47 protein-coding genes and 2 tRNA genes (1 of these 49 running past the window's edge) are annotated in these 57671 nt (G+C 65.8%); 39 read left to right on the plus strand and 10 right to left on the minus strand.

Going from position 1 to position 57671, the window contains the following annotated elements; genetic code table 11:
- The 3 genes from CEK68_RS09185 to CEK68_RS09195 all read right to left on the minus strand — a co-directional run.
- On the minus strand, positions 1-1012 hold a 1012-nt coding region (locus CEK68_RS09185; RefSeq protein WP_152239206.1), incomplete at its 3' end, for a DUF2272 domain-containing protein.
- A 296-nt stretch (positions 1013-1308) separates the two neighbouring features.
- Positions 1309-2187 (minus strand): carboxylating nicotinate-nucleotide diphosphorylase, encoded by an 879-nt coding sequence (gene nadC, locus CEK68_RS09190; protein WP_152239207.1) that lies wholly within the window; start codon positions 2185-2187, stop codon positions 1309-1311.
- Positions 2184-2453 (minus strand): Trm112 family protein, encoded by a 270-nt coding sequence (locus CEK68_RS09195; RefSeq protein ID WP_010342118.1) that lies wholly within the window; start codon positions 2451-2453, stop codon positions 2184-2186. Before CEK68_RS09195 ends, nadC begins: the two co-directional genes overlap by 4 nt.
- 58 nt (positions 2454-2511) lie before the next feature.
- Between CEK68_RS09195 and purE the strand changes: the two genes are divergently transcribed.
- Together purE and CEK68_RS09205 are read left to right on the plus strand one after the other, a co-directional pair.
- Positions 2512-3015: a 5-(carboxyamino)imidazole ribonucleotide mutase gene (purE, locus tag CEK68_RS09200; RefSeq protein ID WP_017909417.1), complete on the plus strand. Its 504-nt coding sequence runs from the start codon at positions 2512-2514 to the stop codon at positions 3013-3015.
- Positions 3012-4160 (plus strand): 5-(carboxyamino)imidazole ribonucleotide synthase, encoded by a 1149-nt coding sequence (locus CEK68_RS09205; protein ID WP_152239208.1) that lies wholly within the window; start codon positions 3012-3014, stop codon positions 4158-4160. Before purE ends, CEK68_RS09205 begins: the two co-directional genes overlap by 4 nt.
- Positions 4161-4235: 75 nt before the next feature.
- Here CEK68_RS09205 and CEK68_RS09210 read toward each other — a convergent pair whose 3' ends face one another.
- Positions 4236-4814 (minus strand): Fe-Mn family superoxide dismutase, encoded by a 579-nt coding sequence (locus tag CEK68_RS09210; RefSeq protein ID WP_148829294.1) that lies wholly within the window; start codon positions 4812-4814, stop codon positions 4236-4238.
- Between the two features lie 125 nt (positions 4815-4939).
- On the opposite strand from CEK68_RS09210, the gene grxD reads away from it, so the two are divergent.
- The 5 genes from grxD (at position 4940) to ppnN (ending at position 11781) form a co-directional block, all read left to right on the plus strand.
- Positions 4940-5260, plus strand: coding sequence for a Grx4 family monothiol glutaredoxin (grxD, locus tag CEK68_RS09215; RefSeq protein ID WP_010342114.1), 321 nt, complete (start codon positions 4940-4942; stop codon positions 5258-5260).
- Positions 5257-5997, plus strand: a complete 741-nt coding sequence (locus CEK68_RS09220) for an SDR family NAD(P)-dependent oxidoreductase (protein WP_152235957.1) — start codon at positions 5257-5259, stop codon at positions 5995-5997. Before grxD ends, CEK68_RS09220 begins: the two co-directional genes overlap by 4 nt.
- Complete coding sequence (locus CEK68_RS09225; RefSeq protein ID WP_017907241.1) at positions 5994-6593, plus strand: MarC family protein; 600 nt, start codon at positions 5994-5996, stop codon at positions 6591-6593. Before CEK68_RS09220 ends, CEK68_RS09225 begins: the two co-directional genes overlap by 4 nt.
- A 405-nt stretch (positions 6594-6998) precedes the next feature.
- Entirely contained in the window at positions 6999-10286 is a 3288-nt protein-coding gene (locus CEK68_RS09230) for a TonB-dependent receptor (protein WP_017911247.1), read from the plus strand.
- A 106-nt stretch (positions 10287-10392) separates the two neighbouring features.
- A complete protein-coding gene (ppnN, locus tag CEK68_RS09235; RefSeq protein ID WP_152182731.1) occupies positions 10393-11781 on the plus strand; it encodes a nucleotide 5'-monophosphate nucleosidase PpnN in 1389 nt (462 codons plus the stop codon).
- Here the strand turns inward: ppnN and CEK68_RS09240 are convergent.
- On the minus strand, positions 11774-12880 hold the full coding sequence (locus CEK68_RS09240; protein WP_193314145.1) for a histidine kinase: 1107 nt from the start codon (positions 12878-12880) through the stop codon (positions 11774-11776). The two genes, ppnN and CEK68_RS09240, sit on opposite strands and share 8 nt — an antisense overlap.
- A gap of 1 nt (position 12881) precedes the next feature.
- Between CEK68_RS09240 and CEK68_RS09245 the strand changes: the two genes are divergently transcribed.
- The 7 genes from CEK68_RS09245 (at position 12882) to CEK68_RS09275 (ending at position 19832) form a co-directional block, all read left to right on the plus strand.
- Positions 12882-13514, plus strand: a complete 633-nt coding sequence (locus tag CEK68_RS09245; protein ID WP_152182733.1) for a GspH/FimT family pseudopilin — start codon at positions 12882-12884, stop codon at positions 13512-13514.
- 11 nt (positions 13515-13525) lie between these two features.
- The gene (gene pilV / locus CEK68_RS09250; protein WP_320745552.1) at positions 13526-14020 is read left to right on the plus strand and encodes a type IV pilus modification protein PilV; all 495 of its coding nucleotides are present in this window, start codon (positions 13526-13528) and stop codon (positions 14018-14020) included.
- Positions 14017-14973 (plus strand): PilW family protein, encoded by a 957-nt coding sequence (locus tag CEK68_RS09255; protein ID WP_152239210.1) that lies wholly within the window; start codon positions 14017-14019, stop codon positions 14971-14973. Before pilV ends, CEK68_RS09255 begins: the two co-directional genes overlap by 4 nt.
- Positions 14970-15530, plus strand: a complete 561-nt coding sequence (locus tag CEK68_RS09260; protein WP_152182735.1) for a PilX N-terminal domain-containing pilus assembly protein — start codon at positions 14970-14972, stop codon at positions 15528-15530. Before CEK68_RS09255 ends, CEK68_RS09260 begins: the two co-directional genes overlap by 4 nt.
- Positions 15527-19204, plus strand: a complete 3678-nt coding sequence (locus tag CEK68_RS09265; protein WP_226977823.1) for a PilC/PilY family type IV pilus protein — start codon at positions 15527-15529, stop codon at positions 19202-19204. The genes CEK68_RS09260 and CEK68_RS09265 overlap by 4 nt, the downstream gene beginning before the upstream one ends.
- Positions 19197-19646 (plus strand): type IV pilin protein, encoded by a 450-nt coding sequence (locus CEK68_RS09270; protein WP_304951737.1) that lies wholly within the window; start codon positions 19197-19199, stop codon positions 19644-19646. Before CEK68_RS09265 ends, CEK68_RS09270 begins: the two co-directional genes overlap by 8 nt.
- 109 nt (positions 19647-19755) lie before the next feature.
- Positions 19756-19832, plus strand: a tRNA-Asn gene (locus tag CEK68_RS09275).
- Positions 19833-19876: 44 nt separating this feature from the next.
- Here CEK68_RS09275 and CEK68_RS09280 read toward each other — a convergent pair.
- Positions 19877-20413, minus strand: coding sequence for a Tfp pilus assembly protein FimT/FimU (locus CEK68_RS09280; protein ID WP_152239211.1), 537 nt, complete (start codon positions 20411-20413; stop codon positions 19877-19879).
- Positions 20414-20560: 147 nt separating this feature from the next.
- Between CEK68_RS09280 and uvrB the strand changes: the two genes are divergently transcribed.
- The 4 genes from uvrB (at position 20561) to CEK68_RS09300 (ending at position 25102) form a co-directional block, all read left to right on the plus strand.
- Positions 20561-22591 (plus strand): excinuclease ABC subunit UvrB, encoded by a 2031-nt coding sequence (uvrB, locus tag CEK68_RS09285; protein WP_152239212.1) that lies wholly within the window; start codon positions 20561-20563, stop codon positions 22589-22591.
- Positions 22592-22689: 98 nt separating this feature from the next.
- Positions 22690-22764, plus strand: a tRNA-Val gene (locus CEK68_RS09290).
- Between the two features lie 152 nt (positions 22765-22916).
- Positions 22917-23174 carry a hypothetical protein gene (locus tag CEK68_RS09295; protein ID WP_017907229.1) on the plus strand — a complete coding sequence of 86 codons (258 nt, stop codon included), beginning with the start codon at positions 22917-22919 and terminating at the stop codon, positions 23172-23174.
- Positions 23175-23428: 254 nt separating this feature from the next.
- Positions 23429-25102 carry a type IV secretory system conjugative DNA transfer family protein gene (locus CEK68_RS09300; protein ID WP_150409464.1) on the plus strand — a complete coding sequence of 558 codons (1674 nt, stop codon included), beginning with the start codon at positions 23429-23431 and terminating at the stop codon, positions 25100-25102.
- A gap of 185 nt (positions 25103-25287) precedes the next feature.
- Here CEK68_RS09300 and CEK68_RS20970 read toward each other — a convergent pair whose 3' ends face one another.
- Positions 25288-25425, minus strand: a complete 138-nt coding sequence (locus tag CEK68_RS20970; RefSeq protein ID WP_157835126.1) for a hypothetical protein — start codon at positions 25423-25425, stop codon at positions 25288-25290.
- Positions 25426-25502: 77 nt separating this feature from the next.
- Here CEK68_RS20970 and CEK68_RS09305 point away from each other — a divergent pair, with 77 nt between their 5' ends.
- From CEK68_RS09305 to CEK68_RS09350, 10 genes are all read left to right on the plus strand, one after another.
- The gene (locus CEK68_RS09305) at positions 25503-25925 is read left to right on the plus strand and encodes a hypothetical protein (protein ID WP_017916128.1); all 423 of its coding nucleotides are present in this window, start codon (positions 25503-25505) and stop codon (positions 25923-25925) included.
- A 61-nt stretch (positions 25926-25986) separates the two neighbouring features.
- Positions 25987-26997: a type IV secretion system protein gene (locus CEK68_RS09310; protein WP_017916127.1), complete on the plus strand. Its 1011-nt coding sequence runs from the start codon at positions 25987-25989 to the stop codon at positions 26995-26997.
- Complete coding sequence (locus CEK68_RS09315; protein WP_043084564.1) at positions 26994-27755, plus strand: TrbG/VirB9 family P-type conjugative transfer protein; 762 nt, start codon at positions 26994-26996, stop codon at positions 27753-27755. The genes CEK68_RS09310 and CEK68_RS09315 overlap by 4 nt, the downstream gene beginning before the upstream one ends.
- Positions 27752-28930 carry a TrbI/VirB10 family protein gene (locus CEK68_RS09320; RefSeq protein WP_017916125.1) on the plus strand — a complete coding sequence of 393 codons (1179 nt, stop codon included), beginning with the start codon at positions 27752-27754 and terminating at the stop codon, positions 28928-28930. Before CEK68_RS09315 ends, CEK68_RS09320 begins: the two co-directional genes overlap by 4 nt.
- Positions 28931-28949: 19 nt before the next feature.
- Complete coding sequence (gene virB11, locus CEK68_RS09325) at positions 28950-29993, plus strand: P-type DNA transfer ATPase VirB11 (RefSeq protein WP_152181942.1); 1044 nt, start codon at positions 28950-28952, stop codon at positions 29991-29993.
- Positions 29994-30139: 146 nt separating this feature from the next.
- The gene (locus CEK68_RS09330; RefSeq protein WP_193314146.1) at positions 30140-31012 is read left to right on the plus strand and encodes a lytic transglycosylase domain-containing protein; all 873 of its coding nucleotides are present in this window, start codon (positions 30140-30142) and stop codon (positions 31010-31012) included.
- Positions 31013-31081: 69 nt separating this feature from the next.
- On the plus strand, positions 31082-31486 hold the full coding sequence (locus CEK68_RS09335) for a TrbC/VirB2 family protein (protein WP_193314147.1): 405 nt from the start codon (positions 31082-31084) through the stop codon (positions 31484-31486).
- On the plus strand, positions 31479-31790 hold the full coding sequence (locus CEK68_RS09340) for a VirB3 family type IV secretion system protein (RefSeq protein WP_081613540.1): 312 nt from the start codon (positions 31479-31481) through the stop codon (positions 31788-31790). Before CEK68_RS09335 ends, CEK68_RS09340 begins: the two co-directional genes overlap by 8 nt.
- A gap of 169 nt (positions 31791-31959) precedes the next feature.
- The gene (locus CEK68_RS09345) at positions 31960-34431 is read left to right on the plus strand and encodes a VirB4 family type IV secretion/conjugal transfer ATPase (protein WP_152181941.1); all 2472 of its coding nucleotides are present in this window, start codon (positions 31960-31962) and stop codon (positions 34429-34431) included.
- Between the two features lie 398 nt (positions 34432-34829).
- On the plus strand, positions 34830-36440 hold the full coding sequence (locus CEK68_RS09350; RefSeq protein WP_152239213.1) for an alpha-amylase family glycosyl hydrolase: 1611 nt from the start codon (positions 34830-34832) through the stop codon (positions 36438-36440).
- Between the two features lie 994 nt (positions 36441-37434).
- Here CEK68_RS09350 and CEK68_RS09355 read toward each other — a convergent pair.
- The gene (locus CEK68_RS09355; protein WP_193314148.1) at positions 37435-40197 is read right to left on the minus strand and encodes a TonB-dependent receptor; all 2763 of its coding nucleotides are present in this window, start codon (positions 40195-40197) and stop codon (positions 37435-37437) included.
- Between the two features lie 485 nt (positions 40198-40682).
- Complete coding sequence (locus tag CEK68_RS09360; protein WP_152239214.1) at positions 40683-42776, minus strand: glycoside hydrolase family 97 protein; 2094 nt, start codon at positions 42774-42776, stop codon at positions 40683-40685.
- Positions 42777-43026: 250 nt separating this feature from the next.
- Here CEK68_RS09360 and CEK68_RS09365 point away from each other — a divergent pair, with 250 nt between their 5' ends.
- From CEK68_RS09365 to CEK68_RS09375, 3 genes are read left to right on the plus strand one after another with little or no spacing between them, the layout of a single operon-like run.
- Entirely contained in the window at positions 43027-45219 is a 2193-nt protein-coding gene (locus CEK68_RS09365) for a Six-hairpin glycosidase-like protein (protein WP_226977825.1), read from the plus strand.
- Positions 45216-46700, plus strand: a complete 1485-nt coding sequence (locus tag CEK68_RS09370; RefSeq protein WP_152239215.1) for an MFS transporter — start codon at positions 45216-45218, stop codon at positions 46698-46700. The genes CEK68_RS09365 and CEK68_RS09370 overlap by 4 nt, the downstream gene beginning before the upstream one ends.
- A gap of 8 nt (positions 46701-46708) precedes the next feature.
- Complete coding sequence (locus CEK68_RS09375; RefSeq protein WP_193314150.1) at positions 46709-48382, plus strand: alpha-amylase family glycosyl hydrolase; 1674 nt, start codon at positions 46709-46711, stop codon at positions 48380-48382.
- A gap of 132 nt (positions 48383-48514) precedes the next feature.
- Here CEK68_RS09375 and CEK68_RS09380 read toward each other — a convergent pair whose 3' ends face one another.
- On the minus strand, positions 48515-49585 hold the full coding sequence (locus CEK68_RS09380; RefSeq protein ID WP_152239217.1) for a LacI family DNA-binding transcriptional regulator: 1071 nt from the start codon (positions 49583-49585) through the stop codon (positions 48515-48517).
- Positions 49586-49911: 326 nt separating this feature from the next.
- On the opposite strand from CEK68_RS09380, the gene thrS reads away from it, so the two are divergent.
- The 8 genes from thrS to CEK68_RS09420 form a co-directional block, all read left to right on the plus strand.
- Positions 49912-51816 (plus strand): threonine--tRNA ligase, encoded by a 1905-nt coding sequence (thrS, locus tag CEK68_RS09385; protein ID WP_152239218.1) that lies wholly within the window; start codon positions 49912-49914, stop codon positions 51814-51816.
- Between the two features lie 63 nt (positions 51817-51879).
- The gene (gene infC, locus CEK68_RS09390; protein ID WP_304412340.1) at positions 51880-52404 is read left to right on the plus strand and encodes a translation initiation factor IF-3; all 525 of its coding nucleotides are present in this window, start codon (positions 51880-51882) and stop codon (positions 52402-52404) included.
- A 380-nt stretch (positions 52405-52784) separates the two neighbouring features.
- Positions 52785-52982, plus strand: a complete 198-nt coding sequence (gene rpmI, locus CEK68_RS09395) for a 50S ribosomal protein L35 (protein WP_010342861.1) — start codon at positions 52785-52787, stop codon at positions 52980-52982.
- A gap of 10 nt (positions 52983-52992) precedes the next feature.
- Positions 52993-53352, plus strand: coding sequence for a 50S ribosomal protein L20 (gene rplT, locus CEK68_RS09400; protein WP_010342859.1), 360 nt, complete (start codon positions 52993-52995; stop codon positions 53350-53352).
- Positions 53353-53557: 205 nt separating this feature from the next.
- A complete protein-coding gene (gene pheS, locus CEK68_RS09405; RefSeq protein ID WP_010342858.1) occupies positions 53558-54553 on the plus strand; it encodes a phenylalanine--tRNA ligase subunit alpha in 996 nt (331 codons plus the stop codon).
- A 131-nt stretch (positions 54554-54684) separates the two neighbouring features.
- Positions 54685-57063: a phenylalanine--tRNA ligase subunit beta gene (pheT, locus tag CEK68_RS09410; RefSeq protein ID WP_152239219.1), complete on the plus strand. Its 2379-nt coding sequence runs from the start codon at positions 54685-54687 to the stop codon at positions 57061-57063.
- A gap of 23 nt (positions 57064-57086) precedes the next feature.
- Entirely contained in the window at positions 57087-57386 is a 300-nt protein-coding gene (locus CEK68_RS09415; protein ID WP_003466661.1) for an integration host factor subunit alpha, read from the plus strand.
- Positions 57367-57671, plus strand: the 5' portion of a protein-coding gene (locus CEK68_RS09420) for a MerR family transcriptional regulator (RefSeq protein WP_009597860.1). It continues 52 nt past the right edge of the window; only the first 305 of its 357 coding nucleotides appear in the window; it begins with the start codon at positions 57367-57369; its stop codon lies beyond the right edge, outside the window. Before CEK68_RS09415 ends, CEK68_RS09420 begins: the two co-directional genes overlap by 20 nt.

The following is a 57671-nucleotide window of genomic DNA, read 5'->3' on the forward strand; positions in this document are numbered from 1 at the left end:
GCGGTGCCGGCGGGGCGGCGGGCGTGCCGGGGACCGCACTGGCCGCGGGCGCGACGGGCGTCGTCATCGGCGCGGCGGCGGGATCGATCGGGGCGGGCGACAGCAGCACCTGCGCCTGCGGTTGCAGCTTCAGCAGGGCGGACCAGTCCTGGCGATTGAAGTCGCACAGTTCCTCGTGGCCGGGCGTGCATTCGAGCGCGGCGCCTTCGTCGTTCTGGTCCTGCGCCAGCGGCGCATCCAGTTGCAGGCGCCCGCTGCGGTCCAGCTTGAGCTTGCGCATGGTCACCGCGTTGAACACGTTGCCGCCGATCAGGTACAGGGTCTGGTCGCCGCCGACATTGGCCGCGACCACGATGTCGCAATGCGATTCCCACGGCAGCGGGCGGCCGCGCGCCAGCGCCTCGCGCAGGCCGGCGGTGCCGACCGGCTGCCGGCGTCCGCGCAGGAAGCACAGCAGATCGCCGGGGGCAGGCTTTTCCTGCTGCGGGTCGGCAAAGCGATAGGGCAGGCCGTCGGCGCCGGCCTGGTAGGCGGCGCGGATGTAGTCGATATGCCGGATCGAGGTGTGGAAGCCGGCCACGCCGGCGCGCACCATCACGTACGACACGAAGGCTGCCGACCACGGGTTGTCGACGATGAAGGCGCGGCAGTCGTTCTCGCGGTAGCGCGACCCGTCCAGCTGCTGGCAACTCTCGGCACCGTCGAAGCGGCCCATTGCGCCCAGCGTGCCGCTGTCGCGCCAGTAGGTGGCTACGCGCTGCCAGGCTTCGATGCCGTCGTCGGCAAGGTCGGCGCGCTCGGCCTCGGTGACGCGCAGGCCAGCCAGGCGGCCGTCGCGATCGATGAACGGGCGCCACCACAGCCGGTGCTCGTTGCAGGCGGTGCGCACGATCGCCACCGCCGCCGGGGTCAGGCCGAAGCGCGGCGGCAGATCGCAGACTTCCGCGGCCGCGGCGCGGCCGGCGGGAAACAGGGCGGCGACACACAGCAGCGCGAACCAGGGGCGGAACATCGGCGAACTCGGTGGGGACGGGGAAGCGCGCAGCGTCGCAGAGCGGCGTCGGCGAGGCCGTGAAGTGTAGGGCGTGCGGCGCGATCCGGGCAGATCGCCCCGTGCTGGCTGGCGCGTTTGCCGGCGGATCAGGCACTTCGCGATTTGCCCTTGGGGTGGTGGGACTCACCCAGCGGGGTGGAAACGATCAACGTCGCGACTGGGCCATGCGTGCGGACATGCACGCATGGGATGTATCCGCATTCGCCGCGGGTGTGGAAAGGGCGCGCGGTCGCCTCGTCGCGCGATCTGGCCGCCTACTGCGGCGGCGTTCCGAGTTTCAGCGACAGATCCACGGCCTGCACATGCTTGGTGAGTGCGCCGATGGAGATGCAGTCGACGCCGTCCTGCGCGATCGCGCGCACCGCCTCCAGGTCGACGCCGCCGGAGACTTCCAGCGGAATCGCGCGATTGAACGGTGCGGCCGCGGCGATCGCCACCGCGTCGCGGCGCTGTTCCGCAGTGAAGTCGTCGATCAGGATGCGATCGCAGCCGGCTTCCAGCGCTTCGCGCAGTTGCTCCAGAGTTTCCACCTCGACCACCAGCGGCAGCACCGGCCATTGCGCGCGCGCGGCGGCCACCGCCGCAGGCAGCGAACCGGCGGCGTGGATGTGGTTCTCCTTGAGCATCACCGTGTCGTACAGGCCGATGCGGTGGTTGCTGCCGCCGCCGCAGCGCACCGCGTACTTCTGCGCCAGGCGCAGGCCGGGCAGGGTCTTGCGCGTGTCCAGGATGCGCGCGCCGGTGCCGGCGACCGCGGCCACGTAGGCGGCGGTGGCGGTGGCGGTGGCCGACAGGGTCTGCAGGAAGTTCAGCGAGGCGCGCTCGGCGCTGACCAGGGCGCGACTGCGCCCGTGCAGCAACGCCAGCACCGTGCCGGCGGCCACGCGCTGGCCTTCGCTCACATGCCAGTCGATGCGGACCTGCGGATCCAGCGCCTGGTGGCAGGCGTCGAACCAGGGGCGGCCGGCGATCACCGCGTCTTGCTTGCACAGCAGGTAGGCGCTGTCGGCGCGGTCGGGCAGCAGCGCGGCGGTGACGTCGCCGCTGCCGAGATCCTCGGCCAGCGCACGCGCGACATCGGCGGCGATCAGCTCCGCGGCGGGCGCCTGCGGCGGCGCCATGTCGCGGCTCATTTGGCCGGGAAATCGGCGAGCTGGGCGGTGCCGATGGCCTCTTCGGCCAGCAGCACCGGAATGCCGTCGTCGACGCGGAACACCTGCTTGCGGTCGCGGGTGATCAGGGCTTCGCGCAGCGGTTGCGCCTGCGCACTGCCGTCGGCGCGCTGCACGCCGCCGGCGGCGATGGCGCGGTTCAGCGCCTCCAGGCCGCGCGCCTCCAGCAGCGCCAGCGGTTGGCGGGTGTCGGGCGAGCACAGCAGGTCGAGCAGTTTGCGGTCCATCCGGTCTTCGTCTTGCGTGGAAGACGGCTAGAATACGTCTTTAAGGCAGGGGACGGCCATGACCTCCAAGCAAACCGCGCCGCTCGTCGGCATCGTGATGGGTTCCCGCTCCGACTGGGAGACCATGCAGCATGCGGCGCAGAAACTCGATGCGCTGGGTGTGCCCTATGAAGTGAAGGTGGTGTCGGCGCACCGCACGCCGGATGTGTTGTTCTCCTATGCCGAGCAGGCGGCTGGGCGCGGCCTGCGCGCGATCGTGGCCGGCGCCGGCGGCGCCGCGCACCTGCCGGGCATGCTCGCGGCCAAGACCGCGGTTCCGGTGCTGGGCGTGCCGGTGCAGTCCAAGGCGCTCAACGGCATGGACTCGCTGCTGTCGATCGTGCAGATGCCGGCGGGCATCCCGGTGGCCACCTTCGCGATCGGCAATGCCGGCGCGGCCAACGCCGCGCTGTTTGCCGCGGCGATGCTGGCCCACGACCACGCTGAGATCGGTGCCGCGCTGGGCGAGTTCCGTCAGCGCCAGACCGACGACGTGATGGCCAAGGACGATCCGCGCCAATGACCACCGTCGGCATTCTGGGGGCGGGGCAGCTGGCACGGATGATGGCGGTGGCCGGCGTGCCGCTGGGCCTGCGCTTCGCGCTGCTGGATCCGGCAGCCGATGCCTGCGCCGGACAGGTCGCGCCGCTGCGGGTCGGCGACTATGCCGACCGAGCCGCGCTGGCCGCGTTCGCGGACGCGGTCGACGTGGCGACCTTCGATTTCGAGAACGTGCCCGCGGATAGCGCCGCCGCCCTGGCCGGGCAGGTGCCGGTGTTCCCGAGCCCGGATGCGCTGGCCGTGGCGCAGGATCGCCTGGCCGAGAAGACCTTGTTCCGCGAGCTCGGCATCCCGGTGCCGGCGTTCGCCGCGATCAACACCCGCGCCGATCTGGACGCGGCGCTGGCGCAGGTCGGCACGCCGTGCATCCTCAAGACCCGCCGGCTCGGCTACGACGGCAAGGGCCAGTTCCGCATCGCCTCCGCCGCCGACGCCGATGCGGCCTGGGCGGCGCTGGGCGCGCAGGCGGCCAGCGTCGGCCTGATCGCCGAGGCGTTCGTGCCGTTCCAGCGCGAGGTCAGCGTGGTGGCGGTGCGCGGCCGCGACGGCGAGTTCCGCACCTGGCCGCTGACCGAGAACTGGCATGTGCACGGCGTGCTGTCGGCCAGCCTGGCGCCGGCGCAGGCCGATGCCACGCTGGAGCAGGCGGCGGTGGCGCATGCGCGTGCCCTGGCCGAACGCCTGCAGTACGTCGGTGTGTTCGCGCTGGAACTGTTCTGCCGCGACGGCGAATTGCTGGCCAACGAGATGGCCCCGCGCGTGCACAACTCCGGCCACTGGACCATCGAAGGCGCGGAGACCTCGCAGTTCGAGAACCACCTGCGCGCGGTGCTGGGGCTGCCGCTGGGCTCCACGCGCATGCGTGGCCATGCCTGCATGCTCAACTGGATCGGCGCGATGCCCGACGCCGCACCGGTCCTGGCGCAGCCCGGCGGGCATTGGCACGACTATGGCAAGCAGCCGCGCGAAGGCCGCAAGGTCGGCCACGCCACCCTGCGCGAGGACACGCCGGAGGCGCTGGCGCTGGCCCTGCAGACCGTGGGCGCGCAACTGCAGCGCGAGGCCCAGGTCGCCCCGGTGATCGCCGCCCTGCGCGGCGAGCGCTGAGTCTGCAGCACGCGGCCCAGGCGACGCCTGGGCCAGGCAACTGCGAATCCCAAATCCCGAATCTCCAATCCCGGCTCAACGCAGATTGGACGCTGCGAACTCCCAATTGACCAGTTTCCAGAACGCCTGCAGATAGCGCGCGCGGTCGCCGGGATGGTCGATGTAGTAAGCGTGTTCCCAGACGTCGCAGCCGAGCAACGGCGTGTCGTCGCCGGTCAGCGGGGTGCCGGCGTTGGCGGTGCTGACCACGGCCAGGTTGCCGTCGGGACGCTGCACCAGCCACACCCAGCCCGAACCGAACAGCGCCAGGGCCATGCGCTCGAACTCGGCCTTGAACCGCGCCACGTCGCCGAAACTCCTGGTCAGGCGCTCGCCGAGCGCGCCGCCCGGTTCGCCGCCGCCGCGCGGGCGCAGGCCGCGCCAGTAGAACTCGTGATTCCAGACCTCGGCCGCTTCCTGGAACAGCCGGCCCTGCGCGCGCCGCAGCAGGTCCGGCAGCGCCAGCTCGGCCAGGTCGCTGCCGACGAGCCGCGCATTGAGCCGTTCCACCAACGCGCGCTGGTGCTGGCCGTGGTGCTGTTCCACCGCGGCGGCGGACAGGTGCGGGGCCAGCGCCGCGGCGGCGTAGGGCAGGGGAGCGAGTTCGATGGGCATGGATCCTCTGGCGGTTTCGGGCGCGCGTCGCGGTACTGCCGCGCGCAGGGCTTACACTATGCGGCTACGCGAGAGTCTAGCCGACCGCCAAGGTCGTTCTTTCGCCCCAGCAGGAGAGAACCCGCATGCAGGTGATGGAGCGCATCCAGGCCGACGTCGAACGCCATCCCATCGTGTTGTTCATGAAGGGCACGCCGCAGTACCCGATGTGCGGCTTTTCCAGCCGCGCGTTGCAGGCGTTGCTGGCCGCCGGCGCCGACCGCCTGCACACCGTCAACGTGCTCGACGAGCCGGAGATCCGTGCCAATCTGCCGCGCTACTCGAACTGGCCGACGTTCCCGCAGCTGTTCATCCATGGCGAGCTGATCGGTGGCTGCGACATCACCATGGAGCTGTTCGAGTCCGGCGAGTTGCAGCGCATCGTGACCGAGGCCTACCAGTCGTGAGTGCGCCTGCGTCGCCGCAGGCCGGCGCGCTGGCGCAGCGGGTGGTCCTGGTCAGCGGCGCCGCCGGCGGGCTCGGCAGCGCTGCGGCGCTGGCCTGCGCCCAGGCGGGGGCCACCGTGGTCCTGCTCGGGCACAAGCCGGCACGCTTGAACCGCGTCTACGACGCGATCGCCGCGGTCGGCGCCGCGCCGCTGCTGTACCCGCTGGACCTGCTCGGCGCCACTCCGCCGGACTACGCGACCCTGGCCGAGCGCCTGCAGGGCGAGCTCGGCCGCCTGGACGGGCTGCTGCACTGCGCCGCCGACTTCTCCGGGCTGACCCCGTTCGAGCATGCCGATCCGGCCCAGTTCGCGCGCGCGATCCACGTCAACCTGACCGCCGCGGCCTGGCTGACCCAGGCCTGCCTGCCGTTGCTGCGACAGGCCGAGGATGCCGCGATCGTGTTCGCGGTGGACGATCCGGCGCGGGTCGGCCAGGCCTACTGGGGCGGCTACGGCGCGGCCCAGCACGGCCGCCGCGGCCTGCTGGCGAGCCTGCACGGCGAGCTGGCCGCCTCGCGCGTGCGCGTGTCCGGCCTGCAGCCGGGGCCGATGCGCACCGCCTTGCGCGCCCGCGCCTACACCCATCAAGAAGACCGCGACGCGGTCGATCCGGCGCGCTACGCCGACGCCTGCGTCGACCTGCTGTCGCCCGCTGGCGCCACGCACCGCGGCGCAATCTGGAATCCCCTGGCATGACCATCCTGTCGGCAGCGCTGCTGCTGTTCCTGATCCTCGACCCGCTGGGCAACATCCCGGTGTTCCTCAGCGTGCTCAAGCCGCTGCCGGCGCGGCGCCAGCGCGTCGTGCTGGCGCGCGAACTGCTGATCGCGCTGGGCGTGCTGATGGGCTTCCTGTGGGGCGGCAAGTACGCCCTGGAAGTGATGCACCTGCGCCAGGAGTCGGTGGCGATCGCCGGTGGCATCGTGCTGTTCCTGATCGGCATCCGCATGATCTTCCCGCGCCCGGAAGGGCTGATGGGCGAAATTCCCGATGGCGAGCCGTTCATCGTGCCGCTGGCCATCCCGCTGGTCGCCGGCCCCTCCGGCATGGCCGCGGTGATGCTGATGGGCAGCAACGAGCCGACCCGGCTGGGCGAGTGGAGCCTGGCGCTGATCCTGGCCTGGCTGGCGACCTCGGCCCTGCTGTTCTCCGGCACGCTGCTGTACAAGCTGCTCGGCATGCGCGTGCTGACCGCGGTCGAGCGGCTGATGGGCATGCTGCTGGTGGCGATCTCGGTGCAGATGTTCCTGGACGGGCTCAGCGCCTATCTGAAGCTGCCGGTCGCCGGCTGAGGTTGCATCGCGGCCGAGTCGGGGGCGCCGTGGGGACGGCGCTGGCCCCGGGCGGGCCTCGCTTCGAGCACGCCAGGCTGCTTGCTGCGGCCCCTTCAGGCGGCACGGGGAGGGGTGACGTGGCCGGCGGCGGTCCCGTACGGCCTTCCGTGCCTGTCCCGGCGTTGTCGCCGAAGCCCGCCAGGACTGGGATCGACGTCTTCTGATGTCCGCTTGTGCCGCGCTGTCACGGTTTGGCAACAAATTGGCCCTATGGTGTTAAACTCATGTTAACCCTTGCGGGGAATCGGCAAGGGTGACCAGCCCCCTCATTCCGCGGCCGTGCGTCCGTATCCCGCACGGCCTGCCATGCGCATTTCGTCAAACTCCATCGAGGCTATTGCAATGATTCAACCCCGTCTGCGGATGTCCAAGCTCACTCTGGGCCTCGTTGCGGCGCTGGCCGCGGCGCCGGCGTTCGCCCAGAGCACCTCCGCCGGTGTCGGCGGCCTGGTCACCCACAATGGCCAGCCTGTCGCGGGCGCCGAAGTGACCATTACCCATGTCGAATCGGGCACGGTTAGTCGCGCCACCACCGATGCGAGCGGCCGCTATAACGCACGCGGCCTGCGTGTCGGCGGTCCGTACAACGTCACCATCACCAAGCCGGGCGAGGGCACCCAGACCCAGGAAGGTATCTATCTGGGCCTGGACCAGGTCGCCAGCGTCGACGCGCAGCTGACCGGCGACGTCGCCACCCTGGAGTCGATGCAGGTCACCGCCACTCGCGGCGCCGAGGCATTCACCCCCGATAACAAGGGCGTGGCGACCAACCTGTCGCGCGGCGATCTTGATCGTACGCCGATGCCGGATCGCTCGATCCAGAACGTGGTGCGTTCCGATCCCCGCGTCGTGGTCACCGACCGCGACCGCGGCGCGTTCTCGGCGATGGGCCAGAACAACCGCTACAACAGCATCACCGTCGACACAATCAGCGCCGGCGACCCGTTTGGTCTGAACGACAACGGCCTGCCGACCAAGGGTACGCCGATCTCGCAGGACGCGATCGAGAGCTACAACATCTCCACTGCCAACTTCGACGTCGCCACGCGCCGCGGCGTGGGCGCCTGGGTCAATGCCGTCACCAAGAGCGGCACCAACGATTTCCACGGCTCGGCCTACTACGTCTACCAGAACGCCAACGACATGATCGGCAAGGGTAAGACCGACGCCAAGTGGACCGGCTATTCAAAGGACACCACCAAGGGCGCGACCCTGGGCGGGCCAATCCTCAAGGACAAGCTGTTCTTCTTCGCCTCCTACGAGGAGAGCGAGAAGGCCAGCCCGGGCGCGATCTGGGGTGCCTCCGATTCCAGCGCCACCAACAAGGTCAATGGCCTGACCACCGCGCAGTTGCAGCAGATCACCACGACCGCGCAAAACCTCGGCCTCAACCCGGGCGGCGACGGTTCGGCCAGCACCGACATCGAGAGCAAGCGCTACTTGGCCAAGCTCGACTGGAACATCAGCGACTACCACCGCGCCAGCCTGCGTTTTAGCCGCACCGAGGAGGATGAGCCGATCATCACCGCCAGCAGCGCTACCCAGCTGAAGTTGTCCAGCAACTGGTACGTGCTGAACAAGGTCAACACCAGCTACGCACTGAGCTTCTACGACGACTGGAGCGAGAAGTTCTCGACCGAAGCATCGGTGGGCTACAGCAAGTTCACCCAGGACCGCGTGCCGCTGATCGGCGGCTACCAGCCCGAGATCACTGTGCGCACCAGCGGCGCCGATACCGGCACCAGCGTGCTGCTCGGCACCGACTATTCCAGCCAGGCCAACGTGCTCAGCGTCAAGAGCTGGAACGCGTACTTCGCCGGTAGCTGGTTCCTCGGCGACCACGTGGTCAAGGCCGGCGTGGACTATCAGCAGGACGAGGTCTACAACCTGTTCCTGCAGCGCTACAACGGCACCTACGAATTCAACTCGATCAACGACTTCGCCAGCGGCACCTATCGCCGCTATCGCCTGTCGCAGCCGGCCGCTGGCTACTCGCTGGATAACGTCGCTGCCATCTTCAAGATGAAGCAGTACGGCCTGTTCCTGCAGGACACCTGGCAGGCGACGGATCGTCTGTCGATCCAGTACGGCCTGCGCTACGACATGCCGAAGGTCGATCCGCTGCCGACCTACAACCCGTGTTTCGCCGCGGACCCGGGCGTCACCGGCAACTTCGGCGCGTGCGGCCTGCGCGCGACGCCGGCCAACCCCAACGCGGCGGTGGGCGGTTTCGGTTTCGCCAACACTGGTACCATCGACGGCAATAACGTCCTGCAGCCGCGTTTCTCGTTCAACTACGACCTGGGCACCGAGCGTCCGACCCAGCTGCGTGGTGGCGCGGGCCTGTTCATTTCCAACACCCCGGCGGTGTGGGTGGCCAACCCGTACTCCAACAACGGTGTGGCGGTTACCACGTACGACGTCAACCGGCGCAAAACGGCGACCGATCCGGCGTTCAGCGCCGATCCGCTGGGCCAAAATGTCCCGGGCGGCACGGTGACCCCGCCGGGCCTGGGCAACTCCAGCATGACCGTCAACGTGGTCGACCCTAACTTCAAGTTGCCTGCGGTCTACAAGTACACCTTGGGCCTGGATCACCAGCTGCCGTGGCAGGACCTGGTGTTCACCGCCGAGTACCAGCACTTGGATGTGGACAAGGGCATCCTGTACCAGGATCTGAACATGGGTAAGCCGACCGGCACGCTGCCGGACGGCCGTTACACATATGCGCGCTTCCCGAACCAGGCGCCGGGTAGCAGCAATACCGCAAACTGGAACAAGAATGCTTCGTTCAGCAACGTTATCCTGCTGACCAACACGGACAAGGGTAAGTCGGACAACTTCACCGTGTCGCTGAAGAAGCCCTTCAACGGCACCTGGAGCGCGATGCTGGCCTACACCTACAGCCGCGCCACTGAAGTGAACCCGGGTACCTCCAGTGTCGCCTACAGCAGCTACCAGAACCGTGCCTGGTACAACCCGTCGGACGACGCCGAAGGCATTTCCAACTACTCCATCCCCAACCGCATCATCGCGCAGCTGAGCTGGGAGCATAAGTTCTTCGGCGACTATGCGACCCGCGTGTCGGCGTTCTACGACGGTCACAGCGGCGCGCCGTACAGCTGGGTGTTCGGCAACGACGCGCAGGGCCTGGGCATCTCCGGGCGTTCGCTGGCCTATGTTCCGTCCGGTCCGAACGATGTGGTCTGGGCCAACGCGACCTCGCAGCAGCTGTCCTCCTCGTTCTGGGACTACGTCGGCAAGCATCCGGAGCTGGCGCGCTACAAGGGCCAGGTCGCCGAGCGCAATTCCTCGCGCGCGCCGTGGGTCAACCAGCTGGACATGTCCTTCAGCCAGGAGATCCCTGGCTTCGCCAAGGGCCACAAGGGCGAGATCCGTCTCGATATGTTCAATGTGCTGAACATGATCGATAAGGACTGGGGCGTGGAGCGTCGCGCCGACTTCCCGCTGGTGCGCAACCTGGCCAACGTGGCCGGCGTGACTGCGGACGGCAAGTACATCTATGACATCTCCAGTACCAGCCTTTACAACCGCAACGGCACCTATGCGCCGACCGATTTGGCCATCAACGAAACGCAGAACCCGTCGCAGCGCTGGTCGCTGCTGCTGACCCTGCGCTACACGTTCTAAGCCGGCGTGCAGCGCGACAGGAAACGGCCGGGGCGACCCGGCCGTTTTCTTTTTGTGGGGGCTGACGTTAAAGTCGCCGGCTGACGACACCGACAAGACATTCGATATGACGACCAGCAATACGGCGGCGCGCGCGCTGCCGGTAGTGGATGCGCGGATCTACCCGCGCGGCGGCCTGGACATCCTCTCGCGCGTGGAAGTGGCGCGCCTGCGCGATGCCTCCAGCGGCGGCCTGCACGAACTGCTGCGGCGCTGCGCGCTGGCGGTGCTGACCAGCGGCAGCGCCTCGGACGATCCGCGCGCGGCGCGCGATCTGTATCCCGACTTCGACATCCAGGTGGTGCAGCGCGACCGTGGCGTGCGCATCGACCTGCTCAACGCGCCGGCGATGGCCTTCGTCGACGGCGAGATCATCAATGGCGTGGCCGAGCTGCTGTTCGCCGTGGTCCGCGACCTGGCCTACATGGCCATCGAGCTGGGCCCCGAATCCAGCACCGACCTGCAGTCCAGCGAAGGCATCACCAATGCGGTGTTCGGCCAGTTGCGCAATGCGCGCATCCTGCAGCCGACCGATCCCAAGCTGGTGGTGTGCTGGGGCGGCCATTCGATCTCGCGCGACGAGTACCTGTACACCAAGCAGGTCGGGTACGAGTTGGGCCTGCGCGGGCTGGACATCTGCACCGGTTGCGGCCCGGGCGCGATGAAGGGGCCGATGAAGGGCGCCACCATCGCCCATGCCAAGCAGCGCAAGCACGACAACCGCTACATCGGCGTGACCGAGCCGGGCATCATCGCCGCCGAGTCGCCGAACCCGATCGTCAACCACCTGGTGATCATGCCGGACATCGAGAAGCGCCTGGAGGCCTTCGTCCGCATCGGCCACGGCATCATCGTGTTCCCCGGCGGTGTCGGCACCGCCGAGGAGATCCTGTATCTGCTCGGCATCCTGCTGCGCGAGGAGAACCGCGACCTGCCGTTCCCGCTGATCCTCACCGGCCCGACCATCGCCGCGCCGTATTTCGAGCAGATCGACCGCTTCCTGCGCCTGACCCTGGGCGAAGTGGCCACCTCGCGCTACGAGATCGTGGTCGGCGATCCGGTGGCGGTGGCGCGCAAGATGGCTGCCGGCATCCAGCACGTGCGCACGCACCGCAAGGAGCAGAAGGACGCGTTCTACTTCAACTGGTCGGTCGACATCCCGCTGGAGTATCAGCGTCCGTTCGAGCCGACCCACGAGGCGATGGCCGCGCTGGATCTGCACCATGGCCGTCCGCCGCATGCGCTGGCCGCGGACCTGCGCCGCGCCTTCTCCGGCATCGTCGCCGGAAACGTCAAGGAAGACGGCATGCGCCGCATCGAGCAGCATGGCCCGTTCGAGATCCACGGCGATGCGGACATGATGCAGGCCCTGGACGAACTGCTCCGCGCCTTCGTCGAACAGCGCCGCATGAAGATCTCCGGCGAGTATCGGCCTTGCTACCGGGTCGTCACTTGATGCGAAGCGGGCGCCAACGGCGTGTGCTCGGAGCGACTTTGGCCTGGAGCGGGATGTCGATGGTCACCGTATAGCGTTCGTCGCAATCATCGATGTGCAGGTGCGAGCAGGGGTGCACGTCCGAGATCCTCCTGCGGATCGAGGACTGCCCGATGCCATGACCGCGGCTGTCCGGCCGTACTTGGCGCGGCAGCGTATCGTTGCTGACCGCGATCCGCACTCCGTCGGCGTACCGGGCGATCTCAATGACCACCTTGCTGGCTGCGGTGCGTGGTTCCACACCATGCCGGATAGCGTTCTCCACCAACGCTTGCAGGCAGAGCGTCGGCAGGCGCAGCGATGGCAGCGCAGGCTCGATGCGCCACTCCATGTCGAGCCTTGGGCCCAGCCGCAACTGCTCGATCGCCAAGTAGCGGCGTGCGAGCTCGATTTCTTCCTCAAGTGGCATTTCGTGTTGGCCCTGGAGGCTCGCTCGGAACAGATCGGCCAGGTCGAGCAGCAGTCGCTCAGTTGCATCGGGCTGCCTGTGCACGAGCGCCGCGCCCACGTTGAGGGTGTTGAACAGGAAATGCGGGTGCGTACGCGCCTGTAGTGCCTCCAGCTCGGCGCGCAGGGCGCGCACCGACAGCGCCTGGACACGCAGATGGTTGCGGATTGCCACCAGGCCTAGCAGCCCGGCGATGAAGGCGATGCCCATCGTATTCAGGATCCCTGGCAAGGCGCCGGCCAGGGAGGGGTAGGGGGCCACGCTGCCGAACAGCAGCATGAAGCAGATCTGCGCCAGCCCTGTCGAGGCGACCATCGTCAGCAGCGCGACGCCGAGCTGCACGCCGACGGGCCATCTTTGCAGCCATCGCCGCCCCAGATGCATGGCAAGCAGTGTGAATAGCGCGACCCATTGGATCAGTAGCGAGGCGATGCCGAATACAATCAGCCGCTCGCCCGCGTTTCCAGGTGCCAGCGCAAGGATGCACGCGAGGGCCTCGCCGGTGATCCATATTCCGATGATCACGGCCGGCTGTTGCAGTCCCTCCAATAAGGACGGCGCATAGGGTTCTGACTGTGGCATCGTGTGATAGAAGCAGGTCGAGTCCTTCATCATGCCACTCGTGCGGCGCATCATGCCGCTTGTCGCCAAGTGTTTGCCGGCCTTCGGTCGCACGATCTACGGTGGCGAGGGTAATGGAGGGGAAGGGGTAATGGGCGAGGCAGGCTTGCTTCCGGACGGTTGCGCACACCGTCGCGGGGGATTCACCTTGGTGGAGCTGATGGTCACGCTGGCGGTGCTGGCGGTGCTGTCTGCGATCGCCATCCCTTCGTTCACCTCCCTGATCAACAGCAACCGGCTGTCGGCGGCTTCTGACGACATCCTTTATGCGCTGCAGTTCGCCCGCAGCGAGGCGATCAAGCGCAACGCGCCGGTGAGCGTCTGCGGCAGCAGCGATGGCGCTACCTGCGGCAGCGCGTCCACCTGGCAAGGCTGGCTGGTCGTGACCGGCAGCGCCGATAGCGTATTGCAGTCCTACAAGGCGCGCTCGCCGCTGGGTGTCACCGGGCCAGTCACGCGCATCACCTATGGCGCCAACGGGACCCTGAAGACCAGCAGCGCCGTGTCGGTCATCGCTTGCATCGCGACAAACCGCCCTGCGGAGAATCAGCGTGCGGTAGCGCCGACCTCCGCCACCCGGGTCGCGGTGAGCAGTGTCAATGGTAGCGGAGCATGCCCGTCATGACTGTTCGCGCGATGGCAAACCGCCGGCGGCAGGCAGGCGTGAGCCTGCTCGAGGTGCTGATCTCCGTCCTGATCCTGGGAGTGACCCTGCTCGGTATAGCCGCGATGCAGGCACGCGCGTTGAACAACGGCCAGAGTTCGTTCGAGAACAGCCAGATGGTCATCCATACCTACTCGATCCTTGAGGCCATGCGTGCCAACCGCAGCGCGGCCACGAGCGGCGCCTACAACCTGGCGATGACCTGTAGCCTGCCCGCGGTCGGTGGCACGCTGGCGTCCGCGGACATACGCGCGTGGCTCGAAAGCATGAAGACCGGGCTCAGCGGCGCCGCCAACGTGTCCACCGATACCACGACATGCGGTTCGATCGCCTGTAACAGCTCGACCTGCACGGTAACCGTGCAGTGGGACGATAGCCGGGGGCGCGCGGTGAATACGTCCACTGCCGGGTCGGCCACAGGCACCGGCAGCAGCACCCGCCAGCTGGTGACGGTGGCCCGGCTATGACTAGTGCCGTCCCGCGCCGCCCTGCTGCCATGCACGGCCTGTCGCTGATCGAGTTGATGATTGCGATGGTGCTGGGCCTGATGCTGGTGGGAGCAGCGATCAGCATCTTCCTGTCCAACCAGCGGGTGTTCCGTACGGTCGAGGGCATGGGCTGGGCCCAGGATGGCATGCAGACCACTTTCGAACTGATGGCACGCGATCTGCGCGAAGCCGGCGGCAACCCGTGCGACGGAACCCTGCCAGTGGCCAATGTCATCAACAACGCCAGCAGCAATTGGTGGACGAATTGGAACTTTCCCGTCGTCGGCTACGAAAACGGCGCATTGAGCGGAAGCGCGAGCGGGACCGACGCCATCCAGGTGCTCACGCTCGATCCCCATCTTGCCAACGTCACCACTGCACAGAGCTCGACCAACATCACCGTGGACGATGCGAGTGGCCTGAGCGCTGGCAACACGGTCATGATCTGCGACAACACCCAGCTGGCGTTGTTCGTGGCTGGCAGCGTGACCGGCAACGTGATAAGCCATGCCAGCAGCGCGAACTGCAGCAACAACAGTCTGAGCGTGCTGCCGGCGGTCTGTTCCAACAGTGCGGTGGCTTACTCCTATGGCGTCAATTCGGTGGTGAGTCGGCTGCGCGGCATCCGCTGGTACGTGGCGAGCAACGCCGCCGGTGGGCGCTCGCTGTATCGCAAGATCGACAATGGTGCGGCTGAGGAGATGGTCGAGGGGGTACAGGACATGCAGATCACCTACCTGACCGCGGGGAGCACTGCCTACCAGACCGCATCCTTGATCGGCGCCGCCTCTCCCCCAGACGCCGCGTGGGGCAACGTCATTGCCGCGAAGCTGGTGCTGACCGTGCGTGGCGGCAACAAGACCGGTTTCGGTGGTCAGCAACTCGACCGCACCGTCCAGTATGTGGTCAACCTGAGGAATCGCACGCTATGAGGGCGATCGCGCGATCGCACGCCATCGGCCGCCGCCCGCGCGGTATCTCGCTGATCGTGGTGCTGATCCTGATGTTGGTGATGATCGTGGTGGGTCTGGCGGTGATTCGTGGTGTCACGCTGCGCGAGAAAATGAGCTCGAACATGCTCGACCGCAGCCTGGCATTCCAGTCCGCGGAAGCGGCGCTACGGGCGGGCGAGGAAGCGATCAAGACAGCGGTGGCCTCCGGCGGAAGCATCGGGGTCGATTGCAGCGGCGGCGCGTCCTGTCCAATCCCTCCGGCGGGCACCTACACCGACACGGGAACCGGCTGGGTCAATGCAAGTCCTATCCAGTCGATCGGTGCGACGACGCCGCAATACTACGTACAGTACCTGGGCCAACGCACGAGTCGTCAGCAGTTGTCGCTGGGCTACAGCGCCAACTCCAACCAATACGGATCCGGCAGCAGCGCCGTGCTGCAGTCGGTGTATCGGGTGATCGCGCGTAGCCAGGATCCCACGCTGGCCGATGGCCGGTCGGTGGTGGTGCTGCAGTCGAACGTGACTGTCCAATGAGCAAGTCATTTCCCGCGATGGAATCCCGCGATATGAAACCAGGCGATAGCATGCGTCTTGGCGTGGCCAGATCCGAAATAGTGCAGCGCCGGCGGACGCGTTGGCTGGCGTTCGCGACCGGAGTCTTCGCGGCGGTGTGTTCGGGGAACGGCGCTTCGATCGATCTGGGTACGCGCCCGATCTCGCTGCCGACAGACATTCCTGGCGCGCTTACGTTGGTGCCTTCGGTCGAATATCCGACCATCATCAGTCAGGCCAATCTGGGGAGCTACACCAACGCTTCGGAGTATGCGGGCTACTTCGATCCGGTCAAGTGCTACGGCTACAGCTACGACCTCGTCAACGGAATGGCTTACTTCGTGCCGACATCCAAGAACAGTGCGGGCGGACATACCTGCAGTGGTTCGTGGAGCGGCAACTACCTGAACTGGGCGGCCACTCAGACCATCGACCCGTTCCGCTCCGCCCTGACCGGTGGCTATCGCATCATCGACCAGGTCGGGCTGACCGTGCTGCAGAAGGCCCGCCACGACCGCGACAGTGACTTCGCCGACCGCACGATCTCCAGCGCGGTCTCCTCGCTGACGCCGTTGCCGTCGGGCTGGTCCAGCGTCAGGACCCGGGTCAGTGGCCTGGGCCGCGAAATGTGGTTCACCGGCTCGGGCGACCTTCGCACAAACGCCAATAACGTGATCGACTACAACCCGACGTCGCTCATCAAGCCCGATCCGACCAAGGTGTACCGGGTCTTCGTGCGGGTGAAGGTCTGCGATCCGAACATCGGCCTGGAGTCCAACTGCACCAAGTACTCCAGCACCAACTACAAGCCGGAAGGGCTGATCCAGGAGTATTCCAACAAGATCCGCTACAGCATCTTTGGCTACCTCAACGATTCGGACATGAAGCGTGATGGCGGCGTTTTGCGCGCACGCATGAAGTTCGTCGGTCCCAATACCTATTACCCTGAGATCGACAGCTACAGCAACCCGCGCATGGAGTGGGATCCTGCCACCGGGGTGCTCTACAAGGACCCGGACAGCAAGGCAGACCCCAAAATCGGCGTGGGCGATGTCCATAGCGGCGCACAGATCGACACCAGCGACAGCAACGGCAGCCGCAACAGCGGCGTCATCAACTACCTCAACAAGTTCGAGGAATTGACCACCAGCCCGGCCAAGTCGTTCGATCCGGTCAGCGAGCTCTACTACGCCGCGATCCGCTACTTCAAGAACCTGGGTAACGTCGCTTCCTATTCCACGTTGAGTTCGAACTTGGGCACGGCGAAGGTCCAGGCGGACTATTTCCCGGTGATCACCAATTGGGACGATCCGATCCGTTACAACTGTCAGGTTAATGCCATCCTGGGCATTGGCGACGTGAACACGCACCGGGACAAGAATCTGCCGGGAAATACCGCTTATCTCTTGGAGGAGCCTCCCACGCCTCCCGAGGTCGCCGCCGACACCAGCGTGAACGTCATCACCAGCACGCAGAAGGTGCTGGCCATGGAGGGGCTGAGCACGACGATTTCAAATAGCTGGACTGGCCGAAACAACTCGGCCTTCATCGCCGGTCTGGCCTACGATTCGCACACGGTGGACATGCGTCCGGACGTCCAAGGCAAGACCAACACCACCGGAAGCCAGACCGTGAGCACCTACTGGGTAGATGTGCGCGAGGCGCAATACCTGTACGGCCCTTCCAAGAACATGTACTGGCTCGCTTCCAAGTACGGCGGCTTCGCCGTGCCCTCGGGGTTTTCCCCGTATGCTGCGACCACCACCGGATTAGAGCCGGGCTGGTGGCACACGAATAGCGACACGTTGTCCCCCGACAGTGGCGGCACCTATCCGCGACCGGATAATTTCTACGTGGCCAGCGACGCCAAAAACATGGTCGCCAGCCTGAGGAACGCGTTCTCGCAGATCCTCAAGGACGCCACCGGGTCGGCCGCGGCGCTGGGATCGAATGCGACCGCCCTGGATACCGGTTCGGTGTTCTACCAGGCTCAATACACCGTAGGCAATGCCAATCAGTGGAAAGGCGAGCTGACCGCGTACAAGGTCGATGAAGCCGCCGGTACGCAGACCGCGATCTGGAGCGCCAACGCCAAGCTGCCCGCATATGCGAGCCGCAAAGTGCTGTATGCCAGCAATGGCAGCCTGGTGAGTTTCACAGGAACTGTGGGTAGCCTGAGCAGCGACCAGGTCGACTACATCCGCGGCAGGCGCGACCGGGAAGCGAGTGCGGGCGGCAGCTTTCGCAATCGCCTCGCCGTGCTTGGCGACATCGTCAATTCGCAGCCGCTCTACGTCGGTTCGCCCAACCCGTCGCTCTACAGCGGCAAGAGTTTCTCTGGTGCCGGCGTGTACCCGCAGTTCGCGGCCAGCAACGCCGGGCGGACCCCGGTGGTGTACGTTGGCGGAAACGATGGCATGCTGCATGCCTTCAACGCCAATACTGGCGTGGAACTCTTTGCGTTCGTGCCGACCGAGGCGATCTCCAAGCTCTCTTCCTCCGGCTTTACGTCTCCGACCTACACCCATGCCTATACGGTCGATGGGTTGCTCACGGCGGCTGACGTCTACGTCGGTGGCGCGTGGAAGAGCGTCCTGGTCGGTACGATGGGGCGAGGGGGCAAGAGCGTGTTCGCGCTTGACGTGACCAACCCGGCGTCGCCGAGCTTGCTGTGGGAAGTGAACGACGGCGCCCTGGGCAACTTGCTGGGACAGCCCGTCATCGCCCAGGTCGCCGACGGCTCCTGGAGCGTGCTGCTCGGCAACGGCCCGAACAGTACCTCGCAGAACGCGCAACTGGTGCGGATCGACATCGCCACCGGTACAGTGGCCTCGGTGGACACCAGGGTAGGTGGCGACAACGGTCTGAGCGGTGTCAATGCCTGGTCCTCCGATGGCAGTGGCATCGTCGACAAGGTGTACGCGGGTGATCTGAAGGGCAACCTGTGGCGATTCAGCAAGACCGTTAGCGGTTGGAGCGCCGGCCAGCTCTTCGTGGCAGGCAACAGCAAGCCGATCACTGCCACGCCGCTGGTGGCACGCAACCCTACGACGCTCGACACCTGGGTGTTCGTCGGAACCGGGCGTTACCTCACCAGCGCGGACCTGGCCAATACCGACCAGCAGACTTGGTATGGTCTGATCGACAAGGGCAACACGATCAGCGCGTCCAATCTCAAGCAGATCCGGATCCTGTCCGATACCACCCTCAACGGCTACAATGTGCGTACGATCGAGTCGTCCACCGGTGCCGGCACCAGCGGTTGGTACATGGATTTCTACGAGACAGGCGAGCGCATGGTGGTGGCGAACTACTTCCAGGGGCTTTATCTGGTAGGCAGCACGCGCATCCCGGATTCGAGCGATGTATGCAGCCCGAGCGGCAAGGGATACACGATGGTGATCGATCCCTTCACCGGCGGACGCCTGTCGTCGTCGTTCTTCGACGTGAACGGCGATGGCGTATTCGACAGCAATGATGCCTTGAACGGCGTTCCGGTCTCCGGTATCGGCACCGGCAAGGGATCGAGCGGGTCGACCTTCATCGGTAGCAAGATGATCACCAATCTGGACAACGCCTCGACGGCGTCGATCTCGACCAACGCGTCATCCGGTAAGGTGACGCGGGTGCAATGGAGAGAGCTGATCAATGACTGAATCCTATGATCGCCGTCGGATGGTGGCACCTCCTGGCGTGGCCGGGCGCGGCAATGGCTTCACTTTGGTCGAGCTGATGATCGTGGTGGCGGTGATCGCGATCCTTGCTGCTATCGCGTATCCGAGCTATGTGGCGCATATCGTGAAGGCGCGCCGTGCGACTGCCGCTTCCTGTTTGATGGAACGCGGGCAGGACATGGAGCGCTACTACACCACGAATCTGAGCTACGCATCGGCACCCGACCCGACCCAGTGCGAGGGCGTGACCGATTTCTACACGCTGTCCTTCAATGGTTCGGTCAGCGCCAAGGCCTACAGCCTTCGGGCCGTGCCCAAGGGCGCCCAGCTGGCGCGCGATACCCAATGCGGCACACTCTATCTGAACCAGAAGGGCGAGCGCACCGTGAGCGTGTCGGGTACCGATCCGATGTCCTGCTGGTGAGTGGCGGGTCGCTGCCCGCTGCGGTCTCGGCCAGGGGGCAAGCAGGATGTGGCAGGGCGTGTTGGGGGTGTTGATCTTTGTGCAGTTGCATAGCTACAATGCGCACCCCGCCCGAATAGCTCAGCCGGTTAGAGCACTTGACTGTTAATCAGGGGGTCGTTGGTTCGAGTCCAACTTCGGGCGCCAAATCCGCAAAGGCCGCGAGCGATCGCGGCCTTTGCTTTTGCGCGTCATTCCGGTGTCCGGCAGGGTATCGGTTCGGTCGCTTTTCGCGTGCGGATGCGTCCGGTGTTGTTCACCACCACCGCTGCGCGTAACCGGCCCCGCTCGCAGATGTTGACGGTCAGGTTGCTGCCGGCGCTGCGTCCATCGGGCAGGAAGCGGACCGAGGGGCGGCCTTGGTTCGAGCGCAGAACCAGGTCGCTGGCGCCCGCTGCGCTGCCTTCGCTGAGGATGCTGTCCGGCGCGATAGGCTGGCCTTGCCGTTCCGGGTCGCGGAACACCAGCCAGCCGTGGCTCCAGTCGCTGTCGCTGCGGCAGCCGCCTTCCCCGTTGGACGGGCAGGCGCTGACCGGGACGCCGAAGCTGATCGCGCTGCTGCGTGCCAGGGCGAAGTGCGCGCTCAGTTGGTGCGTGGCCGCTGTCAAACGCTGGTTCGCCAGCAGTTCCCGGAACGCCGGCAGGCCGATGCCGGCGAGCAGGCAGATCACCGCCATCACGATCATGGCCTCGAGCAATGTGTAGCCTTTGGTTGCAGCGTTCCGCATGTCCGTCGTCTCCCGGTGCGAGGTCGCTAGTCTCGCGGCCGGGCGGCAGGGCTTGAATGAGGGGGTTGTGCGTTCCCATGTAGGAAATCTCCCCGGCGCGGGGTCGGCCGACACTGTCGGCCTCGCTCTTCACCTTGAGGCTTGTGCATGTCCGACCGTTTCCAACTCGTATCGCCGTATTCGCCGGCCGGCGACCAGCCGCAGGCGATCGAGAAGCTGGTGGCCGGCTTCGAGGCCGGCCTGGCCAAGCAGACCCTGCTCGGCGTGACCGGGTCGGGCAAGACCTACACCATCGCCAACGTGGTCCAGGCGATCCAGAAGCCGACCCTGGTGATGGCGCCGAACAAGACGCTGGCGGCGCAGTTGTACGGCGAATTCAAGGCGTTCTTCCCCGACAACGCGGTCGAGTACTTCGTCAGCTACTACGACTACTACCAGCCCGAGGCCTACGTGCCGTCCTCGGATACCTTCATCGAGAAGGACAGTTCGATCAACGAGCACATCGAGCAGATGCGCCTGGCCGCGACCAAGACCCTGCTGTCGCGGCGCGATGCGCTGGTGGTGGCGACGGTCTCGGCGATCTACGGCCTGGGCGCGCCGGAGGACTACCTGTCGCTGCGGCTGATCCTGTCGATCGGCGAGCACGTGGAGCAGCGCCAGTTGATCCGCCACCTGACCGACCTGCAGTACACCCGCAACGAGTACGAATTGCACCGCGGCAGTTTCCGCGTACGCGGCGAGGTCATCGATGTGTTCCCGGCCGAATCCGACAGCGAGGCCTTGCGCATCGAACTGTTCGACGGCGACGTGGAGCAGCTGACCCTGTTCGATCCGCTGACAGGCGAGACGCTGCGCAAGCTGCAGCGCTACACGATCTACCCCAAGACCCACTACGCCACCACCCGCGAGCGCACGCTCAGCGCGGTGGACACGATCAAGCTGGAGCTGAAGGATCGGCTCGAACAGCTGTATGCGCAGAACAAGCTGGTCGAGGCGCAGCGGCTGGCGCAGCGTACCCAGTTCGACCTGGAAATGATGGCCGAGGTCGGCTTCTGCAACGGCATCGAGAACTACTCGCGGCATCTGACCGGCAAGGCGCCGGGCGAACCGCCGCCGACCCTGTTCGACTACCTGCCGCCGGACGCCTTGCTGGTGGTGGACGAGTCGCACGTCACCGTGCCGCAGATCGGCGCGATGTACAAAGGCGACCGCTCGCGCAAGGAAACCCTGGTGGAATTCGGCTTCCGCCTGCCGTCGGCGCTGGACAACCGGCCGCTGCGCTTCGAGGAATGGGAGGCGCGCTCGCCGCGCAGCATCTACGTCTCGGCCACGCCGGGGCCCTACGAGTTGCGCGAATCGGCTGGCGAGATCACCGAACTGGTGGTGCGCCCGACCGGGTTGATCGATCCGGAAGTGGAGATCCGGCCGGTGGCGACCCAGGTCGACGATCTGCTGTCGGAGATCAACCTGCGCGTGGCCGATGGCGACCGCGTCCTGGTCACCACGCTGACCAAGCGCATGGCCGAGAACCTCACCGAGTACCTCGGCGAGCACGGGGTGAAGGTGCGCTACCTGCACTCGGACATCGACACGGTGGAGCGCGTGGAGATCATCCGCGACCTGCGCCTGGGCAAGTTCGACGTGCTGGTGGGCATCAACCTGCTGCGCGAGGGCCTGGACATGCCGGAGGTCTCTTTGGTCGCGATCCTCGATGCCGACAAGGAAGGCTTCCTGCGCTCCACCGGCTCGCTGATCCAGACCATCGGTCGTGCCGCGCGCAACCTGCGCGGCAAGGCGATCCTCTACGCGGACAAGATGACGCGTTCGATGCAGGCCGCGATCGACGAAACCGGGCGCCGCCGCGAGAAGCAGGTGGAGTACAACCTGGAACACGGGATCGTCCCGAAGTCGGTGGCGCGCCCGATCGTGGACATCCTGGAGGGCGCGCGCGAGGATGCGACCGAGGCCAAGTCGGGCAAGGGCAAAGGCAAGGGCAAGGCGCGCCGAGTCGCGGAAGAGCCGGCCGACTACCGGACGCTGGCGCCAGCGGAGATCGCCGCACGGCTCAAGGCGCTGGAGCAGGAGATGTACCAGCACGCGCGCGACCTGGAGTTCGAGGATGCGGCGCGGGTGCGCGACCAGATCAAGAAGCTGCGCGATGCCAGTTTGGTCGGTTAGGCGGGCCGCAGCGGTGCCTGATCGGAAGGTGGGTATTGTTCTTGTCCGCCAGGTGGGCTAAGATTCGCGCCCCTGCAGCGGTGCGCCGCGGCAGAGAAGGGCGGTTAGCTCAGCGGTAGAGCACTACCTTGACATGGTAGGGGTCACAGGTTCGAACCCTGTACCGCCCACCACGACGCGAAAAAGCGAACGTGGAAACGACAAAGCCGGCAGACGCCGGCTTTTTTGTGTCTGCGCTCACGCCACCGGGTGCGCTCGGATGCTGGCCGCGCGGCCGGGCTTGCTTTAGCATCCGAGCGGACGATCAGGCGAGGAGGCCAGGCGCATGGTGGAATACCATCATACGGTGCAAGTCAAAGGACGCTACCAGCTCGTGGCGTTGACCCGGGAGCCGGACTACAGCCCGGCCAACGTGGTGGGCTATACGGTCACCACCGACGGCGGTGCGCGGGTGGATCCGCACGACATGTCCTGGGACGAGGCGCGTGTCTTCCTGGACACCCTGGTCGAGCGCGATCGGGACGCGGTCAGCGCGGAAAAGAAGCCTTCGCGGAACAAGCCGAGCACGCGGCAGCGTCGCTAGCGCGCCTGCACGTCTGGGCGGGCGCAAACCCGCCGGTAGCGATCGCTCCGCAGGACATGCCGGAGTTCCGCGCCTTGCGCAGGCGCCATCTGGGGCCTGGCGCTTGTGATGGGCCGACCTCCCTGGCCAAGCGCCGTTTCCGGTCGATGCCGTGCTTGCAGGTCCTCCCGACGCGCACACCACCGACGCAACTCCTCTCAAAGCGCGGAACTCGCTCTAGAATGTCGGCCAGGATGGATCAGGGAGGATAGGGCTTGTCGAATCGTAAACTCGTTGCGGCGGCGCTCGTCGTCGTGCTCACGGCCGTCTGCGGCTATTTCCTGTCCGGCTACCTGGTCCTGCTGCTGCTGAAGCTGGACACGCGGATGTTCGGGCTTGGCACCTACTATCAGTACGTTCACGCCATCGGCTTGCCGGAGGTGGCTCCGTACGTCGGCAAGATCAAATGGGCCGGCTACCTCGGCTTCGGCTTGCCCGGCCTGGTGGCCCTGCTGATCCTGGTGCTGATGTTCAAGCCGCCCAAGCGCAGTCTGCATGGCGACGCGCGCTTCGCCGGCGCGGCCGATCTGTCCAAGCATGGGCTGTTCAAGACCAGCGGCGACGGCATCGTGGTCGGCAAGTTCCGCGGCAAGCTGGTGCGCCTCAGTGGCCAGCAGTTCGTGATCCTGGCGGCCCCGACCCGGTCGGGCAAGGGCGTCGGCGTGGTCATTCCGAACCTGCTGGAGTACCAGGAATCGGTGGTCGTCCTGGACATCAAGCAGGAGAACTTCGATCTGACCAGCGGCTGGCGCGCCAGCCAGGGCCAGGAGGTGTTCCTGTTCAATCCGTTCGCCGAGGACCGTCGCACCCATCGCTGGAATCCGCTCAGCTATGTCTCCGACGATCCGGCGTTCCGCGTCTCGGACCTGATGAGCATCGCCGCCATGTTGTATCCGGATGGCTCCGACGACCAGAAGTTCTGGGTCAGCCAGGCGCGCAATGCGTTTATGGCGTTCTCGCTCTACCTGTTCGAGAACTGGGACGACGAGCGCAACATCGGCTTCCCCGGCGGTCTCGGCACGCCGACGCTGGGCGCGATCTACCGTCTGTCGTCCGGCGATGGCACCGACCTGAAGAAGTACCTGAAGTCGCTGTCGGAGCGGCGCTTCCTCAGCGGCAACGCCAAGTCGGCGTTCTCCAACCTGCTGTCGCAGGCGGACGAGACCTTCGCCTCGATCATGGGCACGCTGAAGGAGCCGCTCAACGCCTGGATCAATCCGGTGCTGGATGCGGCCACCAGCGACAACGACTTCCTGCTGACCGACCTGCGCAAGAAGAAGATGACCATCTACATCGGCATCCAGCCCAACAAGCTGGCCGAGAGCCGCCTGATCATCAACCTGTTCTTCAGCCAGATCATCAACCTCAACACCAAGGAGTTGCCCAAGAGCAATCCGGCGCTGAAGTATCAGTGCCTGCTGCTGATGGACGAGTTCACCGCGATCGGCAAGGTCGACATCATCGCCTCGGCAGTGTCATATATGGCTGGCTACAATGTTCGCCTTCTGCCGATCATCCAGAGCATGGCGCAGCTCGATGCCACCTATGGCAAGGACATCTCGCGGACCATCATCACGAATCATGCACTGCAGATTCTCTACGCTCCGCGCGAGCAGCAGGATGCCAACGACTACTCCGAGATGCTTGGCTACACCACCTTCCGCAAGAAGAACGTCACCCGCGGCAAGGATGTGACCCGAAGCGTGTCGGAGGAGAAGCGGGCGCTGATGCTGCCGCAAGAGTTGAAGGCGATGGGCAACGATCAAGAGGTGTTCTTGTACGAGGGCATTCCGCATCCGGTGAAGTGCGACAAGATCAAGTACTACAAGGATCGCTACTTCACCGCGCGGCTGCGTCCCAAAGTCGATATTCCGACACTCTCGATATGAAAGTGTGACGAAAAACACCTATTTTTTGGGCGCATTTATCATTTGAACGTTTTTTTGCCAAATGCTTGACGTGAGCATGCCCCTGCGGCACATTCTCGCGAGTATGGCGGTGCGTTGGTAACAGAAACAGGAACAGGGGCGTGGGCCGAACGGCGCACGTAAGGGGTGACATGGAAGGTTTGCTGTCAAATTCCGTTTTCTTCGGCGCTGATCGCGCGGCCTCGGATCCGTCCGGTTGTCTGCCGCAGATCCGTGCCCGCGCCGTTTCCGGCGCCTTCCTTGCCGCGACGCGCGTGTCGTGCCGTCGCGTCGAACTTCGCCATCCAGCAGTGGGCCGCCTGCGCGCCGCCCGCTCTCTATACGTTTCCGCAATTCAGAGGCTCGCGTGAAAAGAACGCATATGTTTCGGCTGATCGCTACGTTGAGTGCCGTCGCGCTGTTGAGCGCCTGTGCAACCAGGCCGGCACCCGACTTCCGCGGCAAGTGGAAGCCGGTCAACCGTTTCTCCGAGTCGACCATGGAGATCCCGCTGTACTCGTCGTACGTGTATCAGGCGATCCCGATGGACGGCACGCTCAAGACGATGCTCGAGCGCTGGGCCAAGGATTCGAACATGCAACTGTCCTACGGCATCCAGTCCGATTACACGCTGTATGCCCCGGTCGCCAAGATCAACACCACCAGCATCCAGCAGGCGGTCGCCGAGCTGAGCGTGGTCTATGCGCAGGAAGGGCTGAGCGTGACCGCGGCGGGCAATCGCATCCTGGTGCAGCCGTCGTCGTCGCTGAGCGGCGCGCCGGCAGCCAGCGGCAGCGCGAAGTGACGTCACCGTCGGCCTGCACGCTGCGCGCCGACAGCCACATTACGAAACCTGGTGAAGCCTGATGTTCGGTAAAAAGCCGGTCGAAAGCGAAAACGTCAACAAAGCGGTAGCGAAGGCGGTCAACTACGAAATCAGCATTGCTGATCTGGCTCGCCGCAGCGAGCGCCGTGCGTGGTGGGTCGCGTTCGGCGCCATCATCATGTGCCTGCTCCTCGGCGGCGGGTACTACTACATGCTGCCGTTGAAGGAGAAGGTGCCGTATCTGGTGATGGCCGATGCGTATACCGGCAATTCTACCGTGTCTGTGCTGCGCAACATTGGCGATGTGCAGAGCGTCACCACCAGCGAGGCGCTGGCCAGGAGCAATGTGGCACGCTTCATTACCGCGCGCGAGTCCTACGACTCGGAGATGATGGGGCTCAACGACTGGAATACGGTGTTCTCGATGGCGCCCCGCGATACCGCGGTGGGGGCTGAGTACTTCAATCTGCATGCGCCCAGCAATCAGTCCGCGCCTTACTACATCTACGGCAAGGTGCGCTCCATTCGGGTCAAGATTCTGAGCATTACGCTGCTCGGTGGCGGCGGCAAGCCATATACCGGCGCCAATGTGCGCTTCCAGCGCAGCATCTACGACAAGAAGACCGGCCAATCCACGTTTCTCGACAATAAATTCGCCATTCTTGGCTTCCGTTACAACAATAATCTGGCCATGGACGAGGATCTGCGAGTGCAGAATCCGCTGGGTTTCCAAGTGACCGACTACCGGGTCGACAACGATTACTCGGCCATGCCGGTTCCGCCGTCGCCCGCCGTGCAGACGCCTGCCACGGGCGCGGTCCAGCAGCCGGCGTCCGCTCAGATGGATGGAACGACGGGGCAAGTGCCGGGGCAGCAGATGCCGGGCCAGCCGGTGGCGCCGGGCGCTGGCGGCACGATGCCGGTTCCGCAGCAGGCGCCGATGGCCAACCCGGCCAGCGCGCCAGTCTATCCGGGAGCGCAGCCCGCTACTGCGCCTCCCGTGCCCAACGTTGCACCTCAGCACAATGGTAATGGAGCGAACGTTCGATGAGTTTCCTGACGAAAACCGGTGCGGCGCATATTGCGTTGCTGGCTCTGGGCCTGTTTGCGCCGATCGCGTCGGCCCAGGTGGTTCAGCAGTACGAGTACGAGCCTGACAAGATCTACCAGGTGCGTACCGGCCTGGGCATCACCACCCAGATCGAACTGAGCCCGAACGAGAAGATCCTCGATTACAGCACCGGTTTCACCAGTGGCTGGGAACTCAGCCGTCGCGAGAACGTCTTCTATCTGAAGCCGAAGAACGTCGACGTCGACACCAACATGATGATCCGCACCGCCACCCATTCCTACATTCTGGAACTGAAGGTGGTGGCCACGGACTGGCAGCGGCTGGAGCAGGCCAAGCAGGCCGGCGTGCAGTACAAAGTGACCTTCACCTATCCGAAGGACACCAGCTTTGCCGCCGCCAGCGACGAGGTGAAGGATGAGTCGCAACTCGACACGCGGCTGACTAAGGACCGCCATTACTACTTCGACTACGACTATTCCACGCGTTCCAAGCAAATGTGGATCGTGCCGAGCAGCGTCTACGACGATGGCAAGTTCACCTACATCAAAATGGATCTGACGCGTTTCCCGACGGGCAATTTCCCGGCCGTGTTCGGGCGCGAGAAGGAAAGCGATGAGGATTTCCTGGTCAACACCACAGTCGAGGGCAATACCCTGATTGTCCACGGGACCTATCCCTTCCTGGTCATCCGCCACGGCAAGAATGTTGTCGGCTTGCGTAGGAACAAGCAAAAGTGAACTCGAATCTACCCCCGTCTGACGAAAACTACGGCAACGACCACGGTCAGCCGCGCTCCCCGCATGCGGACGATGCGCCGCGCGAGAATCCCTATTTCGCTCGCCAGCAGCAGACTGCTGACCCGAATCTGGACGCCAACGAGCCGGTGCTCCGCTCCAGCGATCTGAAGAAGCTCAATCGCAAGGCGCTGGTGTTCCTGGGCGGCATCGCCGCGCTGTTGGTCCTGGCGATCTTCTGGCTGGTGAGTGGCAGCAGCGCGCCTGAGCCGGCACCGAAGCCGCGCCAGGAAGCGGTGGTGGCACCTGCGTTGCCGCAGACCGCGGCGCCGCTACCGGTGCAGCCGGCCGAGCCGGTGCAACTGGCCGAGCAACCGAGCCTTCCGCCGCTGCCGCCGATGCCCACTGAAAAAGACCCCATGGTGCAGTCCTCGTCTCGGCAGGACCGCGGGCCGTCACTCCTGGAGCGGCGCATGGCCGGCATGCAGCAGGAAGCAGGCATGGGCGGGCAGGGTATCGGCATGCCGCAGGGTCAGGAGCTGGGAGGCTTGCAGCAGCAGGACCAGGTGACGTCCGCAAAGCCGATCGCCAATCCGGACGGTTTGCTGGTGCGCGGCACCTATATCCGTTGTGTGCTGGAGACCCGGATCATCACAGATTTCCCGGGCTTCACCTCCTGCATCATCACCGAGCCGGTGTACTCCATCAATGGCAGGCGCCTGCTGCTGCCGAAGGGATCGAAGATCCTCGGTCAGTACGGCGCCGCAGAGCCGACCGGTCCGCGCATGCAGGTGGTCTGGGATCGCATCACCACGCCTACCGGCATCGACGTGACCCTGGTTGGTCCTGGCGTCGACAACCTCGGCAGTGCCGGTCATCCGGGCCAATACAATGCACATTGGGCGAGCCGCATCTCGTCCGCGCTGATGATCAGCTTGCTCAGCGATGCCTTCAAGTGGGCGGCGGCCGAGCATGGCCCGAAGACCACGACGACCGGCCTCAACTCCGGCGTGGTCACCGAGCAGCCGTTCGAGAGCAATACGGCGCAGTCCATCCAGCGTCTGGCCGACCAGGCACTGGATCGCCGGCGTCCGGCCACCGTGACCATCAACCAGGGCACCATCGTGAACGTCTACGTGGCCAAGGACGTCGACTTCACGGCCGTGTTGCCGCGTTGACCGAGATCGAGACAGCGACGTGACGTTCGACGACTCTCCGACCGCGCAGATCTCCACGGATTTCCTGGATTACCAGTACTCGGTGCTGGGCATCCTGGATTATCTGAACTCGCCGGACGTGACGGAAATCTGCATCAACCGTCCCGGCGAGTTGTACCTGGAGACGCTGCGCGGCTGGCAGCGGATGGATATCCCGTCGCTGACCTTCGACCGCGCGCGCCAGTTCTGCACGGCGGTGGTCAACGAGAGCAATACCGGCCAGCGCATCACCGATGCCGATCCGGTGGTATCGTTGACCTTTCCCACTGGACAGCGCGCGCAGTTCGTGATCCCGCCGGCCTGCGACGCCGGCAAGGTGTCGATCACCATCCGTCTGCCTTCCAAGCACACCAAGACCCTGCAGCAATACAAGGAAGACGGCTTCTTCCAGGAGATCCTGGAGGTGCAATCGGGGCTCAGCGAGCAGGATCGCGAGCTGCTCGAACTACGGCGGCAGCGCGATTACGCCGAATTCTTCAAGAAGGCGGTGCTGTTCAAGAAGAACGTCGTCGTCGCCGGCGCGACCGGCAGCGGCAAGACCACCTTCATGAAGTCGCTGGTCAATCACATCCCGCACGAAGAGCGACTGGTGACCATCGAGGACGCGCGCGAGCTCTTCATCAGCCAGCCCAATTCCGTGCATTTGCTCTACTCGAAAGGTGGACAAAGCACGAGCAACGTCACCGCGAAGAGCTGCATGGAAGCATGCCTGCGCATGAAGCCCGACCGCATCATCCTGGCCGAGTTGCGCGGCGACGAGTCGTTCTACTTCATCCGCAACTGCGCCTCCGGTCACCCGGGTTCCATCACCAGCTGCCACGCTGGCAGCATCGGTCAGACCTGGGACCAGCTGGCGTTGATGGTCAAGGCCTCGGCTGAAGGGTCTGGACTGGAGTTCGCTGTCATCAAGCGGCTGCTGATGATGACCATCGACATCGTTGTCCATATCAAATCGCATGCGGGCCGGCGCTATATCACCGGTATCGATTTCGATCCGGAACGCATGCAGTCGGGTGGGGGGTGAATATGTTCATTAAGGTGATAAGGCGAAACAGCGCCGATTGACTTTGAATTTTTCTTCCAACACGATTCATTTGCGACATCTGCGGCGTTCTGGACGATTTGCCACGACGCCGATGCATAGGGAGTAACCACGGCATGTTGCCAGGCATGGAACTACTGAGCTGTCCCGAAATGGCGGTTCCGGCTGAAGTCATGCAGCACGTTGTGCGCGTGGAGTCGTCGCACAATCCGTTCGCGATCGGCGTGGTCGGCGGCCGCCTGGTGCGCCAGCCGCAGAACCTGTCCGAAGCCGTCGCCACCGCGCGGATGCTGGAAGAGAAGGGTTACAACTTCTCCCTGGGCCTGGGGCAGGTCAATCGCTACAACCTGATCAAGTACGGCCTGGATACCTACGAGAAGGCGTTCAAGACCTGTCCGAATCTGCAGGCCGCGTCGAAGATCCTGGCCGAGTGCTATAGCCGCTCCGGCGGCAACTGGGGCAAGTCGTTCAGTTGCTACTATTCCGGCAACTTCGAGACCGGGTACCGCCACGGTTACGTGCAGAAGGTCTACGCGTCGATCAATCAGAGCAGGGCGCTTGCCGCGTCCACCGCTGGTGCGATCCCGGTGATCCCGGCGGGAGGCGTGCGCCGCGTGGTCACAGACTCGGTGAAAGCCGCGGCGGTGCGCGAAGTGGATTCGATCGTGTCGAGGCGGATCGACGCGGCGGCCGGTCAGCTTGCCAGCGGTCTCGCCACGCAAGGTCAACCATCACTCCGTGCCCAAGCTGCCGTTGCGGCGCCAGCGCAGCCAACGGCAGGTGCTGTAGCGGCCGTGTCGGCACAGGCGGCTGCCGCAGATTCCGATCTTTATGTAATACGACCGACAGGCGCCGGCAAAGGAGTGGCGGTTCCTGCAGGTGGCGGAGCGCCCACAGTTCCGCACGTTGCCGCACACGCGCCTCAGGCAGTGGCGGGAACGGCCGTTCCTGGCACAAGTACGCCGCCGCCGACGTCTGGCGACGGGGCCTTCGTATTCTAGCCAGATGCAGTAGCACGGCCATGCAAATGGCTTTTGACCACCCCCTGTTTCCAAATCAAGGAGAAAACCATGATGTTCAAGAAAGCTAAAGTGAATTCGAACGCCAAGGTCATCGGTATGGCGGCGTTGCAGGCGGCGATGTTCACCGCAGCCGTGTTCGCCTCTGGCGTCGCGATGGCGGCGGGCTCCGGTGTCGACTATGCCGGCGCCGACCAGAAGGTCTGTGGCTTCCTCGGCAAGACCAACAACATTCTGAACATGGCTTCGATCGTGGTGGTGACGATCGCCGTCGTCTTTGCCGGTTACCAGATCGCCTTCGCGCACAAGCGGGTCTCCGAAGTGGCTCCGGTTCTGCTGGGTGGCGTGTTGATCGGTGCTGCCGGCCAGTTGGCCAAAATGCTCATCGGCGACACTGGCCAGACGGCCTGCTCCGCGGCCATCACGCTCGTTCAGCACGCCGTGCAGTATGCATAAGAACGTACTTTTCCGGGGCTGCACCCGGCCTGCGATGTTTTTCGGGGTGCCGTACATCCCGTTCTTCATCGGCGCGGGCGGCGGCTTCCTGATGGGTATCTATTTCAATATGTGGCTGCTGGCGCTCATTCCGGTCATCGTCTTCATCATGCAGCAGATGACCAAGCGGGACGAGATGATCTTCCGCATGCTCGGGTTGCGCTGGATGATGCGGATGCGCGTGCGCAACCTGCAGCGCTATTCCGGCATGTGGGTGTTCTCGCCGAATGAGTACAGGAAAGAGGTGCCGGGCGCCAAGCGCTAGCTTGGAACCGGGCGCCGGGTCTCGACCCCATGCACGACGCCTGTGTCGTGCATGGGGTTGTTCGGTTTTTCGTGTCGACTCGCCGGCAGTGCTGGTGTGAGCGGGGTCGGCGGTTCCCGGTGCATCTGCGCCGGGCCTTGGCAAGACGAAACGGATTCTGAGTTCTATTATGTTCATCCCGGATACTTCGATCAGCGAATTCATCTCCATCTCCACGCATGTGGCGCCGTCCGTTCTGAAGACGACGGGAGGAGATTTCATGCTGGTCTGGCACCTGGGCGGGCTTCCATTCGTGGGCCGCGAAGAGTGGGAGATCGAACACCGGCACAACACGTTCAACCGCATGCTGCAGACGCTGCGCGCTCCGGATTTCGCCAATGTGGCGTTCTGGGTGCACGATGTGCGCCGCCGCCGTCGCATCAAGAACGGCAGCAAGTTCAAGCAGGCGTTCAACCAGGCCTTGTCTGATCAGTACTACGGGACATTGTCCTCGCAGAAGATCATGCAGAACGAGCTGTACATGACCATGATGTATCGCCCGGTAGTGACCGGTAAGCGTCTCATGGATAAGTCGTCGAACATTTCCCAGTTGCAGTCAGAACAGGACCAGGCGATCGCCAAGGTCCTTGAACTTGCAGGCAACGTCGAAGCCGTGCTCAAGGATTACTCGCCCTACCGGCTGAGCATGTACGAAGCCAGCAATGGCGTTGTGTTCTCCGAGGCGCTGGAGTTCTTCGGCTATCTGATCAATCGCATCGACGAGCCGGTGCCGGTGCTGCAGGCGCCGGTGCCCGCCTACCTGCCGGTCAGCAAGCACATGTTCGCCAACAAGACCGGCGACTTCGTGATCAAGACCCCGGAGGGCGTCAATCATTTCGGTGCCATTCTGAACATCAAGGAATACACCGACGGCACCTATCCGGGCATCCTCAATGGCCTGAAGTATCTCGACTTCGAGTATGTGGTGACCCACTCCTTCAGCCCGATGGGCCGGCACGACGCGCTGAAGGTGCTCGATCGCACCAAGGGCATGATGGTGTCCTCGGGCGACAAGGCGGTCAGCCAGATCCACGAACTCGACTTGGCGATGGATCAGCTGTCGTCGGGCAACTTCGTCCTGGGCGAGTACCACTTCACCATTGCGGTCTACGCCGATACGCAGGAGAAGCTCTCGCAGCAGGTGGCGACCACCCGCGCGGAACTGTCCAATGCCGGCTTTGTCTCGACCAAGGAGGATCTTGCGGTTGCGTCCTCTTTCTACGCCCAGTTGCCAGGGAACTGGCGCTACCGTACGCGTATCGCCAGTGTCAGCTCGCTGAACTTCCTCGGTCTGTCGCCGCTGCACAATTTCGCCCAGGGCAAGCGCGAGAACAATCCGTGGGGCGAGTGCGTCACCACCTTGCAGACCACCAACGGCCAACCGTACTACTTCAATTTCCACGCCACGCATCCTGCGGAGAACTCGCTCGGCGAGAAGGCGATCGCCAACACCATGGTGATCGGCAAGTCGGGTACCGGTAAGACCGCGTTGATCAACTTCCTGCTCAGCCAGGTGCAGAAGTTCGATCCGATCCCGACCATCTTCTTCTTCGACAAGGATCGCGGCGCCGAGATCTTCGTGCGCGCCTGCGGCGGCAATTACCTGGCGCTGGAGAACGGCAAGCCCACCGGCTTCAACCCGTTCCAGTGCGAGCGCACCGAGGCGAACGTGCAGTTCCTGGCCGACCTGATCAAGGTCCTCGCCGGCAAGATCGAGTACACCTCGCGCGAGGAGGAGGACATCTTCCGCGGCGTGGAGGGCATGCTCGACACGCCCATGCATCTGCGCAGCATGACCAACTTCCGCAAGAGCCTGCCCAACATGGGCGACGACGGCCTGTACGCGCGCATGCGCAAGTGGACCGCCGGCAACTCGCATGGCTGGGTGTTCGACAATCCGGTCGATACGATCGACCTCGAGAAGGCCAGCATCATCGGCTTCGACTACACCGACGTCATCGACAATCCGGAAGTGCGGGTTCCGGTCATCAACTATCTGCTGCATCGGCTGGAAGCCCTGATCGATGGCCGGCCGCTCATCTACGTGATGGACGAGTTCTGGAAGATCCTCGATGGCAAGGGCGGCCTGAAGGAATTCGCCAAGAACAAGCAGAAGACCATCCGTAAGCAGAACGGCCTGGGTATCTTCGCCACCCAGAGCCCGGAGGATGCGCTCGCTAGCGACATTTCCGCGGCGCTGGTCGAACAGACCGCGACGATGATCCTGCTGCCCAATCCCAATGCCAGCAAGGAAGACTACATGGACGGCCTCAAGCTCACCGAGGCCGAGTACCAGGTCGTGGTCAGCCTGGACGAGCGCTCGCGCTGCTTCCTGGTCAAGCAGGGCCATGGATCGTCGGTGTGCCAGCTCAATCTGCGCGGCATGGACGATGCGCTGTCGGTCATCTCGGCGTCGACCGACAATATCGAAATCATGCACCAGGTGCTGGAGCGCAAGGCCAAGGAACACGGCGTCGCGCCGGACGATCTGACGCCAGAACAGTGGTTGAACGAGTTCTACGCACGTCGCAAGGGCTCCGGAAAATCGGGTCCGGCGAGGTCGGTGTCTTCGGATAATCGGGGGGCCGCGGCGGTCAGCTGACCGCTTTGCCCAAATCACGCATGACGGCTTTTCTACAAGAATCGAGGAGAGCAGGAAAAACCAGGACTACGATTCGCTCGGACAGTATCAACGAGTCTGTCCGCTCGCATTGAAGTCCGGTAGTTGGAAGGGAACAAAGCCGGCAAATATGTCGCCAACGGAACACTGAAAAAGACATGCAGGCTTAGGTCTGTCGATTGCCCTCGAAGAAGTTGGTCTGGCTAGGCGATCAGGCATGTCAAAACTATCTGGTCGCTATACCTGGTACTCGAAGCCTTAGGGGTGAGACTCCTGAATACGTATGCAAGTACCGCTGAAATTCCTGCATCAACGCTACTCTAGCGCAGTGTTTCGCGTGCCCGTCGCACGCGCGATTTCTGCCCGAAGGGGGGCGTTGCATGTCTCAGGCTCCATGGTGGCGCGGTGCCGTCATCTATCAGATCTATCCGCGTAGCTTCCTCGACGCCAATGGCGACGGTATCGGCGACTTGCCCGGCATCGTGCGCAAACTGGACTACATCGCGGCGTTGGGCGTGGACGCGATCTGGATCTCGCCGTTCTTCAAGTCGCCGATGGCCGATTTCGGCTACGACATCGCCGACTATCGTGAGGTCGATCCGCTGTTCGGCACCATGGCCGACTTCGATGCGCTGCTGGCCAAGGCGCATGCGCTGGGCCTGAAGGTGATGATCGACCAGGTGCTCAGTCACACCTCGGTGGAGCACGACTGGTTCAAGGAAAGCCGGCAGAGCCGAGACAATCCGAAGGCGGATTGGTACGTGTGGGCCGATGCGCGCGAAGACGGGGCGCCGCCCAACAACTGGCTGTCGATCTTCGGTGGCGTGGCGTGGCAGTGGGAACCGCGCCGCGGGCAGTACTATCTGCACAATTTCCTTGCCTCGCAGCCGGATCTGAACTTCCACAATCCGCAGGTGCAGCAGGCGACGCTGGACAACGTGGAGTTCTGGCTGGCGCGCGGTGTCGACGGCTTTCGCCTGGACGCGATCAATTTCTGCTTCCACGATCCGCAACTGCGCGACAACCCGCCCAAACCGCCGGAAAAGCGCGTCGGCCGCGGCTTCAGTCCGGACAATCCGTACGCCTTCCAGTACCACTACTACAACAACACGCAGGCGGAGAACCTGCCGTTCCTGCAGAAGCTGCGCAGCCTGCTCGACCGCTATCCGGGGACGGTAAGCCTGGGCGAGATCTCGTCGGAGGATTCGCTGGCGACCACGGCCGAATACACCCGCGCCGGGCACCTGCACATGGGCTACAGCTTCGAACTGCTGACCGACGATTTCAGCGCGGCCTACATCCGCGAGACGGTCTCGCGTCTGGAAGCGGCGATGACCGAAGGCTGGCCGTGCTGGGCGATTTCCAATCATGACGTGCAACGCGCGGTGACGCGTTGGGGGCAGGGTGCCGAGACGCCGGCCTTCGCGCGGCTGCTGATCGCGATGCTGTGTTCGCTGCGCGGCTCGGTCTGCGTCTACCAGGGCGAAGAGCTGGGCCTGGGCGAGGCAGAGGTGCCGTTCGAGGCGCTGCAGGATCCCTACGGCATCGCATTCTGGCCGAACTTCAAGGGCCGCGATGGGTGCCGGACGCCGCTGCCATGGGATGCCAGCGAGCAAGCCGGTTTCAGCACCGGGACGCCTTGGTTGCCGATCGCGGCAGCGCATCGCGCACAATCCGTGGCGGCGCAGGAGGCCGACCCGCAGTCGGTGCTGCATGCGATTCGCCAGTTCCTGGCCTGGCGCAAGCGCCATCCGGCCTTGCGTGAGGGCGACATCGTCTTCCACGAGACGGCCGAGCCCGTGCTGATGTTCCAGCGTCGCCACGCCGCGCAGCGCTTGCTGCTGGCGTTCAATCTGTCCGCCGAGGCCGCCGACGTGGCGCTGCCTGAGGGCAGCTGGCAGGCGCTGCAGGTGCCGGGCGTGGTCGCGGGTGCGGTCGAAGAGCACTTGCGTTTGCCCGGCTATGCGATGGTGTGCCTGCAGGGCGCATGAGCGGGACCAAATGATTCCTGCGACGGCAGCGTCGCATCCTGCTGTGTGGCTACGGCACTGCCGAGCTGTTGTTTTGGAAAGACAGTCCGGCGTGCATCGCGTCGGATAAGGCCTCATGCGTACCACGGACGTGGGCGCTTGTTGGACGACAAGGATCGCTCTGGAAGTTCAGTGTCCGTAGTAAGCATGTTGCGGTGACCACGCCACGCCGTCTTCGCGGTTTGGCGTGCCCGGTAATCAGGGCACGCGTCGTCGCCGACAATCACGCCGTCCTGGAACCAAGGCCAGCTCGGAGACTTGCCTTGCTGGCCCACACAACAGACTGGTGCGCCGATGCCGATGCCGATGCCGGCTAGGCGACGCGGCCACGAATCCGCCGTCATCGCTGCGCTGGTGTCCATCGCGGCAATGTCACCTTGTCTGCACGCCAGCCTTTGTGATCTGAAACGCCGCTTTTCCAGCGACGCCACCAGGACACGATCTCGCGGCCTCCTGGCTGAGACCCGTCGTTGGCGATGGCGGTGCTGGCGTCGATCAGCTGCCGCAGTATCGATTCGGCGCGGATGCATGGTCTGTGGCGCGGTCGGGCCGACAGTTCGGAGTTCAGTAATGAATGTCCAGGCATGGCGCTTTCTGGCACGCAGAGGGCTTGGGCCATGCACTCCTGAAGTGCAGATTTTTTTCGGCGACGCGGCCATTCCGCGCGCTCGCGGCGTTTTGTCGGGAACTTCGCGGACGCGGCGAGATCTCAATCAGTCCCCGCACGATCGCTTTCTGTAGATCTTCTTGCAGGCGAAGGGGCCTGGTGTGCGCCCTCCAGGCCGCTCGTCTTGATCCCGATCGGCAAACCAGATCGCCGCCGCTGCACGATCCTGATCTCATCGTTTTCTCGTCGGCCACCGCGGCATTTGACGCAACCGTCCGCGGCAACCGCCCCAACGAAAACGCCCGCCGGGTGCGCCGGCGGGCGTCGTCTGCAGCCTCTACGCGGGACTCAGAACTTGTAGTTCACGCCCAGCATGTAGGTGCGTCCCCATTCGACGTACTCCAGCGGGCGATCCTTGGTGCCGGCGTAGGTGCGGTAGGGCGAGTTGGTCAGGTTGCTCGCCTGCAGCAGCAGGCTCAGCCCGGCCAGGCTGCTGCCGTCGGCGAAGGTGTAGCTGACCTGCGCGTCGGTGACGTTCTCGCCGACGACGTAGCGCAGCGTGCGGTTGCCGTTGAAGTTGCCGATCTCGCCGATGAAGTCCGACCGCCGCCGCTGGCTGACGCGTGCCTCGAAGCCGTTGCGCTCGTAGTAGGCGGTGAAGTTGTACACGCGCTTGGACAGGCCGGGCAGGTCGATCGGCGCCGAGCCCACGCTGGAGGCGCTTTCGGGATCGACGATCTTGATGTCGCTGTCGTTGAACGTGGCACTGGCCTGGATGCCGAAGCCGCGCAGGCTGTCGGTGAACATGTCCAACGGCAGCGAGGCGGTCAGCTCGAGCCCGCGCAGGGTGCCGCCCTTGCCGTTCTGCGGCGAGGAGAAGGTACCGGTGGTCTGCACCGGCACGGTCATGTTGGGCGGCCGAACGTAGCTGGCGAGCAGGGCGGAGAAGTCGTAATCGTCGCGCGACTGCGTGTAGATGTAGCTCTTCAGGTCCTTGTAGAACACCGCGGCGGCCACGTAGGCCTTCTCGCCGAAGTACTTCTCGTACGACAGGTCCAGCGCGTTGGCGCGCCACGGGTCGAGCAGGGGATTGCCGCCGCTGCCGCCGGGCTTGCCGGTGGAGGTGTCCACGCCGAAATCCAGGCCGGCGCGCATCTGGTCCACGCGCGGCCGCGCCACCTGCTTGGCCGCGGCGAAGCGCAGGGTCTGCTGGTGCGGGAACAGGAAGGCCAGGTTGAGGCTCGGCAGCCAGTCGTTGTAGGTCTTGCCGGCGTCGATCGGCAGCACGTTCTGGCCGGCCGGACGGGACTGGTCGAAGTAGCTGGACTGCGAGCTCTGGTCGGCGTGCTGCAATTGAACGCCGATGTTGCCGCGCACGCCGACCTCGCCGATGTCGGTGTTGATGTTGGCGCGGAGCCAGGCCGTGGTGATCTTCTCCTGCACCGTCCAGGACTTCGGAATCAGGTAGTCCAGATTGGTGACCGGGTTGAAGGTCATGTAGCGCGAGACCGCCGCCGGCACGTTCCAGGCCGGGATGGTGCCGATGCCGGCGAAGCCGAGGTTGACCGGGTCGTACTGCAGATCGCTGGCGATGCTGGTGTCGCCTTGCGCGCCGAGCAGGATGTTGCCTTCGGCCTGGGTCTTCTGCTTGCGGCGGTCGGCGTAGTTCACGCCCACGTCGATGTCCGAGAACCAGGTCAGCGCCTGCGGCGCGGGCAGCGTCGCCGCCAGGCGGCCGCCCTTCAGCCGGTCTTCGACCTCCGGCACCTTGCCGTAGCCGGAGCCGTAGATGGTGTTGGTCAGGAACAGGTTGTTCGGGTCGGAGTAGTCGCGGCCGGGTGTGATCTGCGAGAAGCCGTTTGGATGGACGGCGATACCGATCGAATCGAACTGCGGTCGCGGGATCAGCTGCAGGTTGTTTTCGAGGTTCAGTTCGTCGCGGGTGGCCTTGGAGTAGTTCAGGTCGGCCATTAGCCGGACGCTCCCCAGGTTGAACTCGTTGTTCCAGCCGAACGCGTCGATTTTGTCCTTGCGCTTGTTGTACATGCCACGGACAAGCGGATAGGCGTTGTTGATGGTGCCGCCGGTGAAGGTGCCATCGGCGTTGCGGCTGACATTGGTGAACACCGGGAGGATAGATGCCGGGTTGTTCGGATCCTCGCCATTGCCGCTGAGACTCAGCTCGAACTGATTGGCGGTATCGATCTGTTCGGCTTCGGTATGGAACGCATCGAAGGTGCTGGTCCAGGTGTTGGATGGCCGGAATTGCACGGTCGCCATCACGCCATCGCGCTTGTTGTTGCCGGTACGGCGCAATGCCTTGATGCCGTCCGAGAAGAAGGTGCCTTGCGGAACGCCGCGGCGCTCGCCCTTGTCGGTTTTCTCGGTCGTCCACGGCTCGTACAGGCCGACCTGGTTTTCCTGGATGGGCATGTCGCTGTGGGCATAGCCGATCGAGAAGCCCAGGGTGTTGTCCAGGAACTGGTCGATGTAGCTGGCGCTGAAGCGGTTGCCGAAGGCGTCGACGTTGGCGGCCTTGCCGAGCGAGCTCTTCTGCAGGCGGCCGCTGACGGCGATCACCCGGTCCGGGAAGCTCAGCGGACGCACGGTCTGCATGTCGATGGTGCCGGACAGGCCCTGGCCGACCAGGCCGGCATCGGGCGTCTTGTACACGGTCACGCCGTTGACCAGCTCCGACGGGTACTGATCGAACTCGACGCTGCGGTTGTCGCCGGTGCTGACCACTTCGCGGCCGTTGAGCAGGGTGGTGGCGAAGTCGGGCGACAGGCCGCGCACGCTGATCACCTGGGCGCGGCCGGCGACGCGCTGCGCGGCCAGGCCGGGCAGGCGCCCGAGCGATTCGGCGATGCTCACGTCCGGCAGCTTGCCGATGTCTTCGGCCGAGATCGCTTCGACGATGGACGTCGAATCCTGCTTGATCGCGATGGCGTTCTCGATGCCGCGGCGGATGCCGGTCACCTGCACCTTGTCCAGTTCGGTGACCGGATCGTTGGATGTGGTGGCGGTGGTATCGGACTGTGCAGCAGCCAGCATCGGCGTCATCGCGACGGCCAGCGCCAGCGTCAGCGCGTTGCGCTTGTGGTTCAACATTTTCCCCTCCCAGGCAATGTTGTCTTGCGAATGTCTGAACCGGCGAGGCGGCCGGATGTGCGTGTCGCGCAGCCGCAGGGCGGTGTCGCGATTGCGCTGTATGGTAGACACGCGGCTTCGTCGCGAACGTCCGCTGCATACGTATTCACTGGCCTGCATCGCATTGGAAGCGCTTTCAGGATCGCAATGTCGTGCGCGCGCCGCTACGCCGGTGCCGCGGCGAGCATGCGCGTGCTTCATGCAACTGACGTCGTGCTGCATGCACATTCGGGTGCTGCACTGAGAGTGATGCCAGGGAGTACGCCGGCATGCGGACGTCGGGCGAGCTTGCAGATGGCGCGACATGGTTTGGCGGACGCGCCGCGCCGCTGACCTGCCGCGCACGATGGCGCGGCGCCGCAGAGGCGAACGCCGTGATCCGGCATGGCGAGTGCATGCCTCCGCCGCAGTGCTGCCGGCGGTGCCGCGTGCCGCATGGTGGTGCGTCAGCGCGACGCCGCCGTGCCAGCGGAGGCCGGTGCCGGGTCCAGCGGGACGAAACGGATCGCCTGGCCGCCGCCGGGTGCCAGCTTCACCTGCAACTGATCGCGGCTGGTGACCATGCGCTGCTCGCGCACGAAGTCGAACGGATTGTGCTGGTAATCGGCGGCGTCGCCGTCGCGGTAGATCTCGGCGCGATAGCGTACGCCGGGTTCGAGGAAGCTCAGCGCGATCGGCAGCACGCGGCCGTGCTCGTCGGTGATGCTGCCGAGGAACCAGTCGCGGCTGTGGCGGTCCTTGCGCACGATGGTCACGTAATCGCCGATCTCGCCGTCGAGCACGCGGCTGTCGTCCCAGTCCACCGCCAAGTCCTCGATGAAGCGGAAGGCGTCGCGGTGCTGCAGGTAGTGCTCGGGCAGGTCGGCCGCCATCTGGATCGGGCTGTACAGGGTCACGTACAGTGCGAGTTGCCGCGCCAGCGTACTCGGAATCGCGCGTCCGCCGCGGCCCGTCAGGCTGAGGATGCCGGGGGTGTAGTCCATCGGCCCGGCCAGCATCCGCGTGAACACCAGGTTCACTTCGTGCTCCGGCGGGTTCGGCGGCTCGCCCCAGGCGTTGTACTCCATGCCGCGCGCGCCTTCGCGCGAGAGCCAGTTCGGGTAGGTGCGACGCAGGCCGGTGTCCTTGATCGGCTCATGGGCGTTGACCGACAGGTGGCGCTTGGCGGCTTCCTCCACCACCTTGAGATGGTGGCGGGCCATGAACTGGCCGTCGTGCCATTCGCGCAACAGCGGGCCGCCGGCAGGATTGCGCCGGTCCACCTGGCCGTCGTCGCAGACGTAACCGGTCTTGAAGGTGTCCACGCCCAGCCGCGCGTACAGGTCCAGCGCCGCATCGAGCTGGTCTTCGTAGTGTTCCACCGCGCAGCCGGTCTCGTGGTGACCGATCAGGTGCACGCCCTTCTTCGCCGCGTAGGCGCTGAGCGCATCGATGTCGAAGTCCGCGGTGGCACGGGTGAAGTCGAAGTCGTCGCCGTTGCCGACCCAGTTGCCGTCCCAGCCGGGGTTCCAGCCTTCGACCAGCACGCCACGAAAGCCGTGCGCTGCGGCGAAGTCGATGTAGCGGCGGGTGTTGGCGGTGGTGGCGGCATGCCTGGGGCCGCGCGCCCAGGTGTCCTGGTTCAGGTGCATCGACCACCACACGCCGATGTACTTGGCCGGGTGCACCCAGCTCACGTCGCCCAGCGCGTTGGGTTCGTTGAGGTTGAGGATCAGGTTGGAATCGACCAGACCGCCGGCCGTGTCGCTGATCTGCAGCGTGCGCCACGGTGTGTCGAAGGGCAGGGACCGGCGCACCTTCCAGCCTTCCGCCGAAGGCGACAGTTGCGCATGCAGGCGCTGGCCTTCGCCGCGGCGCAGCCACATCCCTGCGTAGTCGACCAGGGCCGCCTCGTGGATGGCCAGGTGCAGGCCGTCCTGGCTGCGCAGGGTGAACGGCGTGTGCGCCAGTGGCACTTCGCGCAGCGGCGTGCGCCGGTACAGGTATTCGTAGTGGATGGGTGCGCCGGCGGGAATCCACCAGGCAGTGGCGTCGGGGACGATGTCGAACTCGGTGAGTTCCTCGTCGATGATCGCTTCCTGCATGCCGGCCTGCTGCGGAAAGCTATAGCGGAAGCCGAGCCCGTCGTCGTAGACGCGGAACACCACCGCGAAGCGGCGCTGGCGGCCGCCACGCTCGCCCAGGTCTACGCGCAGTTCGTTGTAGTGGTTGCGCACGTAGCGGCGCTCGCCCCAGGGCTGTTCCCAGGTCTCGTCGACGCTGCGGCTGTGCTGGTCCAGCACAGCCAGGTCGCGATCCAGCGCGCCGTCGCGCAACTGAAAGCCCAGCCGCGATTCGCCGATCACCGCCTCGCCCAGCCGCTGCACGCGATAGCTGGGACGGCCTTCGTCCAACTGCAGGGAGACGCGCAGGATCTTGCCCGGCGAGTCCACGCTGGCCACCGTCTGCGGCGCGGCGTGCAGGCATGGCGCAACGCACCACAACACGCTCGCCAGCAACGACGGCAGACGCAGGCGCGACAGGACCTCAAACAGCGGCATCTCCCCTCCCAGGGCGACCGTGGCAGCGCAACGACTATAGCGAGGCGGTTCCTGGCCGCCGGAGGCCCGTACGATGAATACGTATGCAACTGCACGCGCCGCGGTGCCGCCCGTCTACCATGTCCGCAGCGCCCCCGCGATGCGGAGGCGGCGACCGCAGCGCCGGCGTGCCGGCCTGCGCTTCCACCATGCAGGCAAAGAGGGAGGGAGGTCGATCGGTGCGAGCCGGTCTGCCGCTTCGATGCTGAAGATGATTTGCTTGGCCGCCACCTTGGGTGCCGCGGCGTCGGTGTCTGCTGGACAGACGTCATTGCAGTGGCGTGGCCAGACCGCGCAGGCTGAGGCCACCGCCGACGGCGGTTTTGTGCTGCACGCGGCCCAAGGCACACGTACGGTGCCGGCGCAGCCGTTGCGCAGCGAGACCGATAGCCCGTTGTTCGACGCGCTGTTCGCGCTGGCGCAACAGGAACTGCACGACGATCAGGTGCAGGCGATCCGCGATCCGGCGTTCGATCACGGCGAGCCGTTGCCGTGCGATTGCTACCAGACCGGCGAGCGCTGGCCCTACGTGTGGACCCGCGACGTCAGCTATGCCGCCGACCTGGCCCTGGCGCGGCTGGATCCCGAGCGCACGCGCCGCTCGCTGCGCTTCAAGCTGTCGCCGATGCGCGGCACCGACGCGCTGCCGGGGCTGTTCGTGGCGCAGGACACCGGCTCCGGCGGCAGCTGGCCGGTGAGCAGCGACCGGGTGGTGTGGTTCCTGGCCGCGCGGCACCTGCTGGACGATCCGGGCTTCGCCGCCGATACCCGCGCCGCGCTCACTGCCACGCTGGCGCAGGATCGCGCGTTCGCGTTCGACCCGCGCATCGGCCTGTACCGCGGCGAGACCTCGTTCCTGGACTGGCGCGAGCAGACCTATCCGGCCTGGACCCGCGAGGATGTCGGCTTCATCGCCAGTTCCTTCGCGCTGTCGACCAACGTGCTGCATTACCAGGCGCTGCGCCTGGGCGAGCGCCTGGCCCGGGAGCAGGGCGACACGCAGGCGGCCGCGCGCTATGCCGACTGGGCCGATGCGCTGCGCCAGGCGATCGCGCAGCGTTTCTGGCGCGAGGACCGCGGTACCTACGTCGGCTACATCGGCACCGCCGAGCATCCGGTGCGCTACGAACGCTACGATCTGCTGGGCCTGTCGCTGGCAGTGCTGGCCGACGTACTGCCGGCCGCGCGTGCGCGCCAGGCGCTGGCCCGCTATCCGGCGGTGGAGGCGGGCAGCCCGGTGGTGTGGCCGCAGCAGCGCGAGGTGCCGATCTACCACAACCGGGCGATCTGGCCGTTCGTCAGCGCCTACGCGCTGCGTGCGGCGCGGCACACCGACGACAGCGCGCGCATCGACCTGGAAGTGCGCTCGCTGCTGCGCGGCGCCGCGCTGGCCGGCTCGAACATGGAGAACTACGAGTTCCTGAGCCAGGCCGTGCATGTCGACGACGGTCCGCTCAGCGGCCCGGTGGTCAATTCGCCGCGGCAGCTGTGGTCGGTGGCCGGCTATCTGGCGATGGTGATGGAGGGCGTGTTCGGCGTGGAGGACGACGGCCGCGTGTTGCCCAAGTTGCCGACCAGCCTGGTGCCCATGCTGTTCGGCGAGCGCCAGGAGATTGCGTTGCAGCTGAAGGACCGCCGGATCGTGCTGCGCCGGCCGATGCAGCTGCAGGGCGACCTGCTGGTCGCCGGCAAGACCCACAGCCAGAACGGCGTCATCACCATCGACTTGGTGGCACGCCACAGCGGAAGTGCGCCCTTGCAGATGCTGACGGCAGAAGACGCCTTCGCACCGCTGGCGCCGCCGGCACCGCAGGTGCGACGCGAGACCGGGGGCTGGCGGGTGCAGGCGGCTGCGGACTCGGTGTTGTACGTCGATGGGCAGGCACGCACGGGCAGCGCCGACGGCGCGTTGCTGCCGCTGGCCGAGCGCGTCCAATGCCTGAGTCTCACACGGAAGGGTGCGCGTTGGGAGTCGTTGCACAGCCCCACTGTCTGCGTCGGCAACGTCGCCCGCGTGGAGGGCGCCGACGGTTGGACGTGGACCGCGCCGCACGATGGCGCCTACCGGCTGAGCGTGCGCTACCTCAATGCGCATGGGCCGATCAACACCGGCGTCACCGCCGCGGTCAGACGCCTGCAGGTGCAGTGCGGCGCCGCGCCAGCACAGTCGCAACCGCTGGTGATGCCGCACAGCGTCGGCGAGCAGACCTCCACGACGGCGCTGTTCGAGCTGCAGGCCGGGCAACCTTGCGTCGCGCGGCTGCTGCCGGCGGCAAACATGAGCGCACTGCAGCACTTCGCGCGCTACACCGGTGGCCAGGGCGGCGCCGATGGCGTGGTCAATGCCGCCGATGTCGCCGCGCTGCTGATCGCGCCGGCCGGCCCGATCGAGGAGCGCCCATGAGCGCCGTGCCACGCGCCAAGCCGGCGCTATCGTTCTGGCAGATCTGGAACATGTGCTTCGGCTTTCTCGGTATCCAGTTCGGCTTCGCGCTGCAGAACGCCAACGCCAGCCGCATCTTCCAGACCCTGGGCGCGGACATGGAGCAGGTGCCGGGATTGTGGATCGCCGCACCGTTGACCGGCCTGATCGTGCAGCCCATCGTCGGCTACCTGTCCGACCGCACCTGGAACCGCTTCGGCCGGCGTCGCCCGTACTTCATGGTCGGCGCGCTGTTCACCACGTTGGCCCTGCTGGTGATGCCGAACTCGCCGGCGCTGTGGGTCGCGGCCGGCACGCTGTGGGTGCTGGACGCCTCGATCAACATCTCGATGGAGCCATTCCGCGCCTTCGTCGGCGACCAGTTGCCGACGCGCCAGCGCGCCACCGGCTATGCGATGCAGAGCTTCTTCATCGGTGTCGGCGCGGTGGTGGCGAGCATGCTGCCGTGGCTGCTGGCGCACTGGGGCGTCAGCAACACCGCCGGCCCCGGGGAGGTGCCGGCGACGGTGCGCTACGCGTTCTATTTCGGCGGCGCGGTGCTGTTCCTGTCCATCGGCTGGACCGTGCTGCGCACCCGCGAGTATCCGCCCGAAGAGCTGCACGGTAGCGACGTCGCCACGGCGGCCGCCGCGGCGGCGCAACCGCGTCGTGTCGATGGCGCCGCTGCGCTGTGGTGCGCGGTGGGCATTGCCGGGGCGGCGGCGATCGCCTTCAGCGGCGGCGACCGCATGCTGTACGTGCTGGCCGGCCTGTGCATCGCTTACGGCGTGCTACAGGGCGTGGCGCCGCGCCTGCGCCGCGGACACATGCTGGCGGCGATCGTCTGCGATCTGCAGACCATGCCACAGGCGATGCGGCGCCTGGCCTGGGTGCAGTTCTTCTCCTGGTTCGCGCTGTTCGCGATGTGGATCTACACCACCGCCGCCGTCACCCAGACCCACTACGGCACCCACGACGCGACCTCGGTGGCCTACAACGACGGGGCAAACTGGGTCGGCGTGCTGTTCGCCGCCTACAACGGCTTCGCCGCACTGGCCGCGATCGCCATTCCGCTGCTGGTGCGCGCCTGCGGGCTGCGCGTGAGTCATCTGCTGAACCTGTGCCTGGGCGCGGCCGGCCTGCTGTCGTTCCTGTGGATCCGCGATCCGCAGTGGCTGTTGCTGTCGATGGTCGGCGTGGGCTTCGCCTGGGCCTCGATCCTGTCGCTGCCCTACGCCTTGCTATCGGACAGCGTGCCGGCGGCGAAGATGGGCGTGTACATGGGCATCTTCAATTTCTTCATCGTGATCCCGCAGTTGGTCGCGGTCAGCGTGCTGGGCTTCGTGCTCACGCACTGGCTCGGCGGCCGGCCGCTGTACGCGCTGGCGATCGGCGGCGGCAGCCTGCTGGTGGCGGCGCTGTGCGTGCTGTGGGTGCCGTCGGATTCGGGAGCGAACGCATGATCGATCGGATGTCGCTGTTGGCGCTGGCCCTGCTGGGCGCCTGCGCTGGGTCGGCGCAGGCCCAGGCGCCTGCGCAGGAAGAGTTCTACGGCACGCTGGAGCCGTTCGCCAGCGAGGCGGTGTACTTCGTGGTCACCGATCGCTTCGTCAACGGCGATCCCGGCAACGATCACCGCAACCAGGGCGGTGCGCATCGCACCTTCGATATCCCGATCCCGGCGCCGCCGGGCGAGAGCGACAACATCGGCTACCTCGGCGGCGACTTCAAGGGCGTGGTCGACAACGCCGGCTACATCCGCGACCTGGGCTTCGGCGCGGTGTGGATCACCCCGATCGTCGACAACCCGGACGAGGCCTTCACCGGCGGCAAGCCGATCACCTGGGGCAGCTCGTTGAGCGACCGTGGCAAGACCGGTTACCACGGCTACTGGGGCGTCAATTTCTACAAGCTCGACGAACATCTGCCGAGCCCCGGTCTGGATTTCGCCGGCTTCACCCAGGCGATGCACGCGCAGCAGTTGAAGGTGGTGCTGGACATCGTCGGCAATCACGGCTCGCCGGCCTGGACCATGCCCAAGCGGCAGCCGATGTTCGGCCAGGTGTTCGACCGCGACGGCAAACTGATCGCCGACCACCAGAACCTGCCGCCGTCCAAGCTGGACCCGGCGCACAACCCGCTGCACGCGTTCTACAACACCGGCGGCAACCTGGCGCAGTTATCCGATTTCAACGAGCGCAACCCGGCGGTGATGGAGTATCTGGTCGGCGCCTATTCGCAGTGGCTGGGGCAGGGCGCCGATGCGTTCCGGATCGACACCATCGGTTGGATGCCGGACAGCTTCTGGCACGAGTTCGTGCGCCGCATCCGCGCGCAGCGCCCGGGCATGTTCATGTTCGGCGAGGACTTCGACTACAACGCGCACAAGATCGCCGGCCACACCTGGGCCAGCAACGCCGGCGTCAGCGTGCTGGATTTCCCGCTCAAGCAGGCACTGGCGGCGACGTTCGGCCATGCCCAGCGCGGCTACGAGACGCTGCAGCCGGCGCTGTACCTGGAACGCGGCCCGTACGCCAATCCGTACGAGCTGATGACCTTCTACGACAACCACGACATGGCGCGGCTGGACGCCAGCGACGCCGGCTTCATCGACGCGCACAACTGGCTGTTCACCGCCCGCGGCATCCCGGTGATCTACTACGGCTCGGAGACCGGCTTCATGCGCGGGCGCGCCGAGCATGCCGGCAACCGCAACTACTTCGGCCAGGAGCGGGTGAACGCGGCGCCGAGCAGCCCGATCTTCGCGCCGCTGCGGCGCATCGCCACGCTGCGCCAGCGCAGCCCGGCGCTGCAGCGCGGCCTGCAGCTCAACCTGCAGCTGTCCGGCGACGAGGCGGTGTTCTACCGCGTGTTCCAGCATGCGGGCAGCACCCAGACCGCGCTGGTGCTGCTGAACAAGAGCGATGCGCCACGCACGCTGGAGGTGCGCCGCTACCTGCAGCCGGGCACCTGGCACGACGGCTTCGACGGCAGCGCCATCGAGGTGACCGATGTCCTGCGCGCCGAGGTGCCGGCACACGGCGTGCGGGTCTTCCTGTCCGATGCGCCGATCGTGCGCCCGGACCTGCGCGCGCGGCTGCGCTGGCTGATGGCGGCCAAGGACGGGGTGGCGCCGGCGCACTGAACGCGGCGCGGCAGGCGTTGCGGGGTCGCGCAGGGCTGCGGGACTCGGCGTGCGGCGAGCACGCTGCGTCAGGTTCCTGGTGTCCCCGGCCAATGACAGGCGGCGGCGCTGCCGTGACGCAGGCCGGCCGCGTCAGCCGCGCAGCGAGGAGCCGCGCAGCGCCAGCGTCACCGGCAGGGTGCGGCTGCTCACCGGCTGCCCGGCGATCTGCGCCAGCAGGGTGTCCACCAGCACTGCACCGGCCAGCTTGGTGTCCTGCTGCACCGTCGATAGCGCCGGATCGACGCTGGCCGCCACCGGGATATCGTCGAAGCCGGCCAGGGCCACGTCCTCGGGCACGCGCAGGCCATGCTCGCGCAAGGCCTTCAGCGCGCCGATGGCGATCAGGTCGCTGGCGGCGAACAGTGCATCGAAGCGCTCGCCGCGGCCGAGCAGCGCCAGCGCCGCCTCGTAGCCGGACTGCTCGGTGGTGATCGCATCGACCTGCAGCGCCGGCGTGGCCTCGGCGCCGGCCGCGCGCAGCGCCTGCAGGTGGCCGCGGTAGCGTTCCAGGAATTCGGGGTAATGGTTGGAGGCGTCGCCGAGGAAGGCGATGCGGCGGCGGCCCTGCGCCAGCAGGTGCGCGGTGATGTCGTGCCCGCCCTGGAAGTTGTCGCTGCCGATCGACACGCCCGGCTGCCCGGGCAGCACCGCGCCCCAGCGCACGAAGTGCGTACCCTGGTCGACCAGGTGCTGCAGCCGTTGCTGCGCCTGCAGGTAGTCGCCATAGCCGAGCAGGATCAGTCCGTCGGCCTTCTGGCTGTCGCCGTAGTCGGCGCGCCAGTTGTCCGACAACTGCTGGAACGACACCAGCAGGTCGTAGCCATGGCGGGCGCAAGCGCGGGTGATCGAGCCCAGCATCGAGTGGAAGAATGGGTTGATCAGCGAGTCATCGGTGGTCGGGTCTTCGAAGAACAGCAACGCCAGGGTGCCGGCATTGCGCAGGCGCAGGCTGGAGGCGTGCTTGTCGACCTTGTAGTTCAGCTCGCGCGCGATCGCCAGGATCTTGCGCCGGGTCTGCTCGTTGACCGCCGGACTGCCGCGCAGTGCGCGTGAGACCGTGGGTTGCGACACGCCTGCCAGGTAGGCGATGTCCAGCGATGTGGCCTTGCCTTTGATGACGGCGCGTCCGGGTGCGGAGAAAACGTCGACGAAGCATGCCATGGCGCCCGCTGTAGCTCTTGCTGCGGCGCAGCGAAGGCCTCGGGCGCGCACCAGGAATGACCGTTTTGGTAAACGGCCGCAATTACCATTTTGGTAAAAGCTGGTTTACCATTCTTGCCTATCGACCTGATCCGGACATGGGTGGCCCGCGGCGACGCCGGCCGAGCGTGCGACATGAGCACTACCACCGCCCTCGCTTGAGTTCCCGCCCAAGGCTGTCCGAGCAGGCGCCCTTGTGGCGCCTTCTTTCTGTCCCGCGCCCAGGCTGGCCTGCCGCCGAGGTGGCGCGGACGCCGTCCTCCCGTTTTCCATTTCCGCCGACTCCCATGATCACGATCACGCTCCCCGACGGCAGCCGCCGCGAATTCGAATACCCCGTCAGCCCCATGGACGTGGCCCAGTCCATCGGTCCCGGCCTGGCCAAGGCGACCATCGCCGGCCAGGTCGATGGCCGTCTGGTCGACGCCTGCGACCTCATCGACCACGACGCCAGTCTGCGCTTGATCACCGCCAAGGACGCCGAGGGCGTGGAGATCATCCGCCACTCCTGCGCGCATCTGGTCGGCCACGCGGTCAAGCAGCTGTATCCCGAGGTCAAGATGGTGATCGGCCCGGTCATCGCTGAGGGCTTCTACTACGACATCTACAGCGAGCGCCCGTTCACCCCCGAGGACATGGCGGCGATCGAGAAGCGCATGCAGGAGCTGATCGCGCAGGACTACGACGTGATCAAGAAGGTCACCCCGCGCGCCGAGGTCATCGAGCTGTTCAAGCAGCGCGGCGAGGACTACAAGCTGCGCCTGATCGAGGACATGCCCGACGACGTCACCGCGATGGGCCTGTACTACCACCAGGAATACGTGGACATGTGCCGCGGCCCGCACGTGCCGAACACGCGCTTCCTCAAGGCCTTCAAGCTGACTCGCATCTCCGGCGCCTACTGGCGCGGCGACGCCAAGAACGAGCAGCTGCAGCGCATCTACGGCACCGCCTGGGCCGACAAGAAGCAGCTCGAGGCCTACATCCTGCGCATGGAGGAAGCCGACAAGCGCGACCACCGCAAGATCGGCAAGCAGCAGGACCTGTTCCACCTCCAAGAAGAGGGCCCAGGCCTGGTGTTCTGGCACCCCAAGGGCTGGTCGATCTGGCAGGTGGTCGAGCAGTACATGCGCAAGGTCTACCGCGACAGCGGCTACGGCGAGGTGCGCTGCCCGCAGATCCTGGACGTGTCGCTGTGGCAGAAGTCCGGCCACTGGGACAACTACCAGGACAACATGTTCTTCACCGAGTCGGAGAAGCGCACCTACGCGGTCAAGCCGATGAACTGCCCCGGCCACGTGCAGGTGTTCAACCAGGGCCTGCACAGCTACCGCGACCTGCCGATCCGCTACGGCGAGTTCGGCGCCTGCCACCGCAACGAGCCGTCCGGCGCGCTGCACGGCATCCTGCGCGTGCGCGGCTTCACCCAGGACGACGGCCACATCTTCTGCACCGAGCAGCAGATCGAGGCCGAGGTCACCGCCTTCCACCAGCAGGCGCTGAAGGTGTACGGCGACTTCGGCTTCGACGACATCCAGATCAAGATCGCCTTGCGCCCGGAAAAGCGCCTCGGCGACGACGCCACCTGGGACAAGGCCGAGGCCGCCCTGCGCGCCGCGCTCGGCGCCTGCGGCGTGGAGTGGCAGGAACTGCCGGGCGAGGGCGCCTTCTACGGCCCGAAGATCGAGTACCACCTGAAGGACGCGATCGGCCGCACTTGGCAGCTCGGCACCATGCAGGTGGATTTCATGATGCCCGGCCGCCTCGGCGCCGAATACGTGGACGAGCACAGCCAGAAGAAGCATCCGGTCATGCTGCACCGGGCCATCGTCGGGTCGATGGAGCGGTTCATCGGCATCCTGATCGAGCATCACGCCGGCATGTTCCCGGCCTGGCTGGCGCCGGTGCAGGCCGTGGTCATGAACATCACGGACGCACAGGCAGACTATGTAGACAACGTGCGGAAACTCCTTGCAAATCAAGGCTTCCGCATCGAGGCCGATTTGCGGAACGAAAAAATCGGTTATAAGATTCGCGAACACACGCTGCAGCGGGTGCCGTACCTGTTGGTCGCGGGCGACCGCGAGACGGAAAACGGCGCGATTGCGGTCCGTACGCGATCGGGGGAGGATCTGGGCACCATGTCGGTCGCCGCCTTCGCCGAACGGCTGCGCGCCGAGCAGTTGGCGTGACACCACCCTGGTGCGGACGGAGCCTCCGTCCGCGCCAGTCCGATTCCCCTGGGAGATTGCAACATCAGTACCCCTGACAACAAACAGAACCGCAAGAACCAAGAGATCCGCGTGCCGCGCGTGCGCGTGATCGGCGCGGACGGCGAGATGGTCGGCGTGTTGACCCGCGACGAAGCGCTGGCGCTGGCCGAAGAGGATGGACTCGATCTGGTCGAGATCCAGCCGCAGGCCGATCCGCCGGTCTGCAAGATCATGGACTTCGGCAAGTTCAAGTTCGAGCAGCAGAAAAAGGCCAACGAAGCCAAGAAGAAGACCAAGCAGGTCGAGATCAAGGAAATCAAGTTCCGTCCGGTCACCGACGAAGGCGATTACCAGATCAAGCTGCGCAACATGCGCCGTTTCATCGAGGAGGGCGACAAGGTCAAGGTCAATATCCGTTTCCGCGGCCGCGAGATGAGCCATCAGGAGCTCGGTCGCGAAATGGCCGCGCGGATCGAGGCCGATCTGGGCGAAGACATCGTCATCGAATCGCGTCCGCGCCTGGAAGGCCGGCAGATGGTGATGATGATCGCGCCGAAGAAGCGCTGACCCAGTCCGGGATCGCGCCCCGCCCCGTGCGGGCGCGCGGCCGCACGGGCGCCAACGGCGCCCACCGTCATGGTCATCCCCGCGTTTTTTGCCCCGGCGCAGGCTGCGTGGTGACGCCGTGCGTGCCGTTTTCGATTCCCTAGTCCCCATTCTCGATTCCCGGCGCGCCAGTGCGTGCCCACCGAACCGCATGATTTGCAAGGCATTCCAAGCCCTGGCATAATGCGCGGCCCAGTTCATCGGGTTTGCCGCTCGCGCGGCAATAGGACCCGCCCGGATCCTCAGTGGATCAAGGGCTTACAAGCAGGTAAGGGCACGGACGGAAAGTGTGGCGCAGCCACCGCCCTGACCAGTGACAAAACACCATCAAGGACATTGCAATGCCCAAGATCAAGACCAACCGGGCGGCGGCCAAGCGTTTCCGCAAGACCGCCTCCGGCAAGTACAAGGCCGGCCACGCCAACCGTAGCCACATCCTCACCAAGAAAGCGACCAAGCGGAAGCGCAACCTGCGGCAGACGAACCACGTCCGTGCCGAGGACGCAGGCCGTCTGGACCGTATGCTTCCCTACCTCTGAGGACTGAACCATGGCTCGAGTCAAGCGTGGCGTCCAGGCGCGCCGTCGTCACAAGAAAGTTCTGAACCTCGCCAAGGGCTACTACAACGCCCGTCGCAAGGTCTTCCGCGTCGCCAAGCAGGCGGTGATCAAGGCGCAGCAGTACGCCTACATCGGCCGCAAGCAGAAGAAGCGCAATTTCCGTTCGCTGTGGATCACCCGCATCAATGCGGCGGCCCGCATCAACGGCATGAGCTACAGCCGTTTCATGAACGGCCTGCTCAAGGCCGGCATCACCCTCGACCGCAAGGTGCTGGCGGACATCGCCGTTCACGACGCGCAGGGCTTTGCCGCCCTGGCGGAGAAGGCGAAGGGCGCGCTGGCGGCATAAGTTTGCGAGTCCCTTGCAGAAACCCGTGCGTCCACGTGCGGGGTTTCGGCGGGAGCCATCGCAGGCATGCAGGGGAAGGGCGCAAGTCCTTCCCCTTTTGCGTTTTTGGGCACCCCGGCGACGGGGCGCCTGCCGGGTAGGGAGGTTCCGCATCGGCGGGACACGGTGGCCACGGGTTCGGCCGGAGCAGTGAGGCGCGAGTGCAATGAGTGAGATCGATTCCCTGAGCGGGCAAGCGCTGGCGGACATCGCCGCGGCGCAGAGTCCGGAGGCGCTGGAGCAACTGCGGGTCGCGCTGCTCGGCAAGAGCGGCAGCATCACCGCCCAGCTCAAGCAGCTCGGCGCGTTGGCGCCGGAGCAGCGCAAGCTGGCCGGCGAGGCGATCAACCGCGCGCGCGACACGGTGTCCGCCGCGCTGGCCGAGCGCCGCACGCTGCTGGAGACCGCGGCACTGGACGCGCGCCTGGCCGCCGAGCGCATCGACGTGACCCTGCCGGGGCGACGCGGCGAACGCGGCGGGCTGCATCCGGTCACCCGCACCCTGGAGCGCATCACCGAGATCTTCGCGCGGCTGGGCTACGAGCTGTCCGACGGCCCCGAGATCGAGGACGACTGGCACAACTTCGAGGCGTTGAATTTCCCGCCGCACCACCCGGCGCGGGCGATGCACGACACCTTCTATTTCGGCGACGGCCGCCTGCTGCGCACCCACACCTCGGGCGTGCAGGTGCGCTACATGGGGGAGCATGCGCCGCCGCTGCGCATGATCGCCGCGGGCAAGGTCTACCGCAGCGACAGCGACCAGACCCATTCGCCGATGTTCCACCAGGTCGAAGGCCTGCTGGTCGACGAGCACGCGACCTTCGCCGACCTCAAGGGGACCCTGGCCGAATTCGTGCGCGCGTTCTTCGAGCGCGATTTCCAGATGCGCTTCCGTCCCAGCTACTTCCCCTTCGTCGAGCCCGGCGCCGAGGTCGACATCGCCTGGCAGCAGCCCGACGGCAGCACCCGCTGGCTGGAAGTGCTCGGCTGCGGCATGGTGCACCCGAACGTGCTGCGCAACGTCGGCATCGACCCGGAGCGCTACACCGGCTTCGCCTTCGGCATGGGCGTGGAGCGCTTCGCGATGCTCCGCTACGGCGTCAACGACCTGCGCGCCTTCTTCGAGAACGACGTGCGGTTCCTGCGGCAGTTTGCTTGAGGCTGGGAGTCGGGAAACGGGAATCGGGAATGGGCAAAGCAACGCAAAGGCTCGTTTCCCCTCTCCGTTTCCGTTCCTAGTAGACCGCGTCTTCGATTCCCCATTCTCCATTCCCGATTCCCGGCCCTTCCATGAAATTCAGCGAAAACTGGCTGCGCAGCCACGTTCCGACCCAGGCCACGCGTGAGCAGCTCACCGCGACCCTGACCGCCATCGGCCTGGAGGTCGAGGAGGTCGTGCCGCTCGGCGACGGCCTGCAGCAGGTGGTGGTGGCGCGGATCGTCGAGGCTGCGCCGCATCCCGAGGCCGACCGGCTGCAGGTGTGCCGGGTCGATGCCGGGCAGGGCGAGCTGCTGCAGATCGTCTGCGGTGCGCCCAATGCGCGCGCGGGCCTGGTCGCGCCGCTGGCGCTGGTGGGTGCGCAGGTCGGCGGCATCGCGATCAAGCCGGCCAAGCTGCGCGGGGTCGCGTCCAACGGCATGCTGTGCTCGGCCAAGGAGCTGGGCCTGGACAGCGATGCGTCCGGCCTGTTCGAACTGCCCGACGATGCGCCGATCGGCCAGGCGCTGATCGAGTATCTGGGCCTGCCCGACGCCAGCATCGAGATCAAGCTCACCCCCAACCGTGCCGACTGCTTCGGCGTGCGCGGCATCGCCTACGACGTGGCCGCGGCCTGCGGCAGCGACGTGCTGCCGTTGGCGGTGACGCCGGCCGCGGTGAGCAGCGAGCGCACGCTGCCGGTGACGCTTGGTGCGGGCGCCGACGCGCCGCGTTACTGCGGCCGCGTGGTCGAGGACCTGGATCCGGCGGCGAAGACGCCGCTGTGGATGGCCGAACGCCTGCGCCGCAGCGGCGTGCGTCCGCTGTCGCTGCTGGTGGACATCACCCAGTACGTGATGCTGGAACTGGGCCAGCCGATGCATGCCTTCGATCTGGACACCTTGCAGGGCCCGGTCGGCGTGCGCCACGCGTGCGAAGGCGAGACCCTGACCCTGCTCGATGGCCGCGAGGCCGTGCTGGATCCGGCGTTCCTGCTGGTCACCGATGCCGATCGGCCGGTGGCGCTGGCAGGCCTGATGGGCGGCCACGCCACCCGCGTCACCGAGACCACCCGCCACGTGTTCCTGGAGGCCGCGCATTTCGCCCCGGCCGCGATCATGGGCCGCGGGCGCAAGCTCGGCCTGCACACCGATGCCGGCCACCGCTTCGAGCGCGGCGTGGACCCGGCGCTGCCGCGGCAGGCGCTGGAGCTGGCGACGCGACTGGTGCTGGAGCTGGCCGGCGGGCGCGCCGGCCCGGTGGTCGAGGCCGCCTTGCCCGAATTCCTGCCGGCGCCGGCACCGATCGCGCTGCGCCGCGCGCGCATCCTGCGCGTGCTCGGCATCGAGATCGCCGACGCCGACGTCGAGCGCATCCTGCGCGCGCTGGGCATGGACGTGGTCGCCTCGGCCGACGGCTGGCAGGTCACCGCGCCGAGCCGCCGCTTCGACATCGCCATCGAAGAGGATCTGATCGAGGAGCTGGCGCGCATCCACGGCTACGACCGCCTGCCGACCACCTTGCCCGGCGGCGCCACGCGCATCGCCATGGACAGCGAGACCCAGCTGGACGAGCGCAGCGTGCGTCGCCAGTTGCTGGCGCGCGATCTGCTGGAAACCATCAACTACGCCTTCGTCGATGCTGCGCTGCTGGACCAGTGGGGCCTGCACGACGGGCGCGTGGCCCTGGCCAATCCGCTCAGCGCCGAACTGGCGGTGATGCGTCCGTCGCTGCTGCCGGGGCTGGTCGCCGCGCTGGGCCGCAACGCCGCGCGCCAGGCCGGGCGCGTGCGCCTGTTCGAGCTTGGCAAGGTGTTCGCCGCGGCGGCGGAAGCCGGCGCCGCGCCGACCGAAACCCAACGGGTGGCGGCGGCGGTGTGCGGCGATGCCGACGCCCTGCAATGGGGCCTGCCGGCGCGCAAGGTCGATTTCCACGACCTCAAGGGCGACCTGGACGCCTTGGCCGCGGCCTCCGGCGCACGCCTGGACTACCGGCCGTCGACGCATCCGTTCGCGCATCCGACCCGGTCGGCCGACGTCTATCGCGACGACGTGCGGATCGGCTGGATCGGCCAACTGCACCCGCGGCTGCTGCAGGCGATGCAGGTCGACGTGGACGTGCTGGCGTTCGAGCTGGACCTGGCGCCGCTGGCCGCGCGTGCCCTGCCGCGCGCCGCCGAGCTGTCGCGGTTCCCGTCGGTGCGTCGCGACCTGGCGGTCGTGGTGCCGGACGCAGTGAGTTGGGCGGCGCTGGCGCGCAGCGTGCGCGCGGCGGTCGGGCCCTTGCTGCGCGAGGTGGTGCTGTTCGACCGCTACGTCGGCGCGGGGGTCGAGGCTGGTTGCAAGAGTCTCGCTATGGGCTTGATTTTGCAGGACAACACGCGCACTCTGACAGACCGCGACGTGGAGGCGGTGGTCGCCGATGCGGTGGCCGCGCTGGCGCGGGAACACGACGCGCGGATGCGTGGTTGAGAAGGACAGGGGATAGCAGGGCGATGGCGTTGACCAAAGCGGAAATGGCCGAGCGGTTGTTCGACGAAGTCGGGCTGAACAAGCGCGAGGCCAAGGAATTCGTCGATGCGTTCTTCGACGTGCTGCGCGATGCGCTCGAGCAGGGGCGGCAGGTGAAGCTGTCCGGTTTCGGCAACTTCGACCTGCGCCGCAAGAACCAACGGCCCGGCCGCAATCCCAAGACCGGCGAAGAGATCCCGATTTCGGCGCGGACGGTGGTGACCTTCCGCCCCGGACAGAAGCTCAAGGAGCGAGTGGAGGCTTATGCTGGACCCGGGCAGTAACCGCGAACTTCCGCCGATTCCGGCCAAGCGCTACTTCACCATCGGTGAGGTCAGCGAGCTGTGCGACGTCAAGCCGCATGTGCTGCGCTACTGGGAGACCGAATTCCCCAGCCTGGAACCGGTCAAGCGGCGCGGCAACCGGCGCTACTACCAGCGCCACGACGTGCTGATGGTGCGGCAGATCCGCAGCCTGCTGTACGAACAGGGCTATACCATCGGCGGTGCGCGCCTGCGCCTGGAAGGCGAGGGTGCCCGCCAGGAATCGGCGCTGAGCAACCAGATCAT

The sequence above is a fragment of the Xanthomonas sp. LMG 12461 genome, assembly GCF_009192935.1.
GTDB classification, from domain to species: Bacteria; Pseudomonadota; Gammaproteobacteria; order Xanthomonadales; family Xanthomonadaceae; genus Xanthomonas_A; species Xanthomonas_A sontii.

Coding starts and splice junctions, on each gene's coding strand:
- nadC (WP_152239207.1), bottom strand. CDS start 2,187: ATGAGCCGCGACATGGCGCCGCCGCAGGCGCCCGCCGCGGAGCTGATC.
- CEK68_RS09195 (WP_010342118.1), bottom strand. CDS start 2,453: ATGGACCGCAAACTGCTCGACCTGCTGTGCTCGCCCGACACCCGCCAA.
- purE (WP_017909417.1), top strand. CDS start 2,512: ATGACCTCCAAGCAAACCGCGCCGCTCGTCGGCATCGTGATGGGTTCC.
- CEK68_RS09205 (WP_152239208.1), top strand. CDS start 3,012: ATGACCACCGTCGGCATTCTGGGGGCGGGGCAGCTGGCACGGATGATG.
- CEK68_RS09210 (WP_148829294.1), bottom strand. CDS start 4,814: ATGCCCATCGAACTCGCTCCCCTGCCCTACGCCGCCGCGGCGCTGGCC.
- grxD (WP_010342114.1), top strand. CDS start 4,940: ATGCAGGTGATGGAGCGCATCCAGGCCGACGTCGAACGCCATCCCATC.
- CEK68_RS09225 (WP_017907241.1), top strand. CDS start 5,994: ATGACCATCCTGTCGGCAGCGCTGCTGCTGTTCCTGATCCTCGACCCG.
- CEK68_RS09230 (WP_017911247.1), top strand. CDS start 6,999: ATGTCCAAGCTCACTCTGGGCCTCGTTGCGGCGCTGGCCGCGGCGCCG.
- ppnN (WP_152182731.1), top strand. CDS start 10,393: ATGACGACCAGCAATACGGCGGCGCGCGCGCTGCCGGTAGTGGATGCG.
- CEK68_RS09240 (WP_193314145.1), bottom strand. CDS start 12,880: ATGAAGGACTCGACCTGCTTCTATCACACGATGCCACAGTCAGAACCC.
- CEK68_RS09245 (WP_152182733.1), top strand. CDS start 12,882: ATGCCACTCGTGCGGCGCATCATGCCGCTTGTCGCCAAGTGTTTGCCG.
- pilV (WP_320745552.1), top strand. CDS start 13,526: ATGGCAAACCGCCGGCGGCAGGCAGGCGTGAGCCTGCTCGAGGTGCTG.
- CEK68_RS09255 (WP_152239210.1), top strand. CDS start 14,017: ATGACTAGTGCCGTCCCGCGCCGCCCTGCTGCCATGCACGGCCTGTCG.
- CEK68_RS09260 (WP_152182735.1), top strand. CDS start 14,970: ATGAGGGCGATCGCGCGATCGCACGCCATCGGCCGCCGCCCGCGCGGT.
- CEK68_RS09265 (WP_226977823.1), top strand. CDS start 15,527: ATGAGCAAGTCATTTCCCGCGATGGAATCCCGCGATATGAAACCAGGC.
- CEK68_RS09270 (WP_304951737.1), top strand. CDS start 19,197: ATGACTGAATCCTATGATCGCCGTCGGATGGTGGCACCTCCTGGCGTG.
- CEK68_RS09280 (WP_152239211.1), bottom strand. CDS start 20,413: ATGCGGAACGCTGCAACCAAAGGCTACACATTGCTCGAGGCCATGATC.
- uvrB (WP_152239212.1), top strand. CDS start 20,561: ATGTCCGACCGTTTCCAACTCGTATCGCCGTATTCGCCGGCCGGCGAC.
- CEK68_RS09295 (WP_017907229.1), top strand. CDS start 22,917: ATGGTGGAATACCATCATACGGTGCAAGTCAAAGGACGCTACCAGCTC.
- CEK68_RS20970 (WP_157835126.1), bottom strand. CDS start 25,425: ATGGCGAAGTTCGACGCGACGGCACGACACGCGCGTCGCGGCAAGGAA.
- CEK68_RS09305 (WP_017916128.1), top strand. CDS start 25,503: ATGTTTCGGCTGATCGCTACGTTGAGTGCCGTCGCGCTGTTGAGCGCC.
- CEK68_RS09310 (WP_017916127.1), top strand. CDS start 25,987: ATGTTCGGTAAAAAGCCGGTCGAAAGCGAAAACGTCAACAAAGCGGTA.
- CEK68_RS09315 (WP_043084564.1), top strand. CDS start 26,994: ATGAGTTTCCTGACGAAAACCGGTGCGGCGCATATTGCGTTGCTGGCT.
- CEK68_RS09330 (WP_193314146.1), top strand. CDS start 30,140: ATGGAACTACTGAGCTGTCCCGAAATGGCGGTTCCGGCTGAAGTCATG.
- CEK68_RS09335 (WP_193314147.1), top strand. CDS start 31,082: ATGATGTTCAAGAAAGCTAAAGTGAATTCGAACGCCAAGGTCATCGGT.
- CEK68_RS09340 (WP_081613540.1), top strand. CDS start 31,479: ATGCATAAGAACGTACTTTTCCGGGGCTGCACCCGGCCTGCGATGTTT.
- CEK68_RS09345 (WP_152181941.1), top strand. CDS start 31,960: ATGTTCATCCCGGATACTTCGATCAGCGAATTCATCTCCATCTCCACG.
- CEK68_RS09350 (WP_152239213.1), top strand. CDS start 34,830: ATGTCTCAGGCTCCATGGTGGCGCGGTGCCGTCATCTATCAGATCTAT.
- CEK68_RS09355 (WP_193314148.1), bottom strand. CDS start 40,197: ATGTTGAACCACAAGCGCAACGCGCTGACGCTGGCGCTGGCCGTCGCG.
- CEK68_RS09360 (WP_152239214.1), bottom strand. CDS start 42,776: ATGCCGCTGTTTGAGGTCCTGTCGCGCCTGCGTCTGCCGTCGTTGCTG.
- CEK68_RS09365 (WP_226977825.1), top strand. CDS start 43,027: ATGATTTGCTTGGCCGCCACCTTGGGTGCCGCGGCGTCGGTGTCTGCT.
- CEK68_RS09370 (WP_152239215.1), top strand. CDS start 45,216: ATGAGCGCCGTGCCACGCGCCAAGCCGGCGCTATCGTTCTGGCAGATC.
- CEK68_RS09375 (WP_193314150.1), top strand. CDS start 46,709: ATGTCGCTGTTGGCGCTGGCCCTGCTGGGCGCCTGCGCTGGGTCGGCG.
- CEK68_RS09380 (WP_152239217.1), bottom strand. CDS start 49,585: ATGGCATGCTTCGTCGACGTTTTCTCCGCACCCGGACGCGCCGTCATC.
- thrS (WP_152239218.1), top strand. CDS start 49,912: ATGATCACGATCACGCTCCCCGACGGCAGCCGCCGCGAATTCGAATAC.
- rpmI (WP_010342861.1), top strand. CDS start 52,785: ATGCCCAAGATCAAGACCAACCGGGCGGCGGCCAAGCGTTTCCGCAAG.
- rplT (WP_010342859.1), top strand. CDS start 52,993: ATGGCTCGAGTCAAGCGTGGCGTCCAGGCGCGCCGTCGTCACAAGAAA.
- pheS (WP_010342858.1), top strand. CDS start 53,558: ATGAGTGAGATCGATTCCCTGAGCGGGCAAGCGCTGGCGGACATCGCC.
- pheT (WP_152239219.1), top strand. CDS start 54,685: ATGAAATTCAGCGAAAACTGGCTGCGCAGCCACGTTCCGACCCAGGCC.
- CEK68_RS09415 (WP_003466661.1), top strand. CDS start 57,087: ATGGCGTTGACCAAAGCGGAAATGGCCGAGCGGTTGTTCGACGAAGTC.